52 protein-coding genes and 2 pseudogenes are annotated in these 54,338 nt (G+C 68.6%); 41 read left to right on the top strand and 13 right to left on the bottom strand.

The features are described from left to right. Positions 1 to 81: 81 nt before the first annotated feature. Together AB0D10_RS38310 and AB0D10_RS38305 are read right to left on the bottom strand one after the other, a co-directional pair. Positions 82 to 372: pseudogene (locus AB0D10_RS38310) on the bottom strand (transposase); the annotation flags it as partial. A 351-nt stretch (positions 373 to 723) separates the two neighbouring features. Continuing rightward, positions 724 to 1,479 carry an oxidoreductase gene (locus tag AB0D10_RS38305; protein ID WP_360265077.1) on the bottom strand — a complete coding sequence of 252 codons (756 nt, stop codon included), beginning with the start codon at positions 1,477 to 1,479 and terminating at the stop codon, positions 724 to 726. Positions 1,480 to 2,166: 687 nt separating this feature from the next. Here AB0D10_RS38305 and AB0D10_RS38300 point away from each other — a divergent pair. The 15 genes from AB0D10_RS38300 (at position 2,167) to AB0D10_RS38230 (ending at position 18,171) form a co-directional block, all read left to right on the top strand. Then, positions 2,167 to 2,376: a hypothetical protein gene (locus AB0D10_RS38300; RefSeq protein ID WP_360265074.1), complete on the top strand. Its 210-nt coding sequence runs from the start codon at positions 2,167 to 2,169 to the stop codon at positions 2,374 to 2,376. 110 nt (positions 2,377 to 2,486) lie between these two features. Further along, positions 2,487 to 4,496 (top strand): hypothetical protein, encoded by a 2,010-nt coding sequence (locus AB0D10_RS38295; RefSeq protein WP_360265071.1) that lies wholly within the window; start codon positions 2,487 to 2,489, stop codon positions 4,494 to 4,496. Between the two features lie 84 nt (positions 4,497 to 4,580). After that, the gene (locus AB0D10_RS38290; protein ID WP_360265068.1) at positions 4,581 to 5,411 is read left to right on the top strand and encodes a TauD/TfdA family dioxygenase; all 831 of its coding nucleotides are present in this window, start codon (positions 4,581 to 4,583) and stop codon (positions 5,409 to 5,411) included. Continuing rightward, positions 5,408 to 5,800: a cupin domain-containing protein gene (locus AB0D10_RS38285; RefSeq protein WP_360265065.1), complete on the top strand. Its 393-nt coding sequence runs from the start codon at positions 5,408 to 5,410 to the stop codon at positions 5,798 to 5,800. Before AB0D10_RS38290 ends, AB0D10_RS38285 begins: the two co-directional genes overlap by 4 nt. A gap of 28 nt (positions 5,801 to 5,828) precedes the next feature. Next, a complete protein-coding gene (locus AB0D10_RS38280; RefSeq protein WP_360265062.1) occupies positions 5,829 to 7,337 on the top strand; it encodes a radical SAM protein in 1,509 nt (502 codons plus the stop codon). Positions 7,338 to 7,408: 71 nt separating this feature from the next. Next, complete coding sequence (locus tag AB0D10_RS38275; RefSeq protein WP_360265059.1) at positions 7,409 to 9,970, top strand: nucleotide sugar dehydrogenase; 2,562 nt, start codon at positions 7,409 to 7,411, stop codon at positions 9,968 to 9,970. After that, the gene (locus AB0D10_RS38270; RefSeq protein ID WP_360265086.1) at positions 9,967 to 10,590 is read left to right on the top strand and encodes a PIG-L family deacetylase; all 624 of its coding nucleotides are present in this window, start codon (positions 9,967 to 9,969) and stop codon (positions 10,588 to 10,590) included. The genes AB0D10_RS38275 and AB0D10_RS38270 overlap by 4 nt, the downstream gene beginning before the upstream one ends. Next, positions 10,587 to 11,465: a sugar phosphate isomerase/epimerase family protein gene (locus AB0D10_RS38265; RefSeq protein WP_360265056.1), complete on the top strand. Its 879-nt coding sequence runs from the start codon at positions 10,587 to 10,589 to the stop codon at positions 11,463 to 11,465. The genes AB0D10_RS38270 and AB0D10_RS38265 overlap by 4 nt, the downstream gene beginning before the upstream one ends. After that, entirely contained in the window at positions 11,456 to 12,553 is a 1,098-nt protein-coding gene (locus tag AB0D10_RS38260) for a DapH/DapD/GlmU-related protein (protein WP_360265053.1), read from the top strand. Before AB0D10_RS38265 ends, AB0D10_RS38260 begins: the two co-directional genes overlap by 10 nt. A 22-nt stretch (positions 12,554 to 12,575) precedes the next feature. Then, positions 12,576 to 13,979, top strand: a complete 1,404-nt coding sequence (gene gltX, locus AB0D10_RS38255; protein ID WP_360265049.1) for a glutamate--tRNA ligase — start codon at positions 12,576 to 12,578, stop codon at positions 13,977 to 13,979. A gap of 144 nt (positions 13,980 to 14,123) precedes the next feature. Beyond that, positions 14,124 to 15,332 carry a cytochrome P450 gene (locus tag AB0D10_RS38250; RefSeq protein WP_360265083.1) on the top strand — a complete coding sequence of 403 codons (1,209 nt, stop codon included), beginning with the start codon at positions 14,124 to 14,126 and terminating at the stop codon, positions 15,330 to 15,332. Beyond that, positions 15,329 to 15,559, top strand: coding sequence for a ferredoxin (locus AB0D10_RS38245; protein WP_360265046.1), 231 nt, complete (start codon positions 15,329 to 15,331; stop codon positions 15,557 to 15,559). Before AB0D10_RS38250 ends, AB0D10_RS38245 begins: the two co-directional genes overlap by 4 nt. After that, on the top strand, positions 15,556 to 16,755 hold the full coding sequence (locus tag AB0D10_RS38240; protein WP_360265043.1) for an aminoacyl--tRNA ligase-related protein: 1,200 nt from the start codon (positions 15,556 to 15,558) through the stop codon (positions 16,753 to 16,755). Before AB0D10_RS38245 ends, AB0D10_RS38240 begins: the two co-directional genes overlap by 4 nt. Continuing rightward, positions 16,670 to 17,506 carry an AAC(3) family N-acetyltransferase gene (locus tag AB0D10_RS38235; protein WP_360265040.1) on the top strand — a complete coding sequence of 279 codons (837 nt, stop codon included), beginning with the start codon at positions 16,670 to 16,672 and terminating at the stop codon, positions 17,504 to 17,506. The genes AB0D10_RS38240 and AB0D10_RS38235 overlap by 86 nt, the downstream gene beginning before the upstream one ends. Positions 17,507 to 17,544: 38 nt before the next feature. Continuing rightward, on the top strand, positions 17,545 to 18,171 hold the full coding sequence (locus AB0D10_RS38230; RefSeq protein ID WP_360265037.1) for a PPOX class F420-dependent oxidoreductase: 627 nt from the start codon (positions 17,545 to 17,547) through the stop codon (positions 18,169 to 18,171). Between the two features lie 71 nt (positions 18,172 to 18,242). Here the strand turns inward: AB0D10_RS38230 and gltX (AB0D10_RS38225) are convergent, their stop codons facing one another. Further along, entirely contained in the window at positions 18,243 to 19,655 is a 1,413-nt protein-coding gene (gene gltX, locus AB0D10_RS38225) for a glutamate--tRNA ligase (RefSeq protein WP_360265034.1), read from the bottom strand. A 775-nt stretch (positions 19,656 to 20,430) separates the two neighbouring features. Between gltX (AB0D10_RS38225) and AB0D10_RS38220 the strand changes: the two genes are divergently transcribed. The 4 genes and pseudogenes from AB0D10_RS38220 to AB0D10_RS38205 form a co-directional block, all read left to right on the top strand. After that, positions 20,431 to 21,720, top strand: a complete 1,290-nt coding sequence (locus AB0D10_RS38220; RefSeq protein WP_360265031.1) for a protein kinase — start codon at positions 20,431 to 20,433, stop codon at positions 21,718 to 21,720. Positions 21,721 to 21,799: 79 nt separating this feature from the next. Continuing rightward, entirely contained in the window at positions 21,800 to 23,062 is a 1,263-nt protein-coding gene (locus tag AB0D10_RS38215; RefSeq protein ID WP_360265028.1) for an ISL3 family transposase, read from the top strand. 149 nt (positions 23,063 to 23,211) lie between these two features. Then, positions 23,212 to 24,318 carry a PQQ-binding-like beta-propeller repeat protein gene (locus AB0D10_RS38210; RefSeq protein ID WP_360265025.1) on the top strand — a complete coding sequence of 369 codons (1,107 nt, stop codon included), beginning with the start codon at positions 23,212 to 23,214 and terminating at the stop codon, positions 24,316 to 24,318. A gap of 209 nt (positions 24,319 to 24,527) precedes the next feature. Beyond that, positions 24,528 to 24,830: pseudogene (locus AB0D10_RS38205) on the top strand (transposase); the annotation flags it as partial. Here AB0D10_RS38205 and AB0D10_RS38200 read toward each other — a convergent pair. Further along, positions 24,829 to 25,182 (bottom strand): DUF6193 family natural product biosynthesis protein, encoded by a 354-nt coding sequence (locus tag AB0D10_RS38200; protein ID WP_360265080.1) that lies wholly within the window; start codon positions 25,180 to 25,182, stop codon positions 24,829 to 24,831. The pseudogene AB0D10_RS38205 and the gene AB0D10_RS38200 sit on opposite strands and share 2 nt — an antisense overlap. Positions 25,183 to 25,594: 412 nt before the next feature. Next, positions 25,595 to 27,610: a tyrosine-type recombinase/integrase gene (locus tag AB0D10_RS38195; RefSeq protein WP_360265022.1), complete on the bottom strand. Its 2,016-nt coding sequence runs from the start codon at positions 27,608 to 27,610 to the stop codon at positions 25,595 to 25,597. Positions 27,611 to 27,703: 93 nt separating this feature from the next. On the opposite strand from AB0D10_RS38195, the gene AB0D10_RS38190 reads away from it, so the two are divergent. Then, positions 27,704 to 28,501, top strand: coding sequence for a hypothetical protein (locus AB0D10_RS38190; protein WP_360265019.1), 798 nt, complete (start codon positions 27,704 to 27,706; stop codon positions 28,499 to 28,501). A gap of 44 nt (positions 28,502 to 28,545) precedes the next feature. Here the strand turns inward: AB0D10_RS38190 and AB0D10_RS38185 are convergent, their stop codons facing one another. Next, positions 28,546 to 29,991 (bottom strand): M14 family zinc carboxypeptidase, encoded by a 1,446-nt coding sequence (locus AB0D10_RS38185; RefSeq protein WP_360265016.1) that lies wholly within the window; start codon positions 29,989 to 29,991, stop codon positions 28,546 to 28,548. A gap of 244 nt (positions 29,992 to 30,235) precedes the next feature. Here AB0D10_RS38185 and AB0D10_RS38180 point away from each other — a divergent pair, with 244 nt between their 5' ends. After that, positions 30,236 to 31,360: a ThiF family adenylyltransferase gene (locus tag AB0D10_RS38180; RefSeq protein WP_360265013.1), complete on the top strand. Its 1,125-nt coding sequence runs from the start codon at positions 30,236 to 30,238 to the stop codon at positions 31,358 to 31,360. A gap of 141 nt (positions 31,361 to 31,501) precedes the next feature. Next, a complete protein-coding gene (locus AB0D10_RS38175; protein WP_360265010.1) occupies positions 31,502 to 32,695 on the top strand; it encodes a UDP-N-acetylglucosamine--N-acetylmuramyl-(pentapeptide) pyrophosphoryl-undecaprenol N-acetylglucosamine transferase in 1,194 nt (397 codons plus the stop codon). Here AB0D10_RS38175 and AB0D10_RS38170 read toward each other — a convergent pair. The 3 genes from AB0D10_RS38170 to rfbB all read right to left on the bottom strand — a co-directional run bounded on the left by AB0D10_RS38170 (position 32,692) and on the right by rfbB (position 36,297). Continuing rightward, entirely contained in the window at positions 32,692 to 33,978 is a 1,287-nt protein-coding gene (locus AB0D10_RS38170; RefSeq protein WP_360265007.1) for a DegT/DnrJ/EryC1/StrS family aminotransferase, read from the bottom strand. The two genes, AB0D10_RS38175 and AB0D10_RS38170, sit on opposite strands and share 4 nt — an antisense overlap. Further along, positions 33,975 to 35,201, bottom strand: a complete 1,227-nt coding sequence (locus AB0D10_RS38165) for an ATP-grasp domain-containing protein (protein ID WP_360265005.1) — start codon at positions 35,199 to 35,201, stop codon at positions 33,975 to 33,977. Before AB0D10_RS38165 ends, AB0D10_RS38170 begins: the two co-directional genes overlap by 4 nt. 97 nt (positions 35,202 to 35,298) lie before the next feature. Beyond that, on the bottom strand, positions 35,299 to 36,297 hold the full coding sequence (gene rfbB, locus AB0D10_RS38160; RefSeq protein ID WP_360265002.1) for a dTDP-glucose 4,6-dehydratase: 999 nt from the start codon (positions 36,295 to 36,297) through the stop codon (positions 35,299 to 35,301). A 214-nt stretch (positions 36,298 to 36,511) separates the two neighbouring features. On the opposite strand from rfbB, the gene AB0D10_RS38155 reads away from it, so the two are divergent. The 11 genes from AB0D10_RS38155 to AB0D10_RS38105 all read left to right on the top strand — a co-directional run bounded on the left by AB0D10_RS38155 (position 36,512) and on the right by AB0D10_RS38105 (position 44,625). Further along, positions 36,512 to 37,888, top strand: a complete 1,377-nt coding sequence (locus tag AB0D10_RS38155) for a sporulation protein (protein ID WP_360265000.1) — start codon at positions 36,512 to 36,514, stop codon at positions 37,886 to 37,888. A 277-nt stretch (positions 37,889 to 38,165) separates the two neighbouring features. After that, on the top strand, positions 38,166 to 38,372 hold the full coding sequence (locus AB0D10_RS38150; protein ID WP_360264998.1) for a hypothetical protein: 207 nt from the start codon (positions 38,166 to 38,168) through the stop codon (positions 38,370 to 38,372). Next, a complete protein-coding gene (locus AB0D10_RS38145) occupies positions 38,353 to 38,589 on the top strand; it encodes a hypothetical protein (protein ID WP_360264996.1) in 237 nt (78 codons plus the stop codon). The genes AB0D10_RS38150 and AB0D10_RS38145 overlap by 20 nt, the downstream gene beginning before the upstream one ends. 130 nt (positions 38,590 to 38,719) lie before the next feature. Continuing rightward, entirely contained in the window at positions 38,720 to 39,124 is a 405-nt protein-coding gene (locus tag AB0D10_RS38140) for a hypothetical protein (RefSeq protein WP_360264994.1), read from the top strand. A gap of 23 nt (positions 39,125 to 39,147) precedes the next feature. After that, positions 39,148 to 39,555, top strand: coding sequence for a hypothetical protein (locus AB0D10_RS38135; protein WP_360264991.1), 408 nt, complete (start codon positions 39,148 to 39,150; stop codon positions 39,553 to 39,555). 1 nt (position 39,556) lies between these two features. Further along, a complete protein-coding gene (locus tag AB0D10_RS38130) occupies positions 39,557 to 39,880 on the top strand; it encodes a hypothetical protein (protein ID WP_360264988.1) in 324 nt (107 codons plus the stop codon). A 119-nt stretch (positions 39,881 to 39,999) separates the two neighbouring features. Further along, positions 40,000 to 40,503, top strand: a complete 504-nt coding sequence (locus tag AB0D10_RS38125; RefSeq protein WP_360264986.1) for an ATP-binding protein — start codon at positions 40,000 to 40,002, stop codon at positions 40,501 to 40,503. Between the two features lie 14 nt (positions 40,504 to 40,517). Beyond that, positions 40,518 to 40,721: a hypothetical protein gene (locus tag AB0D10_RS38120; protein ID WP_360265089.1), complete on the top strand. Its 204-nt coding sequence runs from the start codon at positions 40,518 to 40,520 to the stop codon at positions 40,719 to 40,721. Between the two features lie 116 nt (positions 40,722 to 40,837). After that, positions 40,838 to 41,971, top strand: coding sequence for a site-specific integrase (locus AB0D10_RS38115; protein WP_360264983.1), 1,134 nt, complete (start codon positions 40,838 to 40,840; stop codon positions 41,969 to 41,971). Then, a complete protein-coding gene (locus AB0D10_RS38110; RefSeq protein ID WP_360264981.1) occupies positions 41,968 to 42,312 on the top strand; it encodes a helix-turn-helix transcriptional regulator in 345 nt (114 codons plus the stop codon). Before AB0D10_RS38115 ends, AB0D10_RS38110 begins: the two co-directional genes overlap by 4 nt. Before the next feature lie 477 nt (positions 42,313 to 42,789). Beyond that, positions 42,790 to 44,625, top strand: coding sequence for a hypothetical protein (locus AB0D10_RS38105; RefSeq protein WP_360264978.1), 1,836 nt, complete (start codon positions 42,790 to 42,792; stop codon positions 44,623 to 44,625). A 31-nt stretch (positions 44,626 to 44,656) separates the two neighbouring features. Here the strand turns inward: AB0D10_RS38105 and AB0D10_RS38100 are convergent, their stop codons facing one another. Continuing rightward, positions 44,657 to 45,466: a leucine-rich repeat domain-containing protein gene (locus tag AB0D10_RS38100; RefSeq protein WP_360264975.1), complete on the bottom strand. Its 810-nt coding sequence runs from the start codon at positions 45,464 to 45,466 to the stop codon at positions 44,657 to 44,659. Here AB0D10_RS38100 and AB0D10_RS38095 point away from each other — a divergent pair. From AB0D10_RS38095 to AB0D10_RS38070, 6 genes are all read left to right on the top strand, one after another. Beyond that, positions 45,415 to 45,891 (top strand): RRQRL motif-containing zinc-binding protein, encoded by a 477-nt coding sequence (locus tag AB0D10_RS38095; protein WP_360264972.1) that lies wholly within the window; start codon positions 45,415 to 45,417, stop codon positions 45,889 to 45,891. The two genes, AB0D10_RS38100 and AB0D10_RS38095, sit on opposite strands and share 52 nt — an antisense overlap. 130 nt (positions 45,892 to 46,021) lie before the next feature. Beyond that, positions 46,022 to 46,588 carry a hypothetical protein gene (locus tag AB0D10_RS38090; protein WP_360264969.1) on the top strand — a complete coding sequence of 189 codons (567 nt, stop codon included), beginning with the start codon at positions 46,022 to 46,024 and terminating at the stop codon, positions 46,586 to 46,588. A 6-nt stretch (positions 46,589 to 46,594) separates the two neighbouring features. Next, positions 46,595 to 46,774 (top strand): hypothetical protein, encoded by a 180-nt coding sequence (locus AB0D10_RS38085; RefSeq protein WP_360264967.1) that lies wholly within the window; start codon positions 46,595 to 46,597, stop codon positions 46,772 to 46,774. Next, positions 46,771 to 46,995: a hypothetical protein gene (locus AB0D10_RS38080; protein WP_360264965.1), complete on the top strand. Its 225-nt coding sequence runs from the start codon at positions 46,771 to 46,773 to the stop codon at positions 46,993 to 46,995. The genes AB0D10_RS38085 and AB0D10_RS38080 overlap by 4 nt, the downstream gene beginning before the upstream one ends. A gap of 68 nt (positions 46,996 to 47,063) precedes the next feature. Next, positions 47,064 to 47,267 carry a hypothetical protein gene (locus AB0D10_RS38075; RefSeq protein ID WP_360264962.1) on the top strand — a complete coding sequence of 68 codons (204 nt, stop codon included), beginning with the start codon at positions 47,064 to 47,066 and terminating at the stop codon, positions 47,265 to 47,267. Positions 47,268 to 47,276: 9 nt separating this feature from the next. Next, positions 47,277 to 48,125 (top strand): ASCH domain-containing protein, encoded by an 849-nt coding sequence (locus AB0D10_RS38070; RefSeq protein WP_360264959.1) that lies wholly within the window; start codon positions 47,277 to 47,279, stop codon positions 48,123 to 48,125. 66 nt (positions 48,126 to 48,191) lie between these two features. On the opposite strand, the gene AB0D10_RS38065 is transcribed toward AB0D10_RS38070, so the two are convergent. Both AB0D10_RS38065 and AB0D10_RS38060 read right to left on the bottom strand, forming a co-directional pair. After that, positions 48,192 to 48,953 (bottom strand): hypothetical protein, encoded by a 762-nt coding sequence (locus tag AB0D10_RS38065; RefSeq protein ID WP_360264956.1) that lies wholly within the window; start codon positions 48,951 to 48,953, stop codon positions 48,192 to 48,194. Positions 48,954 to 49,009: 56 nt separating this feature from the next. After that, positions 49,010 to 49,810 carry a ParA family protein gene (locus AB0D10_RS38060; RefSeq protein WP_360264953.1) on the bottom strand — a complete coding sequence of 267 codons (801 nt, stop codon included), beginning with the start codon at positions 49,808 to 49,810 and terminating at the stop codon, positions 49,010 to 49,012. 269 nt (positions 49,811 to 50,079) lie between these two features. Here AB0D10_RS38060 and AB0D10_RS38055 point away from each other — a divergent pair, with 269 nt between their 5' ends. Next, the gene (locus tag AB0D10_RS38055; RefSeq protein WP_360264950.1) at positions 50,080 to 50,502 is read left to right on the top strand and encodes a hypothetical protein; all 423 of its coding nucleotides are present in this window, start codon (positions 50,080 to 50,082) and stop codon (positions 50,500 to 50,502) included. A gap of 54 nt (positions 50,503 to 50,556) precedes the next feature. Continuing rightward, a complete protein-coding gene (locus AB0D10_RS38050; protein ID WP_360264947.1) occupies positions 50,557 to 51,000 on the top strand; it encodes a hypothetical protein in 444 nt (147 codons plus the stop codon). Between the two features lie 130 nt (positions 51,001 to 51,130). Here the strand turns inward: AB0D10_RS38050 and AB0D10_RS38045 are convergent, their stop codons facing one another. Next, positions 51,131 to 53,704: a Helicase associated domain protein gene (locus AB0D10_RS38045; protein WP_360264944.1), complete on the bottom strand. Its 2,574-nt coding sequence runs from the start codon at positions 53,702 to 53,704 to the stop codon at positions 51,131 to 51,133. Between the last annotated feature and the right edge of the window lie 634 nt (positions 53,705 to 54,338).

Genomic DNA, 54,338 nt, shown 5'->3' with positions numbered 1-54,338 from the left:
GCACCCTGGAACAGCTCCGAGCCCACCTGCCCGACGAAGTCCACGAAGCAGGTCAACTCTGACAGTTATTCAGATACAAGCCCCGGCGGTGCCGGAGTACTGGCGTTGCACGCCCGCCGAGGTGGTGCCCTTCTTGACGAAGCCGGTGTCGTCGAGGATCAGGACCCCGTCGTCCTCGCCGAGGCGTTCGGCGACGTAGTGCTGGAGCTCGTCGCGGATCTCGTCCGCGTCCCATCGGGAACCGGCGAGCAGATGCTGCAGCCCGTCGGGGGTGGCGTGGCCGGCGTATTCGGCCAGCTGCCAGCCGTTCTTGCGGCCGACCGGGCCGAGGAGGCCTCGGACGTAGTCGCGCATCCGGCGGCGCGGCTCCACGCGGCTGAACCGATGGCCGACCTGGAGGAAGAGGTCTTCGAGTTCGCGGTCCCAGCTCTCGGCTGCAGGCTCGTTGATCACGGCGAGAGGCTGCCCCCGCCATTGTCACTACCAACGCCGGCTGGACACCATCGAGGGGCGGTCCCAAGAAGACCGCCCCTGACGGGCACCAGCCCGCTACACTCACCGCGCAGCCGTCTGATCAGGCAAAACGTCGAAGTCCTGCTGGAGTACTAGGGTCGGTCGGTGGTGCCCAGGGCAGATGCTTCGACTCCGGCACGCCGGCGTTCCGGTCGACCGTGCCGCGGGCACTGCGACAGCTGCCGCTGCTGTCAGGGGCGCATTGTGAACTCAGCGGCTTGTGCGAGCCAGCTTGACGATCCTTCCGTGATCCCCAGCTGCCCAGCATGCCCCATCGAGGGCAACCGATACCGTGTCCAGACCGCCCTCCCCGAAAGGTACCCAGGTGCTACCGCCGTCCGTGGAGTAGTCGCTGCCGCCCGGGCCGACCACAACGAACTCGGCGCCCGTCCAGGTCGCGCCCGAGCGATAGCTCTGAGGCGCGCGTTCCTCGATCGCTCGCCAGGTAAGACCTCCGTCCATCGTCACAGCGAGCAGCTGTCCTGGGCGGCTCTGATCCCGGTAGTCGCCGCCGACAGCGATTCCGTGGGTCTCGTTGCGGAAGGCGAGGGCGAAAATCCCGCCGTGCGGTACCGATCGCACAGGAGTGTTGGCCACTGTCCATGTCTCACCGCGATCGCAGGAGCGGAACACCCGAGCTCGTTCAGCACTTCCAGTTGCCAACCAGTAGGTCGCTCCGAAGCCGATCAGACAGGTACCGCTCGCGGCGAAAGCGGTCTCGCCGTCGAGGGCCGGCGGTGATCCGGCCGGGTCGATCGCCCGCCAGCTGTGGCCGCCGTCGGCCGTGGCCATGATGCGGAACCGGCCCTGGACCGGATCAGCAACGGCAAGCCCTCGACAACGGTCGCCGAACGTCAGGCAGTTATAGAAGGCCAGAGGATCCGGGTTCCGAAACGACTCCGTCCAATGCTTGCCAGCATCAGAGGTCAGGAAGATGCGGGCTGCGTTCCCGGCTCCGAAAGACATGACTACCGCGTGGTTGGCGTCGAACGCTTTGACCGACCGGTATTGCAGCTGCCTGCCTGCTGCTGGACCGACTGACTTCCAGGTTCGTCCACCGTTGATGGAGCGCAGGACGACGCCATCTGCTCCTGCAGCCCAAGCGATTCCATCGCTTACTGCTGACAGAGCTCTCAGCCGCGCATTGGTCCCGCGCGCAGTTTCGCGCCATTGGAGGCGGTTTGATACCGACAAAGCGGATGGCGGGAGCGAAGGTTGATTGTTCACAACTGGAAGCTATCTGATCGGATCGTTCTGCGGGCGCGGATCGGAAACGAGGGGCCGGTCGCATCGTTCCGAAAGGCCTGGGAACGTGTCGGGGGTTAGGTGCGGGTTTCAGCCAAGTGCGGCCCCACGCCGGTAGGGGGGATTTGTCTAGTAGTTGCCGACAATTCGGTCTGGCTGCCTGATGGCCTCCACCCCCTAGCCGGCCACTACGTCTGTGATCACTCAGGGGGGCATCCATGTGTAAATTATTTCAAAAGACTCAAATCGGGCACGCTCGGAGGTGATCCGGATGGGAAGGATCCACTTTATCTGAGTAGTCGAGTTCCGGACAGTCCGGCTTTAATGCCTGGGGTTGCCTGATGTCATCGCCTATCGTTCTCGAGGCGATACAGCCAAACATTCGACCGTAATTCCAGGGAGGCCCATATGGGTGTCAATTCGCGTACCTCCGGAGGCTGGGCCGGTAAGGCCGCCGCAATCGTCGGCGCTGCCGCGCTGGCCGGCCTCGCGCCGGTAGCGCTGTCGGCCGTGTCGGCCGACGGCAAGCACGAGGCGTCGTCGCAGTACAGCGCGCCCGCAGGGACGCAGGCGGACCGTACCGAAATCGTTCCTGCGAACTTCCGCTACTTCGCCTGACTCGAAGGAGTGTTGCCGGGCACCGTGAGACGCGATGGCGAATCAATTTGCCCGGAGGTGTGCCGCCCAGCTGGGCTCCCGGCTGGGCGGCACACCGCTCGGCCCGGTGGTTGGAAATCTTCCAGGGGCACCTCAAATCAGGCTACAACTATTGCGGGGACACAGTGGCGCCGGATCTAACAGTCATCTCGCTGGGGTCAGGAATTTCTCCAGCAAGGCTCTTTGCGCGACGCGGGGGCGTTTCCCTGCGGTCGGTAGAATCGATCGAAGAGATTGCCGAGAAGCTGTTCCTGGCGCCCGGGCCGGTTCTTTTGTCATTGACCGATGAAATCACCTTCAGTGAACTCTCGGGAATCCTTTCGGCTGCCCATGAAGCGGCGAAGCCGTGTGGGTTCATAGATTCCTGGCGTGGCCTTCCTGCGGCTTTGCGGCATGCGGCTGGAATTATAGCTTGGCAGCCAACACGGACACCGGGCATAACTTTTTGGAATAGTGACGGAACGACGACCGGGCGTGCTGGCGCATACGCCAATATCGACATTCTTGCCCATGACGAGAAACGCCCGGAGAGCGCCCTCGGGTCGGCTCGGCGCACGATGTCGATGATCACCCACGGGAACGGTGCAGACGCTCCCTTCGGTGACGGCCTGCTGTGCGGGCGCCTCCTCTTCGAGCCCAGAATGACGCTGACGAACTATCTGCCCTGCGGGCAGGACGGACCGTGTGTCCGGGGTCGACAGGTCGGCAGCGAGACCCTAATGCCGCACCGGAGCTCCACGCGCGATATCGGCGGCGACATCGTCATCTGGGGAACGTGCTACGGAGCGCTGACCTCGGACTCCATCTTCGATCCGCGTGGCGGTCTTCTCGCTGGCCTGCTCGATCGACCTGGAGCGATTCCGCAAGTGATCACTGCCGTGCGAGCCACCGAGGTGAACGAGCTGGAAGTACTGGCGGCGTGTGCCCGCGTGGAGGCGGGCGAGACATTGGGTTCGGTGGTGGCCGGGCTCAACAAGGCCTACCTCGCATCCGCACCTAAGGGGACACTGCCGCCTTGGATTCTTTTTGGGGATCCCACCGCAAAGGTGGCCGAAAACCCGTCGGTACAGGTGGTCGGCAGCGGTACGGAGATTTCGGAAGGGCTGTCACTGTATCGAGGGTCGCCCAGGTCCGCTGAAGCCTCGCTTCTTCTGTTGAAGGCTGGGACGGATGAGGTGCCGGTAGACCTGTGGGTCAGGCCTCTCGCTGAGCAAACCGAGGGGTTGGTGTTGCGGCGGGATGCCGGGCCGGCGGTGCCCATCAACGAGGCGGACCACGAACCACAGACGCTCTCGATCTTCCGTCGGGAGGTCTCCGCGATTCAGCAGCTGATCTTCAGCGATATGTTCTTCCAACTGGCCCAGATCCATCCGGCCAGCGCGGGCTTCCGGTACCAGTCGGCGCTATCCGAACGCGCGCAAAACACCATCGAACACCTGACTTCTCTCCAGTTGTCGCCGCATCCCTTTCTGCCGCTCTCAGGCGCCCAGGAGGACCTCCAGGCGCGTCTGGCGGCTGAGCGCGACAACTGGCGCCGGCTGAACGACGGACTGTTCGAATCTTTGAGTTATGTCCTCAAACACATAGGCGGTGTGATCCACCATCACTACGCATTCGTGCCGCTAGCACCTCAGGAGTCTTCGGTGCGCCCCTGCCCTTTCTGCCACTCCCCGGCGGACCTGGCCGTCTACCACCTCCCCCGTCGGCTGTCTTCCCGCGCGGTCCTGCGTTGCGGGCGGTGCACGGTCGTAAGCGACGCGGACGAGCAGTACGGAACCGTCCTGCTCGATGGCCCGGAAGAGATCAAGCCCGGTGAGCCGGCCCAGTTCACGCTTCGGCCAAGCAGGACCCCCGTAGGGGGAATCCAGTACGCCAGGGCGGCCCTGTTCGCGCAGCCGACCCCGTGGCAGTTGCTGGACCAGGGGACCGACGAGGCCCTGGAGGACATCGACTCCGAGGTGAAGTTCGACCTCACCTGGACGCCATCTGTCGACACGCGGCCGGGACGGTACTTCCTGCTGGCGCCGATGGTGGTGGACGGCTCGGTCATGGTCGCGCGGCGATCGGTCGTGATCGCGTAGCTGGCGAACGGTGCCGCCCGCCCAGGTAGCAGCCCCGAGGCCACCCGGCCAAGGCCATCAGATCACAGGAAGGGAAGTGTCTGAATGACGGCGGCACTCACACGAGTGAGGACTATAGAGAATCGCGAGGACCTTCTGCGGCACCCGGTGACTGCGGAGGAGTTGCGTGACAGGTGCGTCGTGCTCAAGGCGGCGGCGGGAGGCAACGGTGAGACTGTATCGACCGTTCGGCAGGTGCTGCCCTGGATGGAACTCTGGCGCGACCATCCGTCATGGGAAGCCGGGGTCTGGCGGTGCGTCGTGGACGGCGAGGAGGACACGCCTGTCTATACGGCCTATCGTCCGCGGACGCTCGACTTTCACACGGACATGTCCCGCTACCTGCTGCCTCCGGAGTTCACCATCATCCGCTGCCTCGTCCAGGATTCCGAGGGCGGAGACAACTTAATCCTCCATATCGATGACATGTTCGAACGTCTCCGGAGGCTTGGCCGCTCCGACATCATCGAGCTCCTGACTGCGAAACGGCGCCTCAACATGGAGGCCCGGCACCTCGGCCCTACCAGGCAGCTGCCTGCTCCGGATGCCGTCTCGGCAGCACTCGCCGTGCTGGCAGTTCCGGGGGACCCCGGTGTGCCGTGCCGGATCTTCGATCGGCACGGTGCCACCAAGGGAAGCCACCTGGAGCTCACGGCGGCGGAGGAATCGCTGTTCGATGAGTTTCTGGACCTGTGTGCCAAGGAGTCCGCAGCGGTGCAGCTCCGGCTGGAGCCTCACGACATCCTGGTGTTCTCCAACTGGCGCTTGATGCACGCGAGGCTTGCCTGCGGCGGCTCCGGGCGAATCACCGAGATCTGCATGGGCAACGTCCCGGGTGCCGGCGCCCCGCGGATGGATCCGGCGGGTGCAGCATGAGTCTCGACAATGGCGGTTTCGCCCTTCCCCACATGGACCTGTCGGAGCTGCGCTGGTTCTCCGACCGGGGACGGGCGGTACAGCGGCTGTACACCTCCGAGCAGTGCGATGTGATTGTCGTCGGCTGGGAGGCGGGCCAAGAGAGCTCTTACCACGAGCACGGCGTCTCCGAGTCGATCGTGGTCGTTGTTGAGGGGCGCATCACTGCGGAGAGCGAGGGGGCGGCCCGCGTGCTCGGGCCTTCCGAGGTGCTGGTCACACCACGCGGCTCCTTCCACAGGATGCGTAATGAAGGCCCTGGCAAGGCGGTCACCTTCCATGTCTACGCCCCGCCGATGCAGGGCGGTGTCTCGGCTCCGTATATCGACCACACCGCACCAGACAACTGACCAAGACTCGATCGGGAGGGAATTTCCAATGAGTATGGGCATCACCCCAGTGGAGCGGCGCGAGTTCGCGTACCAGGGCGAGCGGTACACGTTCCGACCGAACGGCCTTCAATTCGAACCCGTCGGCCGGTCCAATGAACGGCTGGCCAACCACTTCGAGTCCGTCGCAGCGCGGCAACCGGATCTGCGCCCACTCCCGAAGGGCGGAATCAGCTTCATCACCCTCAACGTGGCACACGACTGCAACATGGCGTGCCCCTACTGCTTCGCGAAGCAAGGCCTCTACGGCGGCCGGGAGCGCAAGCTGATGGACGAGGAATCCGCCCGCCGCTCCGTGGACTGGCTGTTCGACCAGGCAGGCGAGAAGCCGGAGGTCTATCTGCGGTTCCTCGGCGGTGAGCCGTTGATGAACGTCCCGGTCATCCGAAAGGCCGCTGAGTACGCCGAAGCGAAGGCCGAGCAGACCGGCAAGCGCATCTACATGAGCATCAACACGAACGGGACCCTCTACAACGCCGAGATCGCCCAGTTGTTGAAGGACCACCGGATGACGGTCTCGATCAGCATGGACGGCACTCGCGCGGCACACAACACCTTCCGGGTGTTCCGCAACGGCAAGGGCACGTACGACGCGGTAGTCCGCAACGTGAAGAAGTTCCTCGAGGTCGACCCCGACACGATGATCAACGCAACGCTCACGGCCGCGAACCTGGACGTCGACGAGTACGCCGCGCTCTTCCGGGACCTCGGCGTGAAGATGGTTCGCTTCGCCATGGTCGGCACTGCCGTGCCGGAGATCGCGGTCGCGAAGGAGGAGAAGCTCGCCCACGTGCTTGCTGCCTACGACCGGCTGGCCCGCAGCTACCGTGACCAGCTGCTTAGCGGCGACGTGTGGTACCTGGCCGACTTCTACAAGTACTTCGCCAACTTCCGCAATCTCGAGAAGCGGCACAACCGGTGTGGTGCGGGCACGGCATACGTCAACGTCGACGTCGACGGCAACGTCAACCTCTGCCACCGCTTCACGACGGACGGGACACAGCGGATCGGCAAGGTCGCGAGCCGGGCTGTCGACGTGCCGCTCGGCATCCGCACCCGGGACCAGCTACAGCCGACCGCCGCGTCAGTGCCGTCGGGTCCCGAGGTGTCCCAGCTGACCGGCCAGCCCGGGATACGCGCACTGAAGCTCCTCGGGGAGAAGGACACCTCAGGGCGGAGCTCGGTGCCGGCCCACCTGCACAAGCAGCTCGATGGCACTCCGTTCTTCAATCAGAGCGACTCCGTCGCCGGTGTCGTGAACGCGAACGTCTGTGCCGGATGCGATATCCGGTACGTGTGCGGCGGATCGTGCTTCCACGACGGCGAGATCCTCTACGGCGACCTGTTCGGGGGACCGGACGGCTTCAAGTGCGAGGTGGACCGCCACCTCGCGAAGATCTCCATGTGGCTGCTCGACTCCATCTTCGAGCACGACCCCGTACTGCTCGACCGCCTTGACGATCTACACCTGCGCTCCCAGCAGCACCACGCAGAGTAACGGACGGTGAGACCGGCTGATGTGCCGCCGCCACCGCACCAGCCGGAAGATCAGAGAGCGACGGGATTAACATGGACGACCTGACTGGAACGGAAGTAGCCATCTGGGGCCTCGGCCTGATCGGCTACTCGTTGGGTGGGGAGCTCGCCAGGGCCGGGCGACGATGCCTGATCATGGATATCGACGCCGAGCGCGTGAGCCGGCTGAACCGGGGCGAGCTTCCCTTCGGACACCTGCCTGAGCTGCCGCACGGCTATGGCGACGAGGTGCGTGCGGGTTTGCTCCGGGCCACAGCCGAGCCAGCCAGGGTTCTTACCCCGGAGCACTCCGTCCAGGTCCTATGCATCCCCACCGAGGCTGACGGCGGAATCGACGACACCGTGCTGCGCGAGGTCGTGGGCCGAATCGCGGCAGAGGCGCAGGCACATCCCCTCCACCTGGTGATCGAGTCGACGGTGGCGCCCGGCTGGATCGCGGAGATCGTTCACCCGACCATGCAGGAGGCAGGCCTTCGGCACGGTATTGACTATCACGTCGGCGCCTCACCCCGTCGTGACTGGCTCACGGCTCCGGGCCACACCATGGCCTCCATACCGAAAATCATCGGCGGCGACAGTCCCGCGGCGGTTGCGCTGCTACGCGCACTCTACGGTCCTGTCTGCGACGAGCTCGTGGAGGCCCCCGACGCCCAGCACGCCTCGCTGGTCAAGGTGGTGGAGAACTACTTCCGATACCGCGGCATCCTGCTGGCCAACGAGCTCGGCGCGGCGCTGCCGGGCTATGACATCGCTTCAGTCCTCCGCCTGGCCGGCACCAAGTGGAACATGCCGGAGTACCACCCGTCGTTGGGCATCGGCGGCTACTGCGTGCCCCTGGCCAAGGACTACCTGGCGGCCGGGAACGGCCTGCAGTCCCTCGCCATGGAACTGGAGGCCGCCGAGGAGAAGCTGTTCACCGAAGCCCGCAACACATTGCGAGCCCACGGCGGATTCCGTTCCGTCGCGCTGCTGGGGCTGGCCTACGCACCGGGAATGAAGGTCCACACCCGATCCCCAAGCGTCCGTCTGGCTCACGAACTGGCCGAGTACGGCGTGGAGGTATTCGTTCACGACCCCCTCTACACCGACGCGGAGATCGAGCGGATCACCGGAGCGCGGCCCCTGCGGTTCCCGGAAGGTCTGGCGTCCTGCGACAGCGTAGTGGTCATGACCGGTCACTCGGCCTACCTGGACGTCAGCCCGGAGGATCTCGCTGCTTCGCTCAGCGGAGTGGAGTGCGTGGTGGACAATCTGGGGGTCTGGCGAGACCGCGAATTCCCGGCTCACCTCCAGTACCTGGAAGTGGGAGGGAAGGGCTACTTCGCTCCCGCGCGGCCCGAGCAGCGCATCGAAACTCCCTCCTCCGGCCATCGGGAGTTCCTGGTGGGCGTGCCGGCGGACCGGCTGGCGGAGATGCTGAAGCGGGTCACCTCGATCGACCGGCGATACCTCACCGTGGACCTGGCGGGCAGGAAGTACACCGTCCCTCAACTAGCTGCGCACCTCGACGAGTTGTTGACGAGGCCGATCGAGGTCTGGCCATCCCAGGACGTCCGGTTGGTCTGCGCGCTCTACGCGATCGGAAGTGCCGAGGTCCGGCTGGAGCAGGTTGGAATCTCGGTCGACCTCGGCGAGGTGGTGTCGTGGCTGCGTGAAACCCATGCGCACTATCTGGACCGTCTGGAGGAAGCCGGCGAGCCCACAGGGATGAGCACGGCCGGGCGCCCGTGGTGGGAGCTGGCTGACGAGCTGCCTGTACTTCGCCACCGGATCGACCGCCACTACATGAGGCTTCTCGAAATTGATGGTATGACCTACCATCGACGCGAACTGCTGATCGCAAAGCGTCGATTCGCACTATGTCATCGCCCCGAGCCGCATACGAGTCGGCTGGCCGCGCGCTATCCCGACCTTGCCTCGAGCGGGATCGCTGACATCCGCGCCTTTCTGCGGGAGGCGACGCTCGCGGAACTGGACCAGCACGGCCACCCCATGGGCCTACTGGAGCTCGTCATGGAGGCCGCTGCCGAAGATCCCCGCCACCCGTCGGACCATGCCACTTTGATGTGCCCGCGGGGGACCCGGATCGGCACCCCTGGCAGCTTCGTCAAAGACGATTTCGGTATATACGTGGTCTTCAACCGCGACTTCCAGCCGGACCGGCGCGCGGGCACTGGCGACTTCAGTGCGATCCGCAAGGCCATGTACGCCCATCATGCGGCGAAGAAGCTTCGTATCGCGAAGAAGACGTACGGCCCAGACGACCAGTACATATCGCCCGGGCTCTCGGACGATCTCGGAGCGCGTGGCTTGTTCTTCAACGAGCATGCCCACCACCGCGGGCACGTAGTGGCCGGCGTGAGCACCGCACTCCGGTCGCTCATGGACCTCGATATCCTGACACCCTCCGGGGCCGTCACCGTCCGGGGGCTCACTGACTGGAGACTGTCTAGGGCCGACACCGACCCCGCCGCCCGTTACACTCCGGACCAGTACCCGTCCTTCCATGCCTATGGTGACTGGGCACGGGTGGTGGTCGCGACCGCGATCGGCAACGGCTGCGTGCTCCCGTCGATGATCGGCGAGTGGCGATGAACCATACGGCGCTGGTCTTCGCCGCCCACCCTGACGACGCCGAGATCTGCATGGGAGGCACGATCGCCGCCATGGCCGATGCGGGCTGGACGGTGCACATCGTCGTGACGTCCGTCCCGGACCAGCGGGAGCAGCGCCTGTGGGAGGTCCAACAGGGAGCGCTTATCCTCGGTGGGGAGGCGCATGTGCTCGACCGGCCTGGCATCTGGCAGGTGGAGGACCTGAAGACCTACCAGCTCGTCAGCGAGTTCGATCGCTACGTCGGAGAGCTGGTCCCGGACCGCGTGTTCACCCATTGGGTGGATGACACCCACCGCGACCATGCGCTGGTGGCCAGGGCGGCGATCTCCACGATGCGAAACAGCCCGGCCGATCTCTTCATGTACGAGCAGCCCAATCAGTATGCGCCATCACGGACCTCCTTCCCGGTGGACACATATGTCGATGTGTCCGCTCAGTTCGAGCGGCGCATGGCTGCCGTGAGCTGTCACGGCTCTCAGTCCGTAGGGGAGAAGTTCGGTGAGCAGCTCAGAGCACGCGCGCGATACCACGGTGACCGCATTGGCTGCGAGTACGCCGAGGCCTTTTCCTGCGTGGTCCAGCGGTTGGACCTGCGATGACCGGAGCCGCCCAAACCTCGATGGCACTACCGCTGGTTGGTCTCTCCACCACTGTCGTCGGAGCATCCACCGACCTCGGTCGACTGGCGGAGACCGGAGCCGACGTCCTCGAGCTGTGCCGGTGTGACTTCGAGCGGTGGACGCGGATCGCACGGTTCATTCGGTCGTCGTCAACGCCTATCGGACTCCACTGTCCGATCCCGTACGACGGGCAGCTCACAAGCTTCGAGATCACCGGTCCTGACCAGAGCGAGCGACGCCTCGCGCTGCGACTGGTGGAGCGGACCCTGCAAGCCGCGGCGGAGAGTACGGCGGCTTATGTCGTTGTCCACTTTCCGAGCCCCCGGCGGGCTGGGCCGTGGTCCGAAAGCCGTCCAGCGGCCGACCCTGACGGTTGGGCGCGGATCCTCCAGGACGGCGCCGACCTCGCCGAGCTCCAACGAAGGTTCGGCGTCCCTGTATTCGTTGAGAACCTGAGCTACCATCCGGAGTTCGGATCGGCGGCCCACTACCGAGCGCTCTTCGAGTCATTCCCGAACCTGCGCATGTGCTTGGACGTTGGGCACGCCCACTTGTCGCGGCACAGCACCGACCTGTTCGCCTTCGTTCGGGACACCGCTGGGTTCGTTGGGTCTGTCCACTGGTACGACACCGTGCGTACTGGGCCTGACGCCGGACGGCATGACCGGCCGCCGGCTGCGGTGGGCCTGGAGGAGGATCGGATCGACCTGCCAGCGCTGCTGCGGACGCTGGCGGCGCAGGGTCGGCCGGACTACATGGTGCTGGAATACGCCGGCGCTGTGGACGAGTTCGCAGCGGCCAGAAGTGCCGTGCGGCGGCTGAGGGAGTCGGTCGGGGAGTTGTCATGGCGGTGAGTAGCGCGGTCGCCCGGTTGCGGCACCAGCTGCGCGGCATCCCTATCCGAGCAGGCGTCTCGATCGGCCGGGGCACCCGGATCGACGCGTCCGAGGTGGAGATCGGCCCGGGGGTCGTCATCGGACGGGACGTGCGGATTGAAGCCGACCGGGTGCTCCTGGCGGCGGACACCCACATCGGTGACCGCTGCCGGATCACAGCGCGCGCGGTCCGGTTCGCATACAACTGCGTGCTCTTTCCCGACGTTGTCGTGCACAGCCTGGGCGACGTCCAGTTTGGCGAGCACGCAAAGATCAGCAGAGATGCCGTTCTCAAGGCAGGGAGCATTACGACTGGAGTGGAGTTCTGGATGAACCGCCGTGCCGAGATTGGCGGTGGAGGCTGGCGCACCGGAGACGGATTCTTTCAAGCAGGCGATCGTTGCCATGTGGGACGCAGCACGCACATCAATACGGCACACGCCGTTGTCCTAGGCGACGACACAGCCATCGGAATGGACTGCACAGTCGCTACCCACGCTCACTGGCAGCCGGTAACTGATGGATTTCCCTACGGGCACGGTCCAGTGACGCTGGGCTCGAATGTCGCCGTGTACAGCCGCAGCATCATCTCACCTGGTGTCACCATCGGCGATGGTGCTACTACAGCGGCCGGCTCCGTAGTCGTCCGGGACGTTCCGGAGCGAGGTCTGGTCGGTGGGGCGCCGGCCCGCCTCATCCGAATCCAGGAACCGCCCCCCTCGCCCCTTCCCGTACTCCTCGACTCTCTCGATGCCTACGTTACTCGACGATGGCCCGAGGTCGGCTGGAAAACCGACCACTTGGGGCAGAGGACGGCCCACGGTCCGGGAGGAGCGAAGCTGATTCTAGCGAGTGATCGTGTATTGACGGTCGCTGCACCGTTTGCCGGAGGAATCCGACAATGCTCGTTCGACATCAGCCGCATGGTATTGAGCGGGACCAGCAGCGATCTTTCGGAGTCAGTTCGCAACCACCTGTTCTCGATCGGCCTGCGGTTCAGGTACGACGGCTACAGGCGGGCGCGCATCGATGCCCGGGCTCTTCAGGCGTCAGGGATGGAGGAGTAAGACGGCCATGACAGTGAGAGTGATGGTCGGACCCAGCCTCAAGCGTCCGCTATCGGTGGGAGCACTGCGAATCGCGCTCTTCAACTACGCGTTCGCGGTCAGCCGGGGAGGCTCGTTTGGCGTGCGGATCGAAGACACCGATCAAACCAGGATGGATGCGCACCTCCTTGACGACCTGTATGCCATGTTGGAGTGGACTGGCATCGCCTACCACGAGGGCGGTACCAAAGGGGGCGCCCGCGGGCCATACCTCCAGTCCGGACGACTCGCTCTCTACCGAGCGTATGCTGAGACCCTGCTAAAGACCGGTGCCGCCTACCGTTGCTTCTGCTCGCCTGAGCTGCTTGCCGAAGTCCGGGCGCATCAACGGAGCAAGGGAATGCACTCCCGCTATGACGGCCGATGTGCCGAAACCGATCCCGATAAGGGAGCCCAGCGGGCTGAGAATGGGCACCCGCACGTGGTTCGGATGCGGGTGCCCCGCACCGGACACGGCGACGTTGTGATACGGGATGAGGTCATGGGGCTGTCGGCCACTCCCCTCCCGGCTATAGACGATCAGATCCTTATAAAGTCGGACGGCTTCCCCACCTACCACTTCTCCTCGGTGATCGACGACCATCTCATGGGAATCTCCCATGTCCTGCGCTCCGACTCCTGGCTATCGAGCACGCCGAAGCACGTCCTGCTGTACGAGGCCTTCGGCTGGAATCCACCACGATTCGCACACATCCCAGCCATAGCGCGCGGTATCTGGAGCACGCCGGTACGAGAGTTGAGAGACCTGGGCGTGCCGGCCGATGCAGTCGTCAACTTTGCAGCAGAGATCGGTTGGCAGCCGCCTTTGCGGGGCTCGCTTTTCGTCCTGAACGATCTGCTGGCCGACTTCGACCTGGCGGAAATCCGTACAGCGCAAAGGAACGCCGCCGCCAGCCGTCTGGAGTGGTTGAGCGCCCAGCACCTTCGACGCCAGCCCGAGGAGGAGGCAGCCGGTGATCTCCTGCTCCAACTGCGCGCCCTCGGCCTGCCGGAAGCCACCCCGTCCTATCGACGGGCAGTGATCCGCCTGTGCCGATCCCGCTGTCGCACATACCGTGATATTGCCGTCACCCATGGATACATGTTTCAGCCCCCTTGCCACAGCCGCGAGGCCATCACCGTCCTTCGCACCGCCGAAACGCTGCTCCCCGAGGTCTCGTCGGCTCTGCAAGAGCTCGACACGTTCACGCCTGAGGCTATCGAAAGAAGACTGCGGGTGTTCTCAGGCAACCGGGGGCTGGCGTTGGGATCCGTGCTGGGCACGTTGCGGTTGGCAATCTGCGGCGTCCCTACCAGCCCCGACATTTTCGAAGTGCTGGCGCTGTTGGGGCGGTCCGAATGCCAACAGCGACTGGCCGCCATACACGTAGAGGTACGTGATGCCTGACTCCGCCTTCCGCCGCCGTGCGGCACCCCAGTTCACCAGTCGTCGGAAGTACGCCCGAGTCGCAAACCACTTCGGCTGGGTGCTCAACGTCGCCTCGACCGGCTGGCGACCGCGTCCTCCAGTGTTGACAGGAGACACCAGGTGATGGAACGTCGCTCGAGTCGAACCAGCTATCCGATGCGCCGCCAAGACCCTCTTGCACCACCACCGGCGCTTTCGGTGATGCGTCAGAGTGAACCTGTTTGCCCGGTCCGGCTTTGGGACGGCAGCAGTGCCTGGCTGGTGACCAGGCATGCAGATGTCCGCTCGGTACTCGCCGACTCACGGGTGAGTGCGGACCCACGCAGCGCTGGCTACCCCTTCCTCAGCGCGGGCCGGGCGGCCGCACCGGACGGCCGCGGCTCCTTCAACCACCTGGATCCGCCGGAGCACGACCGTTTCAGGCGGATGCTCAGCGGCGAGTTCACCGTGCAGCGCATCGCTGGTCTGCGGCCGGCTGTTCAGCGGGCGGTTGATACGTCGATCGATGCCATGATTGCCGGTGGAACCCAGGCCGACCTCATTCAGGCCCTCGCTCTTCCGGTGCCGTCGTCCGTGATCTGCGCCTTGCTCGGCGTCCCGTACGAAGACCACGCCTTCTTCGAAACCCGTACCGCTTACCGGATGGACCTCAACGCGGCACCCTCGCTGGTCCGTGCAGCCAACCGAGAGATCATGGAGTACTTGGACCGGCTGGTGGCCGAGAAGAGCCGCAAGCCTGGCGACGACCTGGTCAGCAGACTGATCCAACGGCACGGGCTCTCCGCAGATCTGGAACACGACGACCTGGTTGACATCGTCCGGCTTCTGCTGGTCAATGGCTACGAGACTACCGCAAACATGATCGGGCTCGGTGTCCTCGCCATTCTCCGTAACCCCGAGCAGGCTGCAGTGCTCAGGCGGAACCCGCCACCGGAGACGGTGGAGCGGACGGTCGAGGAGGTGCTGAGGCACCAGACCATCGTGCACATCGCCCCCACCCGAGCAGTGCTCGAAGAGCTGACCATCGGCGGCATTACCATGCGACCAGGCGACGGCGTGATCACCGCGCTGGGCTCGGCAAACCGCGACGAGACGGTATTCTCCGACCCGGACACCCTGGACGTCAGCCGTGAGGCGCGGGGCCACCTTGCCTTTGGCCACGGTATCCACCATTGCCTGGGCCACACGCTGGCCAGGTTGGAACTCCAGATTGTCTTCGGCACGCTGTTCCGTCGCCTTCCGTCACTGCGCCTCGGGATGCCTTTCGAGGACGTTCGGTTCAAGGAAGACATGGGCCTGTACGGCGTCCATCGCTTGGACGTGGCCTGGTGAGTGGGACCGCCAGCACGGTGCGGGTCTCCGTGGACTCCGCGCACTGCATCGGCGCCGGCCAGTGCGTACTCGCCGCTCCGACGGTCTTCAGCCAGTGGCCGAGCGATGGGCGGGCAAGAATCCTGGACCGCCAGCCCTCCGGGACACAGGCCGTGGCGGTGCGCCTTGCGGTACGACACTGCCCTGTGCAGGCCATTCAACTGATCGAGTCGGGAGTGGGACAGTGACGATCGAGTTGGCGCTGCCGACCCCGCTGCCGGAGGATGTCCGGGATACCCTTCGGCGCCACCTCTACTGGGTGGCACCGCACATCGCGGGCGTCACCGTCCTGGATCGACGGGAGGGGTCGTGCCTGGTAGTCGATTACCGGGGCACACGGCCGACTGAAGAGGTGGCCGCGGCTCTGAGGGCGGCGCTGGCGGAGATCGTCGACGGAGCTCACGGGTTCCAACCCCGCGTGGTAGCAGAACACACGGCTCGACACGGTTCGCCGAGTCCGAGCGAGGATCCGTTTGCGGAACTAGTGGCCCGGCGCTGGATATGCGAGGAGGCACCTGGGTCGTTCACCTACAGGGGCTTGGTCGCGCAGCTCTTCGAAGCGCTCGACCGCGCATTCCGCCGGAGGCTCGAGCCGTTTCTCCCGTCGGATGTGATTTTACCGGCGCTAGTCTCTCCCACTACCCTTCTACGGTCGGGCAGCCTCACGGCTGCCCCGCACACGGCGCACTTCGTCTTCCACATCGATGAGGATCTTCGGGCGCCGGCCCGGTTCGCTGGGGAGTGCGTCAGGCAGGACCGCCTGGACCTGGGGACGATGCCGGGGACTGCGAATTCACCCGAGGCGGTGCTCTCCACCGCTGCGTGCCAACCCTTCTACCGGACTCTCGCAGACCAGGTTCTGTCGAGCTCTGTGACGGTGACTGGGCGCACCTCGTGCTTCCGCTACGAGAGTGGTGCCACCGAGAGCCTTCGCAGGCTGCGGGAGTTCACCGTCCGCGAGATGGTGGTGGTCGGTACCGCGGAGGAGGTCGCGACGGTCCATGCACGGCTGCTCCGCTGCCTGGCCGACTTGCTCACCGAGATGGAAATCGACGGGCGGCTGATGACCGCTGCCGACCCCTTCTTCGTGGACACCTTCTCTCGCATGCGCAGGTACCAACTCGCAATGGAGGTCAAACACGAGCTGGTGGGCACGCTGCCCTTCGACGGCTCAGAGCTGGCTGTCGCTTCGGTCAACCACCACGGTGAGCACTTCGGGCGTGCCTGGAGGATTCGCACCGACGACGGCGGCTGGGCGAGCAGCTGCTGTCTGGGACTCGGTCTCGACCGCTGGGTGTATGCGGTGTTCTCCCAGCACGGCACCGATCCGGCCCGGTGGCCGCTCCGGCTGCGCGCTTTGGTCGGAGACGTCGATGCTGCGTGACAGGCTACCGCTGGTGACCGCAGCTGAGCTTCGATCGGCTTTCCGGAAGGTGGGCTTGGATTCGGGAGGGACAGTCTACGCGGCGGCCTCCCTGGCGGGGCTGGCGGCCATGGCCGACCCAGCACCCGTAGTGCTCGACGCCCTCCGTGCCACAGTGGGTCCACTCGGCACCATCGTCATGCCCAGCTTTCACCCGGGATTCCGATACGAGGGGCTCTTCGACCCAGACCAGACCCCGTCCCGCTCCGGTATCCTCTCGGAGCACTTCCGGACCCGCCCGGGTACCGTACGGACCTGGGCGCCGCCCTTCAACCCCGTGTGTGTAGAAGGCCCGGGCGCCGGCGGACTGTCTGCCATCTCCTCTCCCACGGCTTTCGGGCCCGGTTCCGTGTTCGACCGACTTGTCGAGATTGATGCGACAGTCTTGCTGATCGGCTGCAGCTTCCATGACGGCGTGTCACATGTGCACTGGCTGGAGGAGCGGCATGACGTGCCCTACCGGACCTGGCGAGAGATCAGCGGCCAGGTGGTCCTTAACGGGAAGACGATCACCCGAGGCTGGCCGTGCCACATCCGCAGACCCGGCGTGGAACTGCATGCGGGCGTGGTGGGCGAGCAGCTGGCCGCTGCTGGCGCGATCCGGCAGGTGGACACAGGGCTCACCCGGATCTCGGCGTTCTCCCTCCAGGACTTTGCCGCGGTACTCGATCCATGGTTCGGGAGGAACAGGGAATGCATGGTGCTGCTGTGACGGAGCACGGGGGACGGGCGTCGCGGGTCGGAGAGATCGTGACGTCGGTCATCGGCGGCGACCCGTCGAGCCTCGGGCCTGATGCGGGTCTGCTCGCTGGAACGTGGACCTCTCTCCAGCACGTGACCATTCTGCTCGAACTAGCCGACACGTTCGGGTTCAGGGTCGACGCGCAACTGGTGCAGGAGCTCACCACGGTCGCCGCGATGCGGCAGCACGTGGACCGGCTGCCGTCGGGCGACGGTGCGGCTGGCAGAAACAATCATAGGGAGACAGAGATGACGGATGTTCTGCAGCGTCTGCAGGAACTACTCTCGGGGCCGAACACGGCGATCCTGGGCACGGTGCGCCCGGACGGCCGTCCTCAGCAGTTCGTCGTATGGGCGGCCTTCGAGGACGGAGACGTCCTCATGTCGACAACCAAGGGGCGTCCGAAGTGTCGGAATCTGGAGCAGTTTCCGCACGCCTCGCTGACGGTGTATCCAGCGGACAACCCCTATGCAAGTGTCGAGGTGCGGGGCACCGCGACGTTCGGAACACCAGACTCGGCCGAGGTTATCGAGCGCCTTTCCCAGCACTACAAGGGCACGTCCTGGGTGGAGCCTGCCGGCTTGGGGGAGAGGCTGACCGTGCGACTCACCGCTCTCGAAGCCGGTAAGGACTGAACAGTCAGGTCCTCGAGGGTCGGGTGGTGGCGGGAGCCTCCGCCACCACCCGAGTCCCGGAGACTCGCCGGTCAGCTACCGAGCTTCTCCAGTGCTTTGAACAACCTGGTTGTCGTCCGCTCCCGTCCCAGGACCTCGAGAGATTCGAAGAGGGGTAGACCGACCGTGCGGCCAGTGACCGCCACACGGACCGGAGCCTGGGCCTTTCCGAGCTTCATACCATGCAGGGTACTGAGCCTCTCAAGCTCGGACTTCAGCGGTCCTGCCTGCCATTCGACCGTCTTGAAAGACGCCGAAACGTCCTTCAGCAGTTCCGCGGAGCCCTCCTTCATGGCCTTTGCCCAGGAGGGCGCGTCGTCGACGGGCTCGTCGAGGAAGAGGAAATCGACAATCTCGACGATCTCACTCAGCAGCGTGATGCGCGTCTGGGCCAGCTCGGCGACTTTGCTGAAGACCGCCTCGTCGTAAGCCTCGGCGGACCAGGGAGTGTTGTCCCTGGTGAGCCAGGGCCGGCAGGCCGCGATAAACTCGTCCAAGGCCAGCGCGCGAATGTACTCGCCGTTGAATGCACGCAGCTTCTTGACATCGAAGAAGGTTGGCGCGGGGTTGACGTCCTCGAGTCGGAATTCCTCCTCCATCTCGCTCCAGGGGACGATCTCCCGGTTGTTGGCGGGAGCCCATCCGAGAAGCATCAGGTAGTTGCGCATGGCCTCGGAGAGGTAGCCCTCATCCCGGAAGTCCTCTAGCGCGACCCTGTCCCGGCGCTTCGAGAGCTTCTGCCGCTTCTCGTTGACCAAGATGGGCGCGTGGGCCCAGCGCGGCGCCGACTTCCCCAGGGCCTGCCACAGCAGTTGCTGCTTCGGCGTGTTGGAGAGGTGCTCCTCGGCCCGGATTACCAGGTCGATTCCCATCGTCATGTCGTCAACGACGTTGGCGAGGAGGAACACGGAGGTCCCGTCGCTACGCGCGATGACGAAGTCCTCGATGGTGGAATTTTCGAAGGTGGGATTGCCCCGAATAATGTCTGTTACGATCGTCACGCCGTCGTCAGGAGTACGGAACCGCACCGCCCGGCCGTCAGCGCGCTCCAGACTGCGATCCCGACAGAATCCGTCGTAGCCCAACCGCGAATCACCGGTGCGTTCTGCGAGCTGCTCACGAGTGCAGTCGCAGAAGTAGGCCTTGTCTTCACTCAGGAGCTGTTCAACAGCTTTCTGGTGATGATGGGCATATTCAGTCTGGAAGTACGGTCCCTCATACTGATCGGGTCCCACTCCGAGCCACGCCATCGCATCCAGGATGCCCTGGGTCCACTCGGGGCGACTGCGTGCAGCATCGGTGTCCTCGATGCGGAGGACGAGCGTGCCGCCTGACTGTCGCGCCACAATCCAGTTCAGGAGCAGCGATCGGGCGTTGCCGACATGGAACATGCCGGTCGGGGACGGGGCAATGCGGACGCGCACTGGGGTGTCAATCACAACCATGATACTAGCGTGACGTACCATCAAGCTTCTGTGCAGCAGCGTAAGTTCGGATGGCGTCCCGTGGAGTGGTGCGGCAGGGCGCCCGCTGGTACTCATCGGGGACTCCGGCACTGGCAAGTTCCACCTGCTGATCGGCATCGGCACGGCCATCGCGGAGGCTGACTCCTTTGTTCGCTACGCAGGGCTTCGGCGTAGTCGACGGGCGTCCGTTTTCTGATCACGCGAGGCCGAGGAACGCGAGGAGTCGGCAGGCGTCGCGTGCCCCGGCAGCACGGCCACCCAGGGCAAGGGCTCCGCGTCCCACTGGAACGACAGAGACCCTACACAAGCCTCATCGTTGCAGCTCAGAAGGCACTTTCGCATTTCCGATCATGATCCGGACGCTGGGCGACCGGTGGAGATTGAAGCAAGCCCCGGACTGGAGGTGGCGGCGGCCGGGCAGGAGAGGTCCCTGTCGGCGAGGGACTTCGGAGGCGTTCCTCATGTCGACTGTTCCCCGCGACTTGCCCGCCATTCGAGCGCTTCGGGTTCGTCGGTGACTCCGCGAGGTGCTGGCCGGCAAACACTCGCAAGCCTTCGCGTAACTCGTCGGGGCTGACATAGAAGAACTCGCCGCGGGCGTTGCGGTTGACGCGGCGGTCGGCACAGCGCTGGTGGGGTGTCTCTACGGCGGATCTGCCGGTCGGGATCCGGGTGAGAGCCATATGATGTCTCCGCCTGGCTTGTGCCTTCGGCGCACGGAAGGGCTGCGCGGTCCGGACTATGGGGGTGCTGGATGGGGCGGGTTCTGGCGGGCCGCTACGAGTTGGACGCACGGCTGGGTCGGGGCGGCATGGGTGAGGTGTGGGCCGCCCGTGACAAGGTGCTTGACCGCGAGGTCGCGGTCAAGCTGTTGCACACCCACCTCGACAGCGACAGCGCTGCGCAGTTGTTCTTCCGCGAGGCCCGCACCGCAAGCGCGTTGAACCATCCCGGGGTCGTTACCGTGCACGACCTGGGTCGTGACGGCGACGGGACGTTGTTCCTGGTCATGGAGCTGGTCTGCGGCCGCAACCTGGGCCAGGTCCTGCGCGAGGACGGCGTCCCGCCCATCGGGCAGGCCGTGGAGTGGGCCGCGCAGACTGCCGATGCTCTCGCGGCCGCGCACGGGGCCGGGATCGTGCACCGGGACCTGAAGCCGGCGAACATCATGCTCACGGATGCCGGGGCGGTGAAGGTGCTCGACTTCGGCATCGCCCGCCGCCTGGAGACCAGCGACCTGACCAGCACCCAGATCATGGGAACGCTCGCCTACATGCCGCCGGAGCGGTTCAACACCGGCCACCAGGACGCACGAGGCGACCTCTACTCCCTCGGTTGCGTCCTGCATGAACTCCTGACCGGCGAGACGCCCTTCGGTGACCTGCCCACCACCGCACTGATGTTCGCCCATGTCCAACGCATCCCCGATCCCCCCAGTACCCGCCGCCCCGACGTTCCGCTGCCCCTTGACGCGCTCGTGGCCGAACTCCTCGCCAAAGACCCTGATCAGCGTCCCGTCGGCGCCGAGGAGGTTCACGGCCGCCTCAAAGCCCTCACTCCACCCGCGACGGCACCGACCGGGCAGACGGCACCCACGGTCCCCGCACGGCGGCAGCCGCAACCCGCTTCACCCGCGTTGGCCCCAACACGGGTCGACGAGGGCCCGGCGCAGGCAGCCGAGAGCCTACGGCCCCACCCGGCTCAGGCAACAGCCGCCGCTCCGGGACCAGCGGCAGCCCCGACCAAGCCGCGAACGCTGTCGCAGCACGCCCAGGAGCCCATCGGCCCCGAGGGCGCAAGCCACTCCCCCAGCTCCCCGCACACAAGCGGCCACGGCAGCACCCAGCCTCGCGGCGACCACGAAGACCCCTCGAGCGCCACCCCGATCAGCGAACCCGTCGTGCCGGGCTCCGGCTGGCCAACCGAAGGGTCGATCGCGCCGCCCATCGCACCTGGCAGCACCACCAAGCTGCCGACTCCGGACGTTCCCCTGACCGAAAACGGGCTCTTCTGCTCCATCTGTGGGTCGTTGAGGAGCGCCTGACGCAGTACACGCCGTCCCCTGTCCCCTGTGCAGATCTTGAGGTGTCGAGACTCAGGATCTGGAGTGCAGGGAGAACGGCGTGCGGTTCACCACGGTATTGAACGCGTTGGTCGGATGCGAGCAGGCGGTTGCGCAGGACGTCCGATTCGAGGAGAAGTCGCAGGTCATCGTGGTCACGGTCCGGCCCAGGTCCCGGGCGCGTCGCCGATGCGGGATCTGCGGCACCCGCTGCCCGGGGTTCGACGCCGGGGCGGGACGACGGCGCTGGAGGCACCTGGACGCCGGCGGACTCAAGCTCTATCTGGAGGCCGACGCGCCCCGCGTAACCTGCAAGCGGCACGGGGTCGTGGTCGCCGCCGTCCCATGGGCGCGGCACGATGCGGGGCACACCCGTGACTTCGACCAGCAGGTCGCGTGGATGGCCACCGAGTGCTCCAAGTCCGCCACCGCGCATCTGATGCGGACCGCGTGGCGTACCGTCGGAGCCATCCTCACCCGCCACCAGGCCGAGGCGGACGTCGGGATCGACCGCCTGGCCGGCCTGCGCCGCATCGGCGTCGATGAGATCTCCTACCGGCGCGGACAGAAGTACATGACCGTCGTGGTCGACCACGAGTCCCGGCATGTCGTGTGGATGGCCGACGGCCACGGCAAGGACGTGCTCCGCTCGTTCTTCGACGCCCTCGGCGCCGACCGCGCACACCGGCTGACGCACATCAGCGCGGACGGGGCCGAGTGGATCGCCGATGTCGTCGCCGAGCGGGCCCCGAACGCGGTCCGCGCCATGGATCCCTTCCACGTCGTGCAGTGGGCCACCGAGGCCCTGGACGAGGAACGCCGGGCCGCCTGGAACCACGCCAGGCGCCAGACGGCAGATCCCGAACTCGCCCGCCGTCTCAAGCACTCCCGCCACGCTCTGTGGAAGAACCCCGAGGACCTCACCACCCGTCAGCAGGCCAAACTCGCCTGGATCGCTACCAACGACCCGCGCCTGCACCGCGCCTACCTCCTCAAGGAGGGACTGCGCACGATCTACCGGATCGCCAGAACAGAAGGCGCGCCTGCCGCGACCGAGGCGCTGGACCGCTGGCTGTCCTGGGCGCGGCGGTCGCGGATTGCGGTCTTCGTCGAACTCGCCCGCAAGGTCCAGCGCCACCACGACGCCATCCTGCACGCGATCGTCGAGGAGTTGAGCAACGGACTCATCGAGTCCACGAACACGAAGACCAGGCTCATCATCCGCCGAGGCTTCGGCTTCCGCTCCGCCGACGCCGTCATCGCCCTCGTCATGCTCTGCCTCGGCGGCAACCGCCCAGCCCTGCCCCGCCGCCAACTCACATGACCCGACCCACAGGTCCAGCACAAGAGCCCGAAAACGCCGAAGCCGCAATAGCCCCCACTGATCGCGCGCGGCCCGGAATCGGGCGACGCACCGTCCTCCTGAGTATTGCCACCCTCGCCGTCGGCGGCGCCGGCGCGACCGCGTGGATCATGTCGTCGGAGAAGGCCACCAGCGGGCAGGTCATCGCGATGACAGCTCCCAACGACGGACTGGTCTACGGCTATGACAGCGGGACCGGGCAACGGATCTGGACGACCCGCATCACCGACGACTCCACCGTCACCGGCGACTGGTCGACGACCTCGCCCCTGGTGCTGCTGCCGGCAGGTAGAGAGTTGGTCTACGTCCTCGCCCCCGACGGCGTCACCGGCCTGGGGCGCGACGGCCGGATCCTGTGGCGCGTGCCAGTCTCCCGCGGAAACTTCAACCCAGCGGGAGTCACCCCTTCAGGCGTTGTCCTGGGTTTCGGGTCGGAGCTGATGGCGATCAGTCCGCAGGGCAAACGACTCTGGACCGTCTCGACTTCAGACTTTGTGATGGACGTCCAGGCCTCGGCAACGGCAGGAGCGGACGCAGTCTTCGTCAACGTCCACCCATCAGCCATCCAGCGGATCGACGCCGCCACCGGCAGCGCCGCATGGACGCACACCCTGGACCCGGGGCACGGCGCGCTCGGGATGGACACTTCACCGGGCTACGTCGTGATGACCGACGACGGCGTGAGTTCTGACTCGTCGTACAAGTGCCAAGCCATCAACATCAGCGACGGACAGACCCGATACAGCATTGCGCCGAATGATGTTTCGGGCGGGCCAATCTTCGCGGCGGACATCCCAGCGTTCATCATCCTTGAGCAGGCGCCCCCGAGTTCCTCCACAGGCCCGGTCACCCTCCGCGCGCGCAGCGCGCAAGACGGCCGAATACTCTGGGCATCCCAGACTGCCTCGCAGTCCCAGTCCTCCTGGCAACCGTGCTACGCCAACGGCATCGTCTACGCCGTGCTGGACAACACCCTCCACGCCTTCAAGGGCACTGACGGCTCGCACGTGTGGTCCAGGCCCACCAAGGCGGGCGCGGGAGCGAAATTCAAGATGGACCTGATCGGCGACGCGATCTATGTCACGGCGTCGGTATCCAGCGGAGTCTCCCCGATCAGGATCCTCGGCTACCACGCCTCGGACGGCAGCCCCGTCCTGGACTTCACCCCGACTGACCGTGCCGCTTCATTCGTAGTCAGCTCGCACTTTGCAGCCTAGCGGCCATTGTCGCTCCGGGCACGGTACGCGTGGGTTTGACAGGGCTTCAGCGTGGTGTCAGAAGCGATCCGCAAACCCGTCGCGGGGCTTGGGATTAGCACGAGTGTTCCATGGTTCCCGATTCGGGTGATCACGGCGTTGTCGCCGCATGAAGACAGGGCCCCTGTGCAGCTTGGAGGTTGTCGAGACCAAAAAGCCACAAGGAGGCCCTGTTGCCGCTTTTGTACGCCGTCGCCGGAGTCGGCCGCAACTCCGTTCCCCCAAGGTGTGACTGCTTCGCGCACCGGTACGGCAATGCGGGCGACCACCGCGATCGTGTTCGACGCTACGACAGCGACATGACCGACGCCGAGTGGGCGGCGGTGCGGGACCTGCTGCCAGTGCCGGCGTGGATGAGCGGCCAAGGCGGGCGGCCGGAGGGCTACTGCCACCGCCAGATGCTCGACGCGATCCGCTACCTCGTCGACAACGGCGTCAAATGGGCCGCGCTGCCCGCCGACTTCCCCCCGTTTATGTGGAATCTGACTTGTCAAGGTCATTGGCAGTGCCAGCGACTGCCGGCCCGCACTCGGGGGGAAGGTGGGCGACGATCAGGGCGACTGCATCACGAGGGTTGTCAGCCTCTCCGATGTCCGCCGGTCCATGGGGCGAGCGGGTCTTCCACCAGGTGACGCGGTATCTCCCGTCGACGGGAGTAACCACTGGAACGTCGTGGGTGTAGGGGAATCCGGTGCAGCGGCTGAAGTTCAGTGACCTGTGGCTGTGGAAGGGGAACAAGGCTCGCAGCTGTGGCTGGACGTAGGCAGCTTCGATGAGGTCGTGGTCGACGTGTGACGCCGTGGTCTGGCGGTAGATCGTCCACATGGTCTCGACCGCGGTGCCGCGCTCGTGGGCCTCGGCGAGCGGGCCGTAGCTGACGAACGGGCATGCGGATTGCAGATCCTTCAAGTTGGCGCCGGACTGCCAGACCCCGGTGGCCGTGGCAGCCTCGTTCAAACTGGTTGTCGCGCCCTTCGCCATCGTGACACCGCGTTCCCAGAAGCTCATGACGAAGCAACGGTTCTGGATACCCAGGTGAACGCTCGTCGTCCGGCTGTCACGGTCCGCCCGAGCTCCTGATCGTCTCCACCCTGGAGCTCGTTCGGGAAGCACGGCAAACTGAAATCCAGCCTGGTCAACGGCTTTCTGTAGGGCGATCTGGAGGGTGCCGACCTGGCCGAGTTCAGGATAGAGACTGGCCAGGTCCGGGGCAGGTTGAGACGTCACACTTCGCCCTTCAGTTGGTGCCGCCGGTCGTGAACGGCTCTTCGCGGCTCCCCGCCGGCTGCTTGCTGTGCCGGACCTCGATGACGGGCAGCAACGTGGCTGTCGCGGGTATTCCGAGCTGGCGTGGTGTCGGCCCGGCCGGGGTGGGGACGTCGGTGAGTCGTGCGAGGAGTTGATCGAGGGCAGCTTGGCCATCGTCGACGGCGGCGCGTTCGTCGTCGGTGAGGGGGATGTTGGCCAGCATCTTCTGCAGATTGTCCTTGGCCTCCAGAAGTTGGCCCCGGCTGGAGTCCTTGGGGGTGTAGAAGTCACAGCGCGCGCAGGCCATCCGGTGCTGGCACTGCTCGAAGAAGCTGTAAGTGCACCAGCCGTGGCCCAGGTCGTAGTACTGCCAGGGCTCGCCACTGGCGGCGGCACCGGACGCGACGGCGTCGCGGTCGACGAGGACTTCGATGGTGCGCACGTTCCGAGCGAAGTATCCGGCGTCGTTGTAGGCCCTGGCCAGGGTGTTCGGGGTGATCTTCGCGTAATGGGCGGTCGCCTCCGGAGTGCGGTGACCGAGCCATTCCTGCAGCTCGAACAGCGTCATGGGCTCCTTGGCGTTGTAGAGCTGGCTGGCGATCGTGGACCGGGCCCGGTGGCTGGTGATGTTGCCGCGGACGTCGGCCGTGGGGACGCCGGCCTTGCGGCAGAGCATCGGGATGATCGCCGTGTTGATGTAGTGCTTGGCGACCCGGCGGGCCCGGTGGGCGAACAGGAAGTCGGCCAACTGGCCGGTCTTGTGGTCGAGCATCTGCGGTTGGGCGGGTCTGACGGCCTGCCATGCCTCGATGGCCTTGCCCAGGAGTGGGTCGACGGGCTTGGTGAACGCAGTGCCGGTCTTGTGGGTCGGGACGTCCAACAGGCAGACCGCGTCCCGTGCCAGGACCTCGCCCGAGTCACCGGGGATCGGCAGGCCGTCGTGCTGCCAGCGGATGCAGCCCACCCGCAGCCGGGCGATCTCGTCACTTCGCTGGCCGGCGAAGAGCCAGGTCAAGGTGATGGCCCGGATCAGTTCGACCGGGTAGGTGCGGCTGTCCGAGGTCGGCAGGTCACCGGGTTCGACGTTCAGGCCCGCCCACATCAGCTTCGCCCAGATGTCGTCGGCGATCACCCGCGGGTCCGGGCCCATCAACGCGCGGACGCTTCGCGGGGTCCGCAAGGCTTGGGCAGGATCGAAGCGGCGCGGGACCAACTCCCATTCGTGCAGGTCGCGGAAGAACGCGCGGGGGACCTTGAGGTAGCCGGACTTCGACTGCGCGGTGAGCGGTTTGCCGATGCGTCCCTGCGAGCGCATGCCGTGGGTCCACTGGGAGAAGTCGCCGACCGCCATCCGGTCCACCGCCGCGACCCAGGACGCGCAGATCTGGCGGGTCCACTGACCCGGTTCGGTGACCTCGGGATGCTCGGCGGCCAGCCACCGGCCGATCTTCGCGAGCACGCTGCGGTAGCTCCTGCGGATCTTCGGCGTCAACGTCGATGCCGCGTACCACCGCTCAACCCACCCCGCCCATCCGCTCGGCACTCCCTCCATCTCCGCTGGCCCGGCCTCAGGGCCCAACCTCGGCGGGTCCGCGTGGCCGAGCGCGGCGACCGCCCGGTGGACGCCGTGCAGGTCCTTGCCCCACTGCCCGCCCATCGCCGGGCTTTCACGTAGTTCACCCAGGGCCTCGGTGGACAGGTCCTCCAACTGCGGGCTGCGGTTCAACAGCAGCACCTGGCAGACCACCGTCTCCAGCTTCTGCGCATCGCGCCGATACCCCCAGTCGGCCAGCACCGTGCAGACCTGCTCGACAGCCGCGTCCACGGGTCCGGCGCCGAACACCCGGCGGGCCAGGCTCGGCCGCATGAACCGACCGAGCCGCTCGAAGGCCGTGAACTCGCCGAGCAGGTAGGCATAGGCGATCAGGAACGGCCGGGCATTGGGGCCGATCTGCCCGCCCCAGGAGCGCCGAAACTCGGCGCCGTCCGCATTGATCAGGTCCACCCAGTCCTGCACCGACCAGCCCCAGAAGGCCCGGCGGAGCTCGCCGCTGCGGAGGAGTACGAGGCCTGCCGCATCGCGTGCATACCGGCGCTGATGGCGGTCGTCCGGTGGCAGGTGCAGGGCATCAAGGACATCAGCGAGAGGCGGGACCAGCCGGGCGGCCGGTCTCAGAGACACAAGGTCCGCAGCCAGGTCGTGGCGGCGAATCTCATCGATGCTGAAGTCCCGCAGGGCCTCTGCCTCGGCCTCGGTGAGCAGACCACGGCGGTCATACTGGGTGAGGTCGACCGGCCATGCCCAGAGGGGTGCGGTCGTTGGGATCGGCTGGGCGGTCACCAGGCGACCGTCCCTGCGCTCTGGGCGGCCCGGGTGATCTACGACACGCCCGAGGATGCCACGGCGGCGGCGCTCCAGTGGGCCGGCGCCTTGGCCGAGGCGGCCCGCGAGCGAGCCGAGCACCAGCGCCTGCGGCAGCAGATGGCCCTTGTCACGGCTCAGCTGGCCGACAGCCGGGCGAACGCGGAGGCCATGCTGGAGCAGCTCGGGCAGGCGGGCCGCCAGGTCGAGGCCGTCACCAGGCTCTGGGTGGAGAACGCCGGGCTGCGCAGCAAAGTCCGGGACCTGACCGGGGAGATCCAGGCCGCGGTCGCCACGGCGCAGGAGGCGCACCGTCTGGCCGAGTCGGCCCGCACCGTCGTCCAGGAGACCCTGCAGGCGGCCGGCAGCATCTCCGCGGGGTTCGAGGAGTTGGAGGCTTGGCGCAAGGCGTTGGCCGCCGAGTGGCGCGCACTGGAGATGGCGCGCGCACAGGCGCCGGCCGGCCCCGACTCCGGGCGGGCCCCGGTCCGGGCGCCGGTTCCGGCGGAGGCGCGGTCGTGGCGCCGCCCGTGAAAACCGGCCCGGGTGCGGTGGCGGCCGCCGCCCGGGCCGGGCACCTACCGGGTGAGGGCGACGGCCGCCAGCGCCGCGCAGGCCTGCACCGCGACCAGGTCCCGCAGCGGCAGCGCCGTCGCGCGCAGCTGCCGCTGGCTCTGCTCGGCCCGCTCGTACAGCAGTTTCTCCAGCCGGGCGCGCACGGCCAGGACGGTGCGGGACGGCGGGGCGTCGGCGGCGGCCCGGGTCGCCATCCCGGCCGTGCGCAGCGTCAGCATGACCCGGGTGTAGTGGGCTTCGGCGAGTTCGCCGCCGGGCACCGGCTCGCCGGTGGCGGCGCGCTGCTGCCAGGAGCGCACGACGGTGTCGGTGACCGCCAGGGTGTCGGCGACGGCGCGCGCGAACACCTCGTCCGGCAGGGCGGTCTGGCCGATCAGCCGGCGGACCTCGGCGGCTTCGGCGGCCAGCGCCTGGGCCAGGACATCGAACGCCACCGGCGGCGACGTCTCGAACCGGGTGCCGGTCCGCCAGCGGGGGACCTCCGGCAGCAGGGTCAGCGTGCCGTGCCGGGCGGCGTGGTGGCTCAGGTGCGCCCCGTACGCCGGTGCTTGCCGGTTGTGGTCGCGGATCACCAGCTCCTCCACCGGCGGCATCCGGTAGACACCGGGGCCGAGCTGCGGCCAGCCGACGACGTCGCCCGGCGCCGCGTCGGCCACCGGCAGACCGTGCCGGGCGGCGGCGGCGCCCAGCTGCCCGGCCAGGCCCGGCACGTCGTGGCTCGCCACGAAGAACGGCGCACCGAACTCAGAGTTGTGCAGGGACACGGCGACGGCCGGCTCCAGCTCGTCCACCAGATCCGCCAGCGCCTCCTGCGCCGGCAGCCCGAACCGGTGGATTCCGTCCCCCCACGGAACCGGGAAAGTCCATTCCGGCTGCTCCGCCATCGCCGGACGGTAGAAATATCGGTGTGCGATGTGCAGGTCGATCGGCAGGATCGTCCATTCCGAATTCAGGGCCGCCCCGTCCGGATCAACACACGGCAGGAAATGCCACGACACACCGTCGCGCAACTCCGGCCGCTCCACCATCAGACCCGCCAGAAACGACACCGTCGCATACCCCACCGGCTCGTTCGGGTGCGGGCCGCCGACCACCAGCACGGACCGCCGCCCCGACCCCACCGACAGCACCTGAAGCGCCCTGCCCGCCCGTGACCTGCCGATCTGCCGCATCCGGCACAGCCCAGGCGAGCGCCGGGCCAGATCGCGCAGCCGCGCCACCAACTCCTCCACCGACGGCACCAGCTCGGCGTCGGGCACCAGCTCCGCCCAGCCGACCAGCCGCTCATCAAGACCCGAAAGGACATCCACCACCACACAAACCCCCTTCTGAAACCGGACCCTGGAATAGCCGGTCCGGAATTTAATGATGCCCGAAAAATGCACCGGAAAATACCCTCTGGAATCCTCCGGAAAACCCTTCCGTGAGTGCCTGGTTAATGCTTCCATGGTCTCGGCGATAACGCCACAACCACCGGCCGATGAACACCAGGGAGAACACCATGAACGAGAACACCCCCGTCCTGTCCGCCGAGCCGCAGGACGCCGAGCAGGAGGACACCGGCCTTCGCCCGGCCGCCGACTCCGAGCTCCTGGGCCTGACCGTCTCCGGGCAGTAGCCCACCGGCGCTTCCGAAACGCGGGCCCGGCCCCGTGCCGGGCCCGCTCCGTCCCCCGACCCCGAGGAACCGAGATGGGCACCCCCCGCCTGCGCACCGAACACCAGCTCACCATCCGCCCCGACGGCCGTCTGCAGATCGGCGCGCTCCCCGGGATCGCGAGCACCCTGCCCGACCCCGACGGCTGGCGCCGGCCGTTGCTGCAGCTGCTGGACGGCACCCGCACGACCGCCGAGGTCCTGCGGACCATGGAGGCCACTCACCCCGAGGTCTCCTCCGCCCGCATCGGTGCCCTGCTCACCGACCTCATCCGGGCCGGGCACGTGCAGGACGCGGCCGCCGGCCCGCCCGCAGGCCTCGATCCGGGCACCGTCCAGCGCCGCCGGCGCACCGCCGAGTACCTGGAGATGGTCGACCGCCGCCCCGGCCGCACCGGCTGGGACCTGCAGCGCATCCTGGCCCGCTCCGTCGTGACCGTCGTCGGCATCGGCGGCACCGGCCTGGTCGCCGCCGCCGCGCTCGCCGGCGCCGGGACCGGCCGCCTGGTCCTGGCCGACCACGACGCCGTCGAGGAGTCGAACCTCTCCCGCCAGCATCTCTACACCACCGCCGACATCGGCCGCCCCAAGGTGGACGCCGCGTGGGAGCGGCTGGCCGAGCGTCACCCCCACCTCGACGTCGTCGCCATCCCCGAACAGATCACCCGCCGCCCCCAGTTCGCACACCTGATGCGCGGGTGCGACCTGCTCATCCTCGCCGCCGACGAAACCGACGGCCTGCGCCTGACCGCCAACCGCGCCGCCCTCGAATCCGGCTGCGCCTGGATCGACCCCGGCTACCACGGCCCCGTCATCAGCACCACGTTGTTCGTCCCGGGCCGGGGCCGGCCGTGCTGGGAGTGCCTGCGCCACGGCGACGCCCTCGCCCACGGCCTGCCCGGCATCCACGCCGACGTTGCGCCCGCCGCCCTGCCCCGCACGATCGGCCACCCCGTCACCGCCGTCACCGCCGTCACCGCCGGCCTCGCCGGCCTCGCCGGCACCTACGCCGCCCACGCCGCGATCACCCACCTCACCCAGACCCGCGAGTTCGCACCCTCCACCGTCCACCGGCACAGCCTCATCGCCCCCGCCGGACAGCCGCTCGCCCCCCTCACCTACCCCCGCAACCCCCGCTGCCCCTCCTGCGCCAGGAGCTGAGGACCAGAGCCGCTACCCATCTCCCAACGCCGCGGACATGCGCCCGTTGGAGTGAAGTACCCGGTCTGCACGTGGAGTTCGGCGCAGCAGTGCCCTGCTATCGTCCGCCCTGTCCGTCACCCGAATTCTGGGAGTTTTCCTGTGAGTAGCGATGCCGTCGACCGTCTTCCGCAGCGGGCTTTGCGGCTCGTCGTCACTGGGGGCGGAACCGGCGGTCACACCTACCCGGCGCTCACCGCGGTCCGCACGGCGCGGGCGAGGCTGGCCTCTGCGGGACGGGCACTGGATGTCCTGTGGGTGGGCACGGCGGACAGCCTGGAGTCCAGGGTTGCGGCGAGCGAAGGCATCGCGTTCGCCGCGGTCGCCACGGGGAAGATCCGACGCCACCGGAACCCGCTCAGGATGGTCTCTCCGGCGAACGTGCGGGACATGGCGCGGGTGCCGCTCGGGGTCGCGCAGGCCCGCGCCGTGGTCTCCCGCTTCGACCCTGACGTGGTGCTGGCCACGGGCGGATACGTGGCCGTGCCGGTGGGCATCGCCGCTTCACTGTGTCGTCGTCCGCTGGTCGTCCACGAGCAGACGGTGCGCCTGGGCCTGGCCAACCGGACGCTCGCGGGACGGGCTGCCCGCATCGCGGTGTCCTCCGAGTCCACCGTGCCGCTGCTGCCCGAGACGTTCCGGCGGATCGCAGTCGTCACCGGCAACCCGGTGCGCCCGGAGGTGCTGACCGGTGATGCGGACAAGGCGATCCGGGCGCTGGGGCTGCTCGGCTTCCGCCGCGACCTGCCGACCGTGTACATCACCGGCGGTGCGCAGGGCTCGGAGCAGATCAACGGCCTGGTGGCGGACGTACTGCCGTGGCTGCTGACCGACGCCAACGTGATCCACCAGTGCGGACCGGCGAACGTCGAGGCGCTGCGGGCTCGCGCCGCGGGCCTTCCCGCAGAGCTCGCCTCCCGCTACCTGCTGACCGGGTTCGTCGGGCCAGAGCTGCCCGACGTCCTGGCACTGGCCGATGTGGTGGTCTCCCGCAGCGGCGCGGGGACGATCGCCGAGCTGACGGCCCTGGGCAAGGCCGCAGTCCTCATCCCGCTCGCCAGCTCGGCCGGCAACGAGCAGGCCCACAACGCCAGGCACCTTGAGGAGGCCGGCGCGGCGGTGGCCCTCCTGGGCGACGTGACGCCGCAGCTGTTCCATTCTGCTGTGGAGCGGTTGCTCCGCGACCCCGCACTTCGGGCCGGGGTCGCGGAGCGTGCCCGTTCCTTCGGCCGGCCAGATGCTGCCGAGCGGCTGGTGGACGTGCTGCTGGATGCCGCGGTGGGTCACCGCTCCTAGGGCAGGTGCAGGGCGGTTCCTGCTTCGATGAGGACCCCGCAGCCATCGAACACATCGTCGCTGCCGCCGATCGGGTCCGGCACGTCCCGCTCACCGATCAGACCGGCCGAGCGGACCGTCACCGCGTCGCCGCCGCGACGGACGGGGGCGGCTGCGCCTCCGGTGGTGGCCACGGCCTGCCGCAGCGCGGCGGCGACGTGGTGAACGTCGTCATCGGTCATGTGCGGGTGGCACGGCAGGCTCAGGATCTCCCGGCCGGCCTGCTCGGTGACCGGCAGCGGCCGGTGCCAGGGGGCGAAGGCCGGCTGGAGGTGGTTGGGCGGGTAGTGGACGCCCACGGCGATGTTCTGGGACCGCAGGATCTGGAAGACCTCATCGCGGCGGGGCACGCGCACCACGCACAGGTGCGGCACGGTGCGGTCCACGTCCGGGTCCACCAGCGTCACGCCGTCGGCTCCGCGCAGGGCGGATCGGTAGGACCGCCACAGCTCCTGCCGGTTGACCTCGGTGGTCTTGAACTTGGCGAGCTGGGCGAGTCCGATGGCGGCGTTGATCGCGGACAGCTGGTAGCGCAGGCCGAAGCTGTCCACGCGGTAGGTGGTGATGGTGGCGCGCTCCTGCTGGGACTGGACGACGCCGAGCAGACGCAGGCGGCGGATTGTCTCGGCCTCCTCCGGGTTCCGGGGGATGATCATGCCGCCCTGGCCACAGGTGAGGTTCTTGATCGGCCCGAAGGAGAAGCAGGTCAGGGTGCCGGTTGCGCCGACATGGGCGGTGTTCTGGTAGGAGCCGAAGGCGTGGGCGGCGTCCTCGATGATCGAGATGCCGCGTTCGGCGAGCGTGTCGTGGATCGCGCTGAGATCGACGGCCCGGCCGCCGAACAGGACGGGCATCACGGCACGGGTGGCCGGGGTGATCGCTTCCATCACCTGCTCGGGGGTGATGCACAGTGTGGCCGGATCGACCTCGATGAACCGTGGGCTGGCGTTCACGGCGCGGATCGCCTGAATCGTGGCGCAGAAGGTCAGGGACGGAACGATCACCTCCTGGCCGAGGCCGATCCCGGCGGCGATGAGGGCGGTGTGCAGGGCGGCGGTGCCGGAGGTTACGGCCACCGCGTCCGGGACGCCGAGGAACGCCGCGATCTTCTGCTCGAATTCCTCGGTGACGGCGGTGTGCCCGTACTGGCCGTCAGCCAGGACGCGCTCCACGGCCTCCAGTTCCGTCCCGTACAGATACGGGCTGGCGTTGCGTGCGGCGTCGGGCCGCGACGGGATGGTCATGATGCCTCCTGGGTCGGTCGGATGATCGGTCGGAGCAGTGAGCTGGCCTTGTCCAGGGCCGCGGCCACATCTGCGGGTGACGGTCCGGCGGCGGTGATCATGCCGATCTTGTGGCCGGACTGGTCATGCGGGTGCACAGGGTCTCCGGGCTTGGCGTACAGCTCGATGCCGGTGACGCCGGGGACGTCGCGGGCTTCGGCGACGCCTTCCCACGTGGTCAGTTCCCCTTCCACGTGGAGGGGAGAGCCGAGCAGTTCCACCGCCGCGTGCGCGTCGCGCGTCGGCGTCAGATAGGCGTCGAACGGCTCACCGAGCGCGAGTGCGATGAGCGCGCCCACGACGTTGACGCCGTAGGCGGCCTCGTGCAGGCGCGGGATGCTGTCTCCGCTGAGGCGCGGGTTGGCTTCGACGATGCGCACGTGGCCGTCCTCGCCAAGGACGAGGTCGAAGTTCGCGGGCCCGTTGACGATGCCCAAAGCACCGCAAAGCCGCTCGGCTACTCCCTCAAGGCGGCGGTGCTGCGCCGGGGACAGTTGCGCCGTGCTGATCCGCCTGACGACGCTTCTGCCGGCCACCAGGGCTTGATCCTTGATGCAGGTCATGACCGACGTGCCGTCGCGGAGGAACAGGTCGATGGTCAACTGCCTCCCGTGAATGAACTCTTCCGCGATCACGGTCCCGGACGCGGAGTAGGCATGCGCACGGGCGATGGCGGCAAGCAGCCCGTCAGGGCTGGTGACACGGGTGACACCCTTGCTGCCCGACCCGTCCACCGGCTTGACCATGAGCGGGAAGCGCAACCCGGCCGCCTTCGCGGTGACCTCGCCGGGGTCGTCCGACGCGGCCCACCCGTACCCGGCGACACCGCAGGACGCGACGACCTCGTGAAAGGCGGCCTTGTCGAGACCCGCCAAGGCCGCCTCGGGGTACACGTAGGGCATGCCGTAGCGCAGGCCCAGGACACGCCAGGTGGGCAGTGCGGCGTCGGTCGCGCCGACCACGATCCCTGCGGGCCGTGTGTCGCCGAGCGTGTCGGCGATGGCCTCCGCGTCGCGGGTGGAGACCTGCATGACCGCGTCGGCGAATGGGAATGCGGGGGCCTCCGACCGCATATCGACAGCGATGGTCGGGATTCCCCGGCGCCCCGCCTCCTGGTAGAGGGGGATGTGCTCCTCCGATGCGCCGAGTACGAGCAGCGCGTTCAGGGGCCAGTTCTCAGGCATGCTGCCTCCTGGTTTGGGTTGAGGGTGACGTGCGGGGCTTGGCGGTGTGGACGGCTCCGATGCCGGTGACCGGGACGCGCGTCGGCTTCCTGAGGGATCAGACGGGGTGGTAGATGGGCTGCGGGGCGTGGGCGGGGATACGCAGGAGCGGCGCCCACCGGTCGGGGTTGTTGCGGTACCAGTCCGCGGTCTCCGCCAGACCGTCCTCCAGCCCGCGCTCGGGGCAGTAGCCGAGAGCGGCGGCCTTCGACCAGTCCAGGGCGTAGCGCAGGTCGTTGGCGGCCCGGTCGGGGATGTAGCGCACGCAGTCCCAGTCGGTGCCGAACATCCGCAGGAGGATGCCGGTCAGGTCCCTGCTGGTCAGGTCGGTGCCGCCGCCGATGTTGTAGACCTCGCCGGGGGTGCCGGCGCGCAGGACCAGCTCGATGCCCTGGCAGTTGTCCTCGACGTGCAGCCAGTTGCGTACGTGCTGGCCGTTCCCATGAAGGGTCAGCACGTGGCCCTTCAGCAGGCGGGTGATGAACAGTGGGATGATCTTCTCGGGGTGCTGGCGCGGCCCGTAGTTGTTCGAGGAGCGGGTGACGCACACCGGCACGCCGAACGTCTGGAAGTAGGACAGCGCCACGAGGTCGCTGGCGGCCTTCGAGGCGGCGTAGGGCACGCTGGGCCGGATCGGGTCCGTCTCGGCGGCCTGGCCGGCCACCAGCGGCCCGTACACCTCGTCGGTGGACACGTGGACGAACCGGCGGATGCTCGCCTTCCTGGCGGCCTCCAGCAGGGTGCAGGTGCCCAGGACGTTGGTGCTGAGGAAGTTCCCGGTGTCGCGGAACGAGCGGTCCACGTGCGACTCGGCGGCGAAATGGACGATGGCGGTGTGCTCCCGGGCGAGCCGGTCGACCAGCTGGGCGTCGCCGATGTTGCCGTGGACGAACGTCAGCTTGGGCGAGAGCATCGCCTCGCCCAGGTTCTCGACGCTGCCCGCGTAGGTGAGGGCGTCGAGCACGGTCACCCGGGCCACGTCCTCGGCGCGCAGCAGACGCCTGGCGAAGTGCGAGCCGATGAAGCCCGCACCGCCGGTGATCAGCACTTCTTCCATGGCTGGACCCTTCCTGTCGACGTTGAGCAGGGGAGAACCAGCAAACGCCTCCCAGCGGTGTCCAAGGGAGGGCTCACGATGGGGGCTCACAATCACGAAACCCCGTTCACAGGGCCGGGGTCGGGGATACGCTCAGGGGCCCGGGAGAGCGGCCGCGGGGAACGAGAGCCGCCCCGGAGCCCATTGGTCCGATCGGACACCCAAAGGGGTCGCTATGGCGCCACGCCGGGAACCGAACCACCGCCTCGCCCGGCTCATCGAGGAGAGCAAGGCCAGCAACGCCGCCCTCGCGCACCGCGTCAACGAACTCGCCGCCCGCGCCGGCGTCAACCGCGCGTACACGCATACCTCGATCAGGAACTGGACCGTCCGCGCGATGGTCCCGGACGCGCCCGCACCTGCGCTTCTAGCCCTCGCGCTCAGCGAACGGCTCGGCCGGACGGTGTCACTCTCGGAGATGGGCATGGCCGACACGCCCACGCCCACCGTCGAGACCGGCTTGAATTTCCACAGAGACCCCGATCAGGCCCTCAACCTCGCGGCCGAGTATTGGAGCACTGTGGACCGCCGGAGCTTCGTCAAGGCCAGCCCCTTCGCCCTCACCGCCTACGGCCCCGCGGCCATGCGCTGGATGGCCGTCCCCGCCGACCCGCCCCACGCCCGCGTCGCCGGCGCGCGCGTCGGCCGCGCCGACATCCTCGAACTGCGCGCCGCCGCCGACGAAGCCCGCCGCTGGGACTCCAAGTTCGGCGGCGGCAACTGGCGCGCCTCCATGGTCACCGACTGCCTCACCCAGCGCGCCGCCCCACTGCTGCGCGGCACCTTCACCGACAAGGTCGGCTCCGAGCTCTTCGCCGCCACCGCCGAACTCGCCCGCGTCGCAGCCTGGCACGACGTCGACATGGGCAACCACGCCAGCGCCCAGGCCCACTTCGTCCAGGCTCTGCGCCTCGCCCGGGCCTCCGGCGACCGGGCCGTCGGCTCGTACGTGCTCGCCACCATGGCCCTGCACGTCTACCTGTGCGGCTTCCCGCACGAGGCCGTCGACATGGCCGAAGGCGCCTATGAGCGCGCCAAGGACCACGACGCTCCCGCCCGGGTGCTCGCTTTCGCGCAGCTCGCCAAGGCCCGGGCCCATGGCCTCGCCGGCGACGCCCGCGCCGCGGCCGCCGCCCTCAGCCTCTGCGAGCACCTGGTCGACGCCGCCGACACCGACGAGCGCGACCCCGACTGGCTGGCCTACCTGACCCGCGCCCGCGTCGCCGCCGACGCCGCCGAGATCTACCGCGACCTCAAGCTCCCCGCCGAGGCGCTGCTCTGGAACCAGCAGGCCACCGCCATGCCCGCCGCCGACTTCAGCCGCGCCGTCGGCATCCGCCAGACCGTCATCGCCACCGCCCACCTCCAGCAGCGCAACCTCGAACCCGGCCTCGAATCCGGCGAGCGGGCACTCACCATCCTCAGCACCGTCCGCTCCAACCGCAGCCGCAGCTACCTGCGCACCCTCACCACCGCGCTCAACCCCTGGCGCACCGAACCCAACGTCGCCGACTTTCTCCACCGCGCCGACCACGTTCTCACTGCCAGCTGAGGAGCGGCACACACACCGGTGTTGCTCACGGTCGAGCCATTTGCGCTGATCGTGTGCTGCCGCTGACCGGCACCGCCACTCACGGGATGCCGGTGGCTACCGGCTGGGCCTGAGCGCGGACGCGTGCAGCTCCAGGCCGAGCATGCATGCCGCTGGCCTGAGAAGCGATTCCCAAAGGGGACGTAGCTTCAAGTTTTCGCTGTTCAGGCATGTAGTCGTCGCCGGGTAGGCAGGCTGGATCCGCTGTGTTCACGCTCGCTGTGTGCGGAGGTGGCGAATGCCGTCGGTGCTGGGGCTGCTGGAGGAACGCGAAGGGGCCGCGCTGGCCCGGGTGGAGGAGCTGCGCGCCGAGCTGGAGCGGGTCCGGGCGGCGGTGCTGGAGGCGGAGGAGGCGGCGCGGCGCGCGGCCGTCGCCCCGCACCGCGAACCGCCCACCGACCCCGTTCCCGAAAGGATCGAGCCCCTTGATCGCCGTAAACCGTGACGACAAGATCGCCGCTCTGCGCAAGGCCCCCCGCTCCCTCAGCGAGGAACTCGCCAACGTGCCCGCGGGCTCCGCGTCCCACGCCCAGTTGCTCGGCGAGTGCGAGGCCATCACCGCCGAGATCGAACAGCTCAAGGCTTGCGTCAACATCCCGTCGAACGCGCTGCTCACCCTCCTCGCCCTCGCGGCCGTCGCGGTCCTGGCTCTCATCAGCTGACGACCCGGTCGACCGGCCTCGCCCCCGGCCCGTACCGCCCGCCTGGCACCCAGCCCGGCGGGCGGCGCGCACCCCGGGGACAGGGGCCGGCCGCCCGGCCGACACCGCCACCTCGCCGAGGAGAACGCGCATGACCCAGGCCGATCTCGTCTACGCCGCCACCCTGAACCTGCTCGGTTCCGACCCCGCCCTGCCGCCCGCCCTCGAAGCGTCCGTCACGGTCCTGCGTGACCTCGCCGCCACCTCCCACACACCGCCCGCCCCCATCCGCCGCTCCCCCGCCCAGCGGCTGCGCGCCCGCCTGTCCAGGGCGCCCCGCCACCTGCGCATCGGCCGCTGGGAGGTGATGGCCGGCCCGTACGACCTCTTCGTCGAGCACCACCCCAAGCCCGGCTGCACCGACTGCCAGGACCACCGCGGCTGGTACCGCAAAGACGGCTGGGAGTTCTGCGACTGCATGACCGGCTTCTCGTCCTGGCGCCTGCCCTGGCGCCCCGGCCCGGCCCGCTTCTACAGCGACGAACCGCCGTTCTAACCGACCACCGAAGGGACCTCACGATGACCACCACCCAGACCACCTGGCCCGACGACGTCCTCGCCCGCTACCTCACCGCCGGCAAGGCCACCGTCGACATCACCACCGACACCACCACCAGCGGCCGCTGCGAGACCGGCAGCTGCACCCGCCCCTGGGACGCCCTGGACGGCCACCCCACGTTCGAGATCACCCTCGGCGCCTCCTGCACCGGCACCGGCTGCCGACCCCTACGGCCCCACCGACAACCTCGACACGTGCACCCAGCGCAAGGCCGCCGACCTCGCCCTCTTCGGCATCCCGCGCCGGCTGCGCACCTGGGCCCAGGACCACGCCCAGCACTGCCGCGCGATGCCGCACCCCACCGCCTGACCGCCCGCCCGACCCGGCACGCCCGAACCGCAGACGACCCTGCACCGGAAGGAACCTGAGATGACCACCACCGCCACCGCCGGTACCACCCGGGCCACCGACTGGCCCGCGAACGTCCTCACCCGCTACGTGAACCTCGGCGGAGCCCATGTCGACCTCATCACCCGGCGCTTTGCCACCCGCTACACCTGGCAGGGCCGCCCCTACGTCGGCGACGAGGCCCGCGAGGTCGACGGCTTCGTCTGGGAGTGCCGGGGCTGCGACACCCGCGGCGGCTACGGATACGACCGCGAGCCCTACCTCCCCAACGAACGCGGCGAGGCGACCGCCGCCGCCAACGACCACGCCAGCGCGTGCCGGGCGATCCCCCGTCCCACCCGCTGACGGTCCATCGACCGGCCCCGCCCCCCACCGCCCGCCCGGCACCCAGCCCGGCGGGCGGCGCGCATCCCGGGGACAGGGACCGGCCGCCCGGCCGACACCACCAACCGCGGAAGGACCCCGTGACCCTCACCTTCGAACCGGGCTCGCTCGTCGTCCTGGTCGGCGGATCCGGCGCCGGCAAGACCCGCTTCGCCACCCGCCGCTGGCCCGCCACCTGGCGCCTGAGCCTGGACGACGTCCGCGCGATGGCCACCGACGACGAAGCCGACCAGTCCGCGACCCCGGTCGCCGACCAGGTCCAGACGCTGCTGCTGGACGCGCGGCTCTCCCGCAACCTGACCACCGTGGTCGACAGCACGGCGCTCCTGCCTCACGTCAGGGCCGGCCTTCTCGCCCGCGCCCGCTACTGGCAGCGCCCGGCTTGCGCGGTGCTCTTCGACGTCTCCCTCGACCGCCGCCGCGCCCAGAACGCCAGCAGGGAGCGCGTCGTCCCCGACCACGTCCTGGTCGACCAGGAACGCCTGATCCCGACCGCCGAGCAGCTACTCCGTGAGGGCTTCGCCCACGTCGACCACGTCAGGGCCACCGACCCGGCCTGCCTCGAACCCGCCCGCATCCGCTGACCCCGGAGGAGCCCGTGCGCGCATCCGACCTCGACCCCACCGGCGAGCTCCACGCCGGCCTCCCCACCTACCCCTGGCGCTGGGCCCCCTCCCCCGACCTGATGACCCGCCGCCAGCTGCGCGCCGTCGGCCTAAGTGGAGTCCGTGCGGGTTCGTCGGTGGTGCCGGAAGTGAGGATCGGCGCATGTCAGCAGGTCAGGGGTGCCGGCCTTCCGTGAAACAGGCCGTGGAGGATTCTGCGGGCTACTGCGGAAATCCAGGAGTAAAACCTGTATTATAGGTGATTGTGTCAGATTCTGAGACTCGCATACTCACGCTAGTCCCTCGCGAAGAGGTGCCGGAAGATCGCCGTCCGGCACTCATCGAGACGGGACTGGCGGATGTCGTCACGCTTCAGCGGCGGCGCGAGGCCCGGCTGTCCGCCGAGGACGAGGAGAGCTTCTTCGTGGAGACGCTCTCCGAGTACCAATGGGCCCGTGACGCGGCGGGCCTCGCGCCGACAACGCTCGACAAGATCGTCAAGCCGGTGATCGAGATCTGCGACTTCTACGGTGTGGTGCCTTGGCGGCTGACGCCGCGTGAGGTGGACCGCTACTTCGCCGGTCCCGGCAAGCGTGGGCACTCGACCACCCGCACCAAGATCAACAGGATCGACGGCTACTTCGCGTTCCTCGAACAGCGCTATGCCGGTGAGATCCTCCGCCGCTTCGGAGCGGCGGTCGAGTCTCCGATCGATCCGTTCAACCGGCCTCGTCATCGAGGCGACTTCGGACTGCGGATCCCGCCGTCCCAGCAGGCGATGAAGGAGTTCTTCGCCCGCTGGCGAGCGGATCTGCCGCAGGCCCGCAAGCCCATGGTGGCCTGCCGGGACTACGTCATGGCGAAGCTGGCGTACCTGTCGGGTGTGCGGGTCACCGAGCTGTGCGGGGTCCAGACCGGGGACGTCCACTGGGAGCTGGGCCAATGGGGGCGCTTCATCGTCAGTGGCAAAGGGGCGCGCGGATCGGGGCCCCGGCAGCGCCAGGCCTACATGTTCCAGGAGGGCCGGGACCTGCTGTGGTGGTACGTCGAGGAGGTCCGTGGCCAGTTCCGGGACGACCCTCAGCACCCCAGTGCTCCGCTCTTCCCGTCCGAGCGGCTGCCGACGGCGGTGGCCGCGTTGAACCTGCCGATCGCGCCGGCCCTCGACCCGTCGACGTTCCGACGGGTGCTGAAGACGGCGTCCGCCGCCTACCTGAGCGGGCCGGTCACGCACCTGCACCCGCACCTGCTGCGTCATGCCTGTGCGACCCATAACTATGAACGCGGAATGACCTTGTGGGAGGTCCAGAAGCTCCTGGGCCACGACTGGGCGACTACGACGGTCCGGTACATGGCGTCCGTCCACGCGGAGCCGGAACATGCCAATCTGGCCGCCAGTGCTCGGGCGGCGGAGCGTCTCGTCATGGACAAGGGGAACCTGCGGTGAAGTGGAATCTGCGCTGGGCGGCGGCCCGACGTGACATCTGGCGGCCGACTGACCTGCTGGCAGCTTTCAAGGAGGTCGGATTCACCCCCTCGTTGAGCAAGGTGTCGGCGATGTGGGGCTCCCAGCCGGTCACGGTCCGCCTCGACGACCTCGACAAGATCTGCGCGGCGTTGCACTGCACGGTCGCGGACCTGCTGGAAGCCGAGCCGGTCGAGGCCCAGGAGCGGGCCGGCCAGGACCTGCCGGCGGCGGTCGGGGAATCCGGGCCGGGCCGGAGCCCGGCCCGGCCGACACCGCGTCAGCACAACGGCGACAACCTGCGCTCCCTGCCGCCGAACTGACCTGTGAGGACGTCGCCGCGCCCCCGTCAGTGCCCGGAGTGCCTGGACTGGGGAACCAACGAACGCCACTGCGGCGCCTGCAAGCGGTGGAGGCAGCTCCAGCCCGCCGAGGGCGCTTGCAGGCGCTGTCGGCGGCTTGCCAGGGTCAGTGGTGCCGAGCGCGTCTGCCGCCCCTGCTTACGGGCGGTCCGCAGCGAAAGGGACGCCGACTGGCTCGAAGATCCCGACGGGAGCCGGCCGCGGGATGTCCAGCTGGCCCTCATCCTCCCTGGTCTCGCGCACCACCATGCCCAGCCGCTGATGCGCAAAGGGTCGGATGAACGGGAGTGGTCGCGCATAGCCCAGCGAATGCGCGGCAGCGGCCAGGAGCGCGACGACCCGGCTGTCTGCCCGCCGGCGGTGTCCGGGCAGATGCTCTTGATCAAACCGAGGCGGACATTGCGGCCGACCACGGAGCAACGCATCCGGGACCGCCGCATGCCGGACCGTGAGCTGGTCGAGTCCGTCGTCGCCGACCGGGCGGCACGCCAGGGGCGTGACGGGTTCTGGCGGCGGCGGGTCGCCGAGATGTCCCGTCTGCTGCTGGCGGTCCGCGCGGCGGACGGCGGCGGCCTCATCCCCGTCGAAGCGCTGCAGGACCTGCCCTGCTTGCGGTCGGCTGTCGGGCAGGTCCTGCAGCAGGCCGGGCTGCTGGACGCGCCCGCCGGCTGGACCCCCTCACCGACGCTCAGGGGTGTCCGGCAGCCCCGGCCGCGCAGTTGCCTGCATTGCCAGGCCTGGGGTTTTGGAGTTCGCTGCCCTGGCTGCCGGGGCCGCAGAGACAACCAGGACAACTTCGAACTCGGCGCCTGCACCCGCTGCCGCTGCGAAGACGTCCTGCTGCAAGACGGCCTGTGTCGCGGCTGCAGTCTGGACATCAGCCTGCACGGGATCGAAGTTCGGGAGCAGACCTGGCGCCAGCTCATGCTCGGCGCTCCCTTCACCTTCAACACGACCGTCCGTCACGCCTACGTCCGTCACGAGCCGGGCTCGCCCGCTCGTCAGTCGCACTGGATCCCGCCGCCACCGCCGCGGGCCGTCTCCGAACACCGCCTGGCCCCGGGCCAGGAACCGCTGTTCGCGATGCGCCGGGACTGGAGAAGGGTCGGAGCTCTCCCCCTGGCGGAGCTGCCGGGCCTGACTGCCGGGGACGACGAACTGCTTGCCGAGCTCCAAGCCGAGATGGACAGACATCAGTGGAGTGAGTCACCGCGAACCTACTGCCTGCGAAATCTCAGGGTTCTCGCCGCCTGGGTGGGCACCGAGGCGCCGATCCCGGAGGAGGACATCCACGCCCTGGCCGCCGATGCCCCGCGCGGGCCGGGACGACGCCTCGCCCAGTTCCTGTCCGGCAAGGGACTGCTCGTCCCGGCGCCCCGACAAGACGTCGACCGGCTCCAGGTCGAGAGGCTCCTCGCCGAGCACACCGGGCAGATCGCCGATGAGCTCCGCGTCTGGGTGACCGTGCTCCGCGGTGGTGGTCGCTGGCAGCATCCGGCGACCACCTGGAGGGCGATCCGCCGCTACCTGGCCTACCTGCGGCCGGTTCTGGCCGGCTGGTCGGCCTCCGGCATATCGACGTTGCGCGAGATCAGCCGGGACGACATGCGCGCGGTTCTCGACGCCCACGAAGGCCGCGCCGCGGAAGCGGTCCATGTCGCCTCGCGCAGCCTTTTCCGCGCGCTGAAGCAAGAACGGGTGGTCTTCACGGACCCGACTCGCGGCCTCACCGTGGCCACGGTCAAAAGGGTGCCCCGAGGGATCCCGTCCGACCTGCTCAAGGGAGTTATCGACCGGACGCCCAGCCCGGCCGGCAAGCTCGTCGTCGCCCTGGTGGCCGTCCACGCACTGAGCCCGAGCGAGATCACCCGGCTCATGACCAGCAGCCTCGACCTCCCCAAGGGCCGCCTCACCGTTCGGCGCCCCGGCACCCGCCACCTCATCTACCTCGACGAGATCACCCACCAGCTGGCCGCCGACTGGCTGCGAGAACGGCACCAACGGTGGCCGTTCTCCAGCAACCCGCATCTGATCGTCAACCAGATCAACGCCATGGACGCCAACGGCCCGGCGACCTCCCGCAGCACGATCAAGAACATCTTCAGCCGGCTCGGACTTAACCCCCAGCAGACCCGGATCGACAGGATCTTCCACGAGGCACAGCTCACCGCCGACCCAGTCCATCTCATCCGGCTCTTCGGGATCAGCGAGGTCACCGCAGTGAGATACGTCCATGCCGCCCACCCCGAGCGCACCGGGAAGCCGTTGCGCTGAGCAGCGACCCGGTGTCGCCGCGGTCAGGTGGTCAGTCCCAGTCGGACGCCGGCTGGTCGATGTTGCCGCCCGTGTGCGGGAACTGCACGTAGTCCTCGGCTCCTTGGGGAAGGGCGTCTACGCAGGTCGCCGAGCAGGCGTTGACCAGGAGGGGCAGGACATCGGTGGCTACTCGCAGAGAGATCCACACTTGATGGAGGCCATGCTGCTTGATCGACCGGTCGCAGACGCTGCAGCTGCGGATGGCCGCTGTCCCCCAGCGGCCGGCATCGAGCGCTGTCAGGTCAAGGTCCGCGACAGAGTCCTGAGGCGGCTGGAGACGGGGGAAGGGGGGACGGAGCTTGTAGTTCCCGAACAGGGCGCGTGTGCTCACTGTGCTTCGGGCCAGCTTGGAGCATCGGGTGATCTCGTAGGGGAACCAGTGCAGCCGGTATGAGGTGTACGGGGTGAACTCCTCCAAGCTGGTCATCGCCCCGATCTCGGGCGGGATCCGGACCAGGTTGCTGCCGTAGAGCACGAAGCGCCTGACTGCGGTCAACTTGGCGATGCTCGGTGGCAAGGTCACGATCTGCCGCCGTTCTACTGGGCTGAGCTCAACCAGGGGACGGAACTCCTCCCGTCCGTCGGTCGCGGCCTCGTCAACCAGCTCCAGCAGTCGCTGCCATCCAGGGGCCGAAGTGTCCTGAGACTCGGCGTGGAAGCCGACGCGCGCTCGCGGATGCGGCCTGGCCTGGTCGAAGCATCCGCACTCATCCCGATAGGACTCGCCGCCAACCGACGCCGGGTCCGATGTGTCGCCCCACCGGTTCACAAAGAGCTTCGGTTCTACCTCATTCGCCATGGGGCCAAGATACGGATCTTCATCGGAGCGACCCAGCGGTTAATCCAGGTCGAACCCGTCTGCAAGGCAACTTTCAACGGAGGCAGGCACACGGGTTCGCCAGCTCACGGCTCCCGGAATCCGCGAACCCGCCCTCTTTCCGGCCCGGCGGCCAGGAGCCGGCCGCGCAGGTGGTCTGCCGGGGCGGCCTCCGGTTCGGGTACTTGTACCGCCGCTCCCTGGCCCTGCCGGTGCGGCCCATGACCCCGGCCCGCTGGCGCTCCCACCAGCGCATGATGCTCGCCCGCCGCACCTGCCCGCTGTGCCGCGCCGTCGCCGAGCACTGCATCCCGACCTCGCTCGGCTGCTGCCTCGAGTGCGCCGACGGCCTCGCCCTGGCCGAGCTCGAACAGCTCCTGGCCCTCGCCCGCGCCGTCCCGGCCTGACCCGTCGAGCGGACCGCCGCCGCCGGCCCCGGACCCCGACCGCACCCAGCGGCCGACACCGCCGGGACCGGCGCGGCTGCCCGGTCACCCCGACCCCGCAGACCCCGCACCCCACCGAAAGGCACCACCCGTGTCCGTCGACAACCCCCGCATCCCCGCCGTCAACGCCGCCCTGGAGAAGCTCCTCGCCGACCTCACCCCCGACCCCTTCGACGGCCGGCTGCGCCGCGACGACGCCTACACCGTCGTCCTCGCCGCGCTCGACCACCTGGAGGCCCTCGGCCAGCGCCGCACCACCGTCGGCGAGCTGTACATCTGGTCGCGCGTCATCCCCGGCGGCGAGATGCTCGGCGGCCACGACCGCCTGATGACGCTCCTGGAACAGGCCGCCGACCACGGCCGCATCCGCCTCGACCACGGCCAGGTCCACATCGGCGACGCCCCGACCGGCGGCGGACCCGGCCACATCTGGATGCGCCAGCTCACCAAGGGCGGCGCCCACGTCGAGCTGATCGGCGACCAGCCCTGGCCCCTCGGCACCGACGCCCACCACGAGGCGCCGGCCTGGTGGCACTGCACCGGCTGCCGCGAGAACCGCGGCCAGGCGGAGGCCATGTACGTCTACGCGGTTCGCCAGGAGGTCGCCGACCACGCGGCCAAGTGCCCCTTCCTGCCGCCGCTGCCCGACGCGAGCTGACCCGCCGTGACCTTCCCGCCCTCATACCCGCGCCGCGGCCTGCTCGCCGCCCTGCGCGACCTGCTCACCGGGCGGCCCGGCCGACTGGAGCCGACCACCCCGACGACCCCGGACCCGGACGACTGGGGCGACGACCCCACCGGCGCCTGGTCCCCCGAACCGCCCACCGACCGGAGCAGCCCGTGATCCACGCCCCGGACCCGGCGATCGACCGCGAGCTCCAGGGCCACGCCCTGGACGCGCAGCAGCTCGCCGACGCCGCCCGGCACTACGCCGACGCTCTGAACCGCGGGGCGCGCACCGAGGACGCCGACCGCCTGGCCTCTCTCGCCGCCCGCCTCTCCCGGCAGGCCCACCGCATCGACGGCATGCGCGAGATCGCCCGCCGCACCCCGCCCACCGCCTGACCGACCCGCCGCCCAGGGGCCCGACCCGCAGACACCCGGCAGGCCGGGCCCCCGACCCGGAGGTCCCGATGACCCGCGCCGCACCCGGCCCGCACCCGCACCCGCTCACCCCGGCCGACCTGCCGCCCGGCACCGCCTGGTGGAGCTCCTGCCCCGACTGCCGCTCCCCGATCCAGGGCGGCCCGCTCGGGCTGCGTGCCCACCGCCGCACCGCCCACCGCCCCGACCCCAGCGATCGGCGCATCCCGATCACCATCCGCCCCTACACCTAGGAGACCTTGTTGACCGTCGTCCCGCTCACCCCCGACTCCCCTGCCAGCCACGCCGTGGGCGTGGACTTCGACCTCACGGTCGTCGCGCACCAAAACGGCTGGCAGGACGGGCGCATCTACGGCGACCCGATCCCCGGCGCCCTCGAAGCCGTCCGGCGGCTGATGGCGTGCCGGTCCGTTTTTTGCGTCACCGCCCGCCACCGTCGTTACCACCCCGCCGTGGCGGCCTGGTTCAACCGCCATGGCATCCCCGCGGTCGTCGACCAAGACCCCGACCGCGCCTACTGGCTCGGCGACGGCGGCCGGCTCCTCGTCACCAACAAGAAGTTGGGCGCGGCCCTCTACATCGACGACCGCGCGCTCGCCTTCACCGGCGACTGGGGCGCCGCCCTTCCCGAAGCGCTGCGCCGCATCGGCGAGGGCACCGACCCGGCGGCGCAGCCCGCCGCCGACCTCCCCGCGCTGACGATCCGCCAGCCCTGGCTGGCCGCGATCCTCGCCGGAGACAAGACGACCGAGAACCGCTCCTGGCCGACCCGCCACCGCGGCCCGGTCGTCCTGCACGCCGCCCGCGCCATCGCCCGCGACGGCCAGACCGACCCGCACGTCCGCGCCGTCCTCGCCCGCCCCGGCGCCCCCGCGCTGACAACCGGGGCCCTGGTCGCCACCGCCCGCATCACCGACTGCCACCGCGACACCGGCTGCTGCCGCCCCTGGGGCCTGCCCGGCCTGTGGCACTGGACCCTCACCGACGTCCAGGCCCTCCCCGACCCGATCCCCGCCGCCGGCCGCCTCGGCCTCTGGCGACTCGACCCCGGCCAGCACGCCCTGCTCCACCGCAGCCAGGCCGCCGCCTGACCCGGCCGCCAACATGACGAAGCCCGCACCCCCGAGATGGGGGTGCGGGCTTCGTCGTTGCCGGGCCTACACGGAAGCCGGCTCCTTGTGCTCGGTCGCCTCCTGGAGCAGCAGTTCCAGAAGCTCGGACCGGTCCTCCCGCGTCATGTGCTCGCGCAGCAGTCCGTAGAGCGCCGCCGGGTCCTTCCACGGAATGGCGGGAGTCGCGGCCGACTGCTCCGTGCCGGCCTGGGGCGGAACGGCGGCCTTGCGTGCCGTGGGCTTCCTGGCAGGCTTCTCGGCCGCCAGAACGGTGTGGATCGTCTTCCGGGCCACCTTCGGGTCGAACGGTCCCGGCGGGAGATCCTTGACGGCCTGGACCGCCTGGCGCACCGTCGCGGAGGTCGGCTTGCCGTCGACCTCCAGCACGATCCCCCAGACCTGCTCCGCTGCTTCGACGCCGAGCTTCTCGGCTGCTGGAACGAGCTCCCAGGCGCTGCGGTAGGGGAGCGCCGGAGTCTTGGCTCCCGCGTCCTTGGCTCCCATGGGAGCCAAACCGTTCGATTTAGATTCGAACACGGCTTGAGCGACCGGCCACGACCGGATCAGCTTGTTCGCGTAGGCGCGCTTCATGCGCCAGCGCGCCTCGAGGTACGCCTCGAACGTGTCGTGCGTCGCCCGGTAGAGCCGCCCGTCACGGATGATCTGCAACGCCTTGCCGGCAGCCCAGTACGAGAGCTCCAGCATCTCGATCGCGGCCTCGGACTTGGCCAGCGACTCCCGCTCCGGCTCCGTCAGCGTGGGCAGCTCGGATACCTGGCGGAAGTGGTGAGGCAGGCTCTTCACCACGGCGGCCGTCGTCGTGACCGTCCACTTCTCGGTCGCCGCTCCGCGCTCGCGCCCCATCAGAGGGCCCGCTCGACAGCGAGGGCCAGCTTGTAGATGTCCTCGCGGGCCCGCAGGCTCGTCCCGTTCTCGGGGTACTGGATCACCGTCAGCCCGTCCTCTGCCGCGTTGCTGTGGACCTTGTACTTCCGCACCGGCCGGGGCGCTCGCGGGTAACCCCGCTCGTCACACCACTGCTCGGCCTTCTTCAAGTCCTTCTGGGTCTTGCCGTCGCTCCCGCTGTCCCACATGTTGATGACCACCATGAACGGGATGCCGCGGGGCTTGAGCACGTACTCGATCGTGTACTCCGCCGGGTCCTTGCTCAGGAACTCCGTCGTGATTGGCACGAGCGCCAGGTCCGCGTAGTCGAGCACCTCGCGCATCGCATCCCCAGCCCGACCAGCGCCCAGCGGGTCGCCATCCAGGTCCGCGTCCGGATCGGTGTCGATGAAGCCGGGGGTGTCCACCCAGATTCGCTTCACGGCCGGGTCCTTCACCAGCTCGGGGAGCGTACCGAGCCGACCCTTCGTGACGACGTAATCGAACGGCAGCAACTCGGCCGCCACCCGGCGCGCCCACTGCTCCATCGACCCCTGCGGGTCGACCCCCAGCGCTATCACCGGCGAGTCGCCCTCCGGGTCCGCCGGCGGGTTGGACTCCCCGGAGACCGCCGCCAGATTGACCGTCAACGTGCTCTTCCCAGCGCCACCCTTGCGTTGGATGACTACGACGACTCGCGCGCCGCCAGGCCGGACGTCGTCCGGTCGACGGGCCGCTCTTGCCGCGACCGCAGTCGCAGACTCAAGAGCAACACTCATGTGGTTCCTCCGTGTGCTTCGCCGCACGCACCGCGCGTCCGGCTACTCGGATCAAGCCGTCCAGTGCTTCCCCGACGCACGCGCCAGGTACTTGGACGCCACCACCCTGCCAGACGGCCCGACACCGAGGCGGAGGCGGGGCCGAATGTGACAAAACGTCATTCACCCAGGCCGCCCAGCCCTACCGTGGAAGGCTGACCCCGACCCGGCATACCGGCCTGCCACCACGGGCACGCTCCCCGCAGGCCCAGCAGCACAAGGAGGACCCGGTGGGGGCGAAGGAAGCCGCGCAGCAGGTCCTGAAAGTCCTGCTCGGCCAGGACACCCATCACGACCCCTACCTGGAGCTGCTGCGCCTGGGCGCCGCGAGCGAGCACATCGACTCCGAGGTGGTGGTCACCCTGATCGTGCCCGGCGGGCTCGTCACCGGCACGATCGTCCCCGCCGCGGTCTGGGAAGAGAAGTTCACCCGCGAGCTGGACGACCACGACCTGCGCCGGGCCGTCGGTACGGCCCGCGACCGGATCGAGGAGAACAGCGACAAGGGCCGGCGGTTGCAGCCGGACTCCCGCTTCCTCCACCTACGCGACGTCACCTACCGCGACGGCCGGGCCAGCCACACCCTGCCGACCTGGCGCGGCCCGGTCGCCGCAGTCAGCGGCTGGACCCTCGGCGAGCCCGAGAAGAGCTGACCGCTCACGCCGTTCCCGCCACCCTCATCCGCCGTGGTCGGTAGTGTGCGAGCCATGATGAAGAAGGCGGCCGACAGAGCCAGGGCCATTCGCCGCCGGCTGCGGATGACCTTCCGCCCGACGCCGCAGGAACTCGAGCGCTGGCGCGCCTTTCAGGCGGCCATGGTCGCCGCCGACCGTGCGATCGTCCACGCCCTGGAGAAGAGCGGAACGGCCGGGCTGAGGACGTTGTACGCCGCCGACGTGATCGAGGCCGGCAGACAGCTCGGGACCGACGTCGCCGAGTACAACGCCCACGCAGCGCTCTACCACCGGCTGGTGGCCCGAGGACTGGACCCCGCGGCACTGCCGCTGTGGGACTTCCACACCCCGACCCCGCTGCCCAAACAGGAAGTGCCCTGCGGCCAGTACGACCCGGGAATCCCCGGCCTGCCGTGGTGCCGACGCTGCGGATGGGACACCGGGGACCACGTACCCCAACCCACGCCCACTCGTTGAGCACACCGAGCGCGCGGCAGGGTAGAGAAGCCCGAAGGCCGCCACCCGCAGGTGACGGCCTCCAGTGCTTTCTCAGGGCCCCAGCAGCCTACCTGCGGGCAGCGGCACCCACCCCGGCCGGGACGGCCCGCTACGCCCACTCGACGCCGTGCTCGGCGAGCTGTGCGAGCTGGCCCGGCGTGAGCTTCGCCCGGCGTGCCTTCTGGTTGTTGAGCCAGGTGCCCAGGGCGAAGTGCGACACCACCACCTGCTCCTCGCCACCGGGGCCGGCCTCCACGGCCTCCACCGGCTCCTTGTGCGGGCGGGGCACCCGGGGATGCCGCTCCCGCTCCACGAACTGGGCGAGCGCGGCCAGACCCTGCTGGAACCGGTCGGTGCGGGACACCTTCGGCTTCGCCTCGGCGGCGGCCTTCGCGGCCACCAGCTCCTGGTCCTCCTCGATGCCGATCGCCGACAGCAGGTCCCGCTGGTCCTCCTCCAGGTCCGGCCAGCCGGCCCGCTGCGCCTGCACCCAGCGGCCGAGCTGCTCGCCCTCGAACACCGTGTCCAGGGGCAGCCGGGTCCAGTCGACCAGGCCGTCGGCCTCCAGCCACCACAGCCGGGCGGTCGCGTAGGCGCGCTGCCAGGTGATCGGCCAGGCCGGGCACCACCACGGGTCGATCTCCTCCAGCGCCCGCCGCCGCTCCGGCGACAGCGCCCCCGGCTCGCCCGCCGGAACCTGCGCCGCAGCCCGCAGCTCCGACAACCAGGTGCCGATCGCGTAGCCGCCGACCGACGCCCGTGCCGGCGCCGCAAGGCTCCCGCCGTGGCCCTTCGCCCAGACCCGCGCCCAGTCCAGCCCGGCCTCGAACCGGGCGTCGCTCACCGACCAGATCATGCCGAGCGCGTCCAGCATCTCCACCCGGTATGGCGCCAGCTCACCATTCGCATTTTCGCTGCGCCGGTCCGACAGCCACTTTCCGAGCGGGTAATTCCCGTTCTCCCCGACGAGCGCAGAATAAGGCACGTCAAGCCCGCCGGTCTCCTCGAACCAGCGCCGCGCGTGACCGATCCCCTCACGCCACAACTGCGTCTCACCCACCAGGACCCGCGAGGCGATGAACAGGGCGAGCACGTTCTCGTCCACCGGCGTCTGGAACCGCACCGGCAGCGTGAACGCCCCCGACCCGCCACCCCCACCGACCATGCCCTCACCAGGACCGGAAGCAGCCTCGGCGCTGCGCCCCTTGGTCCGCTTGCCGGACTTCTGCGGCACCGCCAGGGCCTCGACGACCTTGGCGTCGTGGCTGCGCAGCGCGGTCAGGATCTTGACCAGGGGACCGTAGGAATCGGACTCCAGAATGTCCCCGGGCTCCTCTCCGGGCTTGAGGAAAACCGGCACGATCAGGCTGGCGGTCTTTCCCTCACCGGGCTGCATGCGCAGGGCCCGGCCGATGGCCTGGACGATATCCACCATGCTGCCCCGGCCCTGGAGAAGTACCGAATCTGCATTCGGCATGTCGACGCCTTCGCCCAGGACTTTGCAGTTGCTGAAAATTCGGTGCTTGAGACCGTCGTCCTCCTCGTCCTTTCCGAAGTCCTCGATCAGCTCCTTGCGGTAGTCGACATCGTGCTCACCGGAGAGCCACTGCGCCCAGACCTCCGGCGGGTATTTCTGCGGGTTCTCGAAGTGCAGCTTCTCGGCAGTCTGATTCAGTGTCTCGGAGAAATAGCGGGCCTCGATCGTGCGGTTGTGGAAGGTGATGCACCGCTCCAACCCCCGCTCGACCACGGTCTTGGCCAGCCCGGCCTGGATGGCCGCGATCCGCGCGGCCGGCACCTCGTCCTCGCTGCCGTCCCGCGCCTCACCAACTCCCGGGCCCCACGGCACGCCCTGCGCCTCGGCCGCGGCCCGGTCGCCGAGCGGGTCGCGCAGCTCTAGGACCACGATCTCGAACGGGGCCAAGAGCTTGCGGTCGATGGCCTCCGCCAGGCCCAGGGAGTAGACGTGCGGCCCGAACACGCGCTGGTCGTCCATGGACACCGCCAGCTCCTCCGGCAGCGGCTGGTAGGCGCCCTCGCGGCCCTTCACGGGGCGCTTGGGCGGTGCCCAGATCCGCGGCGTCGCCGTCATGTAGAGCCGGCGGTCTGCGGGGATGGCGCTCTGGTCGTGCACCACGGTCCAGGTCTTCTCGACACTGCCGGAAGAGCGGTGCGCCTCGTCACAGACCATCAGGCCCAGCGGGGGCAGCAGCTCGCCCTGGCGCTCGGCCCAGTACTTGTAGGCGTCCTCGACCGCGCCCACCGACGTGTAGGTGGCGAACAGGGTGGCCGGCCGGCGATGCTTCGCGGCGTTCGCCAGCCACATGCCGATCATCAGCGGGCTGGTGCTCGCCATCACCCCGTACGGCAGCTCCGAGTCGACCAGGGAGCAGACGGCGTGCATGTCCCCGGAGCGCCCGGCCGCCCGCCAGGCGCCGACCGTCTGCACCAGCAGGTCCAGCGTCGGCACGACCACCAGCACCGTCCCGCGCGGGACGAGCTTCTGGCCGGCCGCAGCACCGACGTAGCTCTTGCCGGAGCCGGTGGCCATCTGCACCGTCACCCGCAGCCCGTTCGGAGCCGGGTGCCCCGGACGGGGCGTCAGGCCCCGCACAACGGCCTCCAGGGCCTCCTCCTGGTGCCCGCGCAGCGAGATGCCGGCAGCGGACTGAGCGGCCTTCAAGCCAGGCTTTACGACGTTCACGAAGACGTGTCTCCCCTCACCCATTCCCGGACCCACACCAGGGACCACGCGGGAAATGCTGACAGTGCCCTACTGATACATTCGACAGACCGGCCCGAGAATCGAGGCGACCGGAAATAGCGCGCGACAGAAGCGACCATCCGGAAGGGTATCAGTCCCAGGCGGCGAATTCCGGCGAACGCCCGAAAAGCACGGGTCCGGACCCCACTTCCGGCGAGATCATCTGACGCCACGAGACTGATACACTGGAGACCGTTGCTCACCCTCCGAGGGTAGCGCACCCCGACCCGCCGTAAGGTCGAAACAGCGGTCTAGACCATGGACTAGACCAATCTGGCGGAGTGAAGCCGACCCGCACGCCGCCCCCTTGGCGCCACCCCTCCCCTAGTCAGCCCGCCTTGAGTCCAGCCAAAATCCCAGTTCATCGATATGATGGAGCCTCAACCTCCGGAGGGAGCGGAGCGAAGCGGAGTGACCGACAGGCCCGAGCGAAGCCGGGCCGACCTGGCCGAAGGCCAGGTCACGGACACGCGGAGCGGGTCCGCCGGCCGTCCGAAGGACGGCCGCGAACGGAGGGGCGGAAGATCGGAAGGGCGGGGGGGGGGGGAAGAGT

The sequence above is a fragment of the Kitasatospora sp. NPDC048545 genome (genome assembly GCF_040651155.1).
In the GTDB taxonomy this organism is placed as follows: domain Bacteria; phylum Actinomycetota; class Actinomycetes; order Streptomycetales; family Streptomycetaceae; genus Kitasatospora.
This window is presented reverse-complemented; position numbering and strand designations above follow the sequence as displayed.

Excerpts from the sequence above, each read along its gene's own strand:
- AB0D10_RS38250 (WP_360265083.1), top strand. The coding sequence starts at position 14,124 with ATGGAACGTCGCTCGAGTCGAACCAGCTATCCGATGCGCCGCCAAGAC.
- AB0D10_RS38060 (WP_360264953.1), bottom strand. The coding sequence starts at position 49,810 with ATGAGTGTTGCTCTTGAGTCTGCGACTGCGGTCGCGGCAAGAGCGGCC.
- AB0D10_RS38200 (WP_360265080.1), bottom strand. The coding sequence starts at position 25,182 with ATGTGGACGATCTACCGCCAGACCACGGCGTCACACGTCGACCACGAC.
- AB0D10_RS38075 (WP_360264962.1), top strand. The coding sequence starts at position 47,064 with ATGACCCGCGCCGCACCCGGCCCGCACCCGCACCCGCTCACCCCGGCC.
- gltX (WP_360265049.1), top strand. The coding sequence starts at position 12,576 with ATGGTCGGACCCAGCCTCAAGCGTCCGCTATCGGTGGGAGCACTGCGA.
- gltX (WP_360265034.1), bottom strand. The coding sequence starts at position 19,655 with ATGGTTGTGATTGACACCCCAGTGCGCGTCCGCATTGCCCCGTCCCCG.
- AB0D10_RS38170 (WP_360265007.1), bottom strand. The coding sequence starts at position 33,978 with ATGACCATCCCGTCGCGGCCCGACGCCGCACGCAACGCCAGCCCGTAT.
- AB0D10_RS38280 (WP_360265062.1), top strand. The coding sequence starts at position 5,829 with ATGAGTATGGGCATCACCCCAGTGGAGCGGCGCGAGTTCGCGTACCAG.
- AB0D10_RS38135 (WP_360264991.1), top strand. The coding sequence starts at position 39,148 with ATGACCACCACCCAGACCACCTGGCCCGACGACGTCCTCGCCCGCTAC.
- AB0D10_RS38130 (WP_360264988.1), top strand. The coding sequence starts at position 39,557 with ATGACCACCACCGCCACCGCCGGTACCACCCGGGCCACCGACTGGCCC.
- rfbB (WP_360265002.1), bottom strand. The coding sequence starts at position 36,297 with ATGGAAGAAGTGCTGATCACCGGCGGTGCGGGCTTCATCGGCTCGCAC.
- AB0D10_RS38190 (WP_360265019.1), top strand. The coding sequence starts at position 27,704 with ATGGCGGTCGTCCGGTGGCAGGTGCAGGGCATCAAGGACATCAGCGAG.
- AB0D10_RS38095 (WP_360264972.1), top strand. The coding sequence starts at position 45,415 with ATGTGTCGCCCCACCGGTTCACAAAGAGCTTCGGTTCTACCTCATTCG.
- AB0D10_RS38260 (WP_360265053.1), top strand. The coding sequence starts at position 11,456 with ATGGCGGTGAGTAGCGCGGTCGCCCGGTTGCGGCACCAGCTGCGCGGC.
- AB0D10_RS38305 (WP_360265077.1), bottom strand. The coding sequence starts at position 1,479 with ATGTCTTTCGGAGCCGGGAACGCAGCCCGCATCTTCCTGACCTCTGAT.
- AB0D10_RS38275 (WP_360265059.1), top strand. The coding sequence starts at position 7,409 with ATGGACGACCTGACTGGAACGGAAGTAGCCATCTGGGGCCTCGGCCTG.
- AB0D10_RS38180 (WP_360265013.1), top strand. The coding sequence starts at position 30,236 with ATGGGCACCCCCCGCCTGCGCACCGAACACCAGCTCACCATCCGCCCC.
- AB0D10_RS38050 (WP_360264947.1), top strand. The coding sequence starts at position 50,557 with ATGATGAAGAAGGCGGCCGACAGAGCCAGGGCCATTCGCCGCCGGCTG.
- AB0D10_RS38285 (WP_360265065.1), top strand. The coding sequence starts at position 5,408 with ATGAGTCTCGACAATGGCGGTTTCGCCCTTCCCCACATGGACCTGTCG.
- AB0D10_RS38235 (WP_360265040.1), top strand. The coding sequence starts at position 16,670 with ATGCGGTGTTCTCCCAGCACGGCACCGATCCGGCCCGGTGGCCGCTCC.
- AB0D10_RS38140 (WP_360264994.1), top strand. The coding sequence starts at position 38,720 with ATGACCCAGGCCGATCTCGTCTACGCCGCCACCCTGAACCTGCTCGGT.
- AB0D10_RS38270 (WP_360265086.1), top strand. The coding sequence starts at position 9,967 with ATGAACCATACGGCGCTGGTCTTCGCCGCCCACCCTGACGACGCCGAG.
- AB0D10_RS38210 (WP_360265025.1), top strand. The coding sequence starts at position 23,212 with ATGTCGTCGGAGAAGGCCACCAGCGGGCAGGTCATCGCGATGACAGCT.
- AB0D10_RS38185 (WP_360265016.1), bottom strand. The coding sequence starts at position 29,991 with ATGGAAGCATTAACCAGGCACTCACGGAAGGGTTTTCCGGAGGATTCC.
- AB0D10_RS38300 (WP_360265074.1), top strand. The coding sequence starts at position 2,167 with ATGGGTGTCAATTCGCGTACCTCCGGAGGCTGGGCCGGTAAGGCCGCC.
- AB0D10_RS38105 (WP_360264978.1), top strand. The coding sequence starts at position 42,790 with ATGCCGGACCGTGAGCTGGTCGAGTCCGTCGTCGCCGACCGGGCGGCA.
- AB0D10_RS38150 (WP_360264998.1), top strand. The coding sequence starts at position 38,166 with ATGCCGTCGGTGCTGGGGCTGCTGGAGGAACGCGAAGGGGCCGCGCTG.
- AB0D10_RS38220 (WP_360265031.1), top strand. The coding sequence starts at position 20,431 with ATGGGGCGGGTTCTGGCGGGCCGCTACGAGTTGGACGCACGGCTGGGT.
- AB0D10_RS38100 (WP_360264975.1), bottom strand. The coding sequence starts at position 45,466 with ATGGCGAATGAGGTAGAACCGAAGCTCTTTGTGAACCGGTGGGGCGAC.
- AB0D10_RS38165 (WP_360265005.1), bottom strand. The coding sequence starts at position 35,201 with ATGCCTGAGAACTGGCCCCTGAACGCGCTGCTCGTACTCGGCGCATCG.
- AB0D10_RS38265 (WP_360265056.1), top strand. The coding sequence starts at position 10,587 with ATGACCGGAGCCGCCCAAACCTCGATGGCACTACCGCTGGTTGGTCTC.
- AB0D10_RS38290 (WP_360265068.1), top strand. The coding sequence starts at position 4,581 with ATGACGGCGGCACTCACACGAGTGAGGACTATAGAGAATCGCGAGGAC.
- AB0D10_RS38155 (WP_360265000.1), top strand. The coding sequence starts at position 36,512 with ATGGCGCCACGCCGGGAACCGAACCACCGCCTCGCCCGGCTCATCGAG.